The organism is Flavobacterium sp. UBA4197 (assembly GCF_002379575.1).
GTDB lineage: Bacteria > Bacteroidota > Bacteroidia > Flavobacteriales > Flavobacteriaceae > Flavobacterium > Flavobacterium inviolabile.
The window spans coordinates 57,672-115,342 of sequence record NZ_DFUB01000009.1 but is presented as its reverse complement, the minus strand read 5'-3'; the positions used below and the strand labels follow the sequence as shown (position 1 = coordinate 115,342).

Genomic DNA, 57,671 nt, shown 5'->3' with positions numbered 1-57,671 from the left:
CTCTACAGCAAATTACGAGATTAATTTTGATTTCATTTCGTAATTGCGTGATGGATGGTAGATAAAAAGGCACGACTGGTCTTTTATCAGGTTAATGATTTCCTTGTGAAGTGCAACCGGAACAGCAGGACAACCCTGACTTCTTCCCAGTCTTCCTTGTGAAGAAATAAAACTTTCATTAGCATAATCAGCACCATGCATCACAACTGCTCTGTTTCTTGCATTGTCATTGATGCCATATTCCAGTCCGTCCAAACGTAGGGACATTCCGTGTTTACCCTGATAAACTTCTCCGGTAGCATAGAATCCTAAACTACTTTTGAACGAATTGGTTTCATTGGAAAACTGGTTGGCAAATTCATCTCCGCTGTTTTTCCCGTGGGAAACCACAGACTGAAGTAAGATAGTGTTCGTAGCCATATCAATCACCCAAAGTCTTTTTTGAGTGGAGGACAGACTAAAATCTATTAAAGTCAAAATATCTTTTTTGATAACGCCTTGTTCTTTTAACTGATAGAAACCTTCCAAAGCTTTTGTAAAACTTTCCAGTTTCGGCATCGAGTAGGATTTGGTATTCAGGGTTGTATATAAGCTTTTAACTTTTAATTCAAATGAGGCTTTCGCATTGGCTGCTACTAACTTTGGCGGGTCTGTTTCCTTGATTGAAACTGGCTTAAAAGACAATAAAAAAAGAAACAAAACCGGGAAAATTCTGTAAACCATTGATAATCTATTCATTATATTACTGTGTGTTGAGTCCAAAAATATATATAAATTTTAAACGACCAAATTTTTTTTGACATTAATCGGCTAACTTTAACATTTTAATCGCTTTTTATTAAATTTTAACATTTAATACCTTGCTAATTCTTACAAAAAACACTTCAAAAAAGTACATTTGTTAATTTTAATGCGAAAAACTATATGAAAAACGCAGTTTTATTCATTTTTATTATCCTGAACACAACTTTTCTCTCCGGTCAGGAAATAAATAATGAACTTGAAAAAATTGCAATCCGTAAAAAAATACTCAATGCACGGCTGTCTTCTTCCGCTGTAACGATTGACGGAAAGTTGCAGGAAACAGCATGGGAGCAAGCGGAAACAGCATCCGGTTTTATCACCTATCAGCCCGATAACGGAAGCCTTGTTAGTCCGGAAAAACGCACCGAAGTCCGTGTATTGTATGACGATGACGGTATCTATATTGGCGCCATGCTTTATGATGATCCTGCCAAAATTGTAAAAGAAATTACCGAACGGGACAAATTCGGAACCTCCGATTTCTTTGGTATTTTTATTAACGGCTATAACGACGGGCAGCAGGATTTCCGCTTTTTTGTAACTACTGCCGGCACGCAGCTGGACTGCATTGCCACCGCGGGCGGTGAAGATTATACCTGGGACGGCATCTGGCACAGCAGCGTCAGCATTACCGACTTTGGCTGGATTGTTGAAATGAAAATTCCTTATGCCGCCATACGGTTTTCCGAACAGAAAGACCAGATCTGGGGTGTGAACTTTTTCAGGGAAATCCGGCGTGACCGCCAAAAATATACCTGGAACCATATTGACAATAAAATTGGCGCCACCATCACGCAGGCCGGTATTTTAAAGGGCATTGCCAATATAAAACCGCCTACCCGGTTGTTCCTGATTCCTTATTCTTCCGTATATCTGAACCATAATGATGACGGTACCAAAACAGAGTTCAAAGCCGGAATGGATATCAAATACGGGCTCAGTGATTCTTTTACACTGGATGCCATTCTGGTACCCGATTTCGGCCAGACAGCTTTCGACAATGTCATCCTGAACCTGGGACCTTTTGAACAGGAATTCAACGAAAACCGCCCTTTCTTTACGGAAGGCACCGATCTTTTCAACAAAGGAAAACTCCTGTATTCCCGCAGAATCGGAGGCGAGCCTTCCACTACTCCAACCACCACTGAAGACGAAGAAGTCACCCATTTTCCGGGCAGGGTCAATTTACTGAATGCCTTAAAACTTTCCGGAAGAACATCCAAAGGACTGGGCATAGGCGTGATGAATGCCATTACCGAAAAAACCGAAGCCACCGTCCGGAATACCGTTACCGGGGCTACCCGGACTGAAGTTGTCGAACCGTTAACGAACTATAATATCCTGGTACTGGACCAGCGATTCCGGAAAAACTCCTCTGTATCCCTGGTGAATACCAGCGTGCTTCGCAACGGAAATTTCCGGGATGCAAATGTATCGGCAGTACTGTTCGACCTCAACACCAAAGCCAATACTTACAACCTTGCCGGAAACGCAAAATACAGCCATCTCAACACTGCCGAAAAACAGCAAAACGGGTATACCACCTATCTGAACTTTAGCAAAACCAGCGGCAAATACCGTTTTAGTGCCAACACTACCTATATCTCGAAAGACTACGACATTAATGATATGGGAATCATTTTTGAAACCAATTACCACAACTTTTATGTGAACGGGAATTACCGTATCCTGAATCCGAACACCACCTTTAATTCCTTCAAGATAAGCACGATTAATTATATCGAAATCCAGAATACCACCGGCCGTTTGCAGGAAGCTACGTTTGAGCTGACCCTGGATTCCGACAGTAAAAAAAATCATTATATCGGCGGAGGCCTAGGCTTATCTCCTTTTGAAACCTACGATTTTTACCAGCCGCGCCGGGAAGGACGTTTTGTGTACAATCCCAGATATTTCAGTATGTGGCTTGATATTTCTTCCAATTACAACTACCCTTTTGCCCTGGATGCCAATATTTACCTCGATCTTTTCGATCAGGACAAAAGGCATACCTATGGCATCCGCCTGAGTCCGCGTTATCGTTTTAACGACAAGCTAACCTTAGTGTACGCTATTGACTGGACCCGTCAGAATGACGATAAAGGCTGGGTAGATTTTGATGAGGATGCGATTATTTTTGCCAACAGAAACCGGAATACCATTGAAAATACCATCGTTGGGAAATTTTCGCTTAACAACAAAATGACCTTCAACCTGAAAGCCCGTTACTATTGGTCGTATGCCGAAAACCTGAATTTTCTTTCACTGACAAACGACGGACATTTCACGCCCAATCCCGGTTATAACGAGGACAAAAACTCCAATTTTAAAATCTGGAATTTCGATTTATCCTACTCCTGGTGGTTCGCACCCGGCAGCCAGCTTTCGGTTCTTTACCGGAATAATGCAATTCACAACGAAAAGCACTTAAATAAAAATATTATTGATAATTTAGACAACACTTTAAGCAATAATCTAAACAACACATTTTCAATTAGTTTTCGTTACTATATTGATTACAACAATGCAAAAAAATGGTTTAAAACATGAAAAAGAAAGTAATTTTAATGATTTTGGACGGTTGGGGAAAATCTCCCGACCCAAAAGTTTCTGCAATTGACAATGCCAATACTCCTTTTATAGATAGTCTTTATACCCAATATCCAAATGCTTCCCTGCGAACGGACGGCTTAAATGTAGGTTTACCCGAAGGACAAATGGGCAACTCCGAAGTGGGCCACATGAATCTGGGTGCCGGAAGGATCATTTACCAGGACCTGGCAAAAATTAACCTGGCGGTACAAAACAAAACATTAAACAACGAAAAGGTTTTACGGGATGCTTTTGAATACGCTAAAAACAACACTAAAAAAGTACATTTTTTAGGACTGCTCTCTGATGGCGGGGTGCATTCCCACACTTCACACCTGAAAGGCTTATTGGATGCGGCTCAGGATTTCGGACTGAAAGATGTTTTTGTACATGCTTTTACCGATGGACGTGACGTCGATCCAAAATCGGGGGTACACTATATAGAAGACCTGGAAAACTACCTCCACAAATCATCGGCACGCCTGGCTTCGGTTGTTGGCCGTTACTACGCCATGGATCGTGACAAAAGATGGGAGCGTATTAAACTTGCCTATGACCTGATCGTAAACGGAAAAGGTGTTCCAACCCAAAATCCTGTTTCGAGTGTACTGGCCAGTTACCACAACAATATTACCGATGAATTTATTGAACCGATAGTTGTTGTGGACAACAATCAGCAGCCGGTTGCCACAATAGCAAACGGGGATGTTGTGATTTTCTTTAATTTCAGAACCGACAGAGGCCGTCAGCTAACCGAAGCTTTATCGCAGAAAGACCTTCACGAGCAAAACATGCACAAACTGGATCTGTATTATGTAACCATGACAAACTATGATGATACCTACCAGAATGTTCATGTGATTTACGACAAAGACAACATCACCGAAACACTGGGAGAAGTACTGGAGAAAAACGGTAAAAAACAGATCCGTATCGCCGAAACCGAAAAATACCCGCACGTTACCTTCTTCTTTTCCGGCGGGCGCGAAGCTCCTTTTGTTGGAGAAAGCCGCCTGTTATGTCCGTCGCCAAAGGTAGCCACCTATGACCTAAAACCCGAAATGAGCGCTTTTGACTTAAAAGATGCCCTGATTCCGGAACTTAAAAAAGGCGACGTGGATTTTGTTTGCCTAAACTTTGCCAACGGCGATATGGTAGGCCATACCGGTGTTATGGAAGCGGCAATCAAAGCCTGTGAAGCCGTTGACATTTGCGTAAAAGAAGTTATTGAAACCGCTTTGGAAAACAATTATACCACGATTGTTATTGCCGACCACGGAAATTGTGAAACCATGATCAACCCGGACGGCACGCCAAACACCGCCCATACAACAAATCCGGTTCCGATTATTTTAGTGGACAAAGACCTGAAATATATCGATAACGGAATTTTAGGCGACCTCGCTCCTACTATTTTAGAATTAATGGGTATTGAAAAACCGGCTGTCATGACACAGCACTCTCTTTTAAGACCTTTTGAAAAATAAACCCATAAAAAAAGCTCCTTATCCGGAGCTTTTTTTTATTTAAAACGACTGATGTCATAATACGATTTCTCGATCCATTCCTGATGATCCGGATGCGCAATCCGAAGCAGTTCCTGAACACGCTGCTTTAATGTTTTCCCATATAGATCAGCAATTCCGTATTCTGTTACGATATACTGTACATGGGAACGTGTTGTTACCACTCCCGCACCCTGTTTCAGATACGGCACAATACGGCTTTCCCCTCTTTTGGTAACCGATGGCAGCGCAATAATGGCTTTTCCGCCTTTACTTAAAGAGGCTCCCCGCACAAAGTCCATCTGTCCGCCCACACCGGAATACATTTTCGCCCCGATCGAATCGGCACAAACCTGACCGGTAGCATCCACTTCTATCGCCGAGTTAATCGCTATCATTTTGGGATTTCTGCGAATAACAGACGTGTCATTCACATAAGACGATTCCCGCATTTCAATAAACGGATTGTCATCTACAAAATCATACAAACGCTGGGAACCGATTAAAAAAGTAGCCAGAGCCCTTCCGCGGTTTACTCCTTTATAATTACAATTGATCACGTCATTTTCGATCAGATCAATTACCCCGTCGGAAAACATTTCGGTGTGCAATCCTAAATTTTTATGGTTTACGAGTTTCGCTAAAACGGCATTCGGAATGGAACCGATTCCCATTTGAAGTGTACTTTCATCTTCGATCAATCCGGCAACCAATTCCCCGATTTTTGCTTCCACCGGGCTGATCTCTTTCGAACCGTGCCCGTGAATCACCTCATTTACCTCAACTAGGTAATCAATTTCGGAAATATGCAGGATTCCGTCGCCAAAAGTTCTCGGCATGTTCGGATTGACCTGTGCGATAACCGTTTTGGAGTTTTCAATTGCCGCCATAGTCGCTTCTACCGAAACACCCAAAGAGCAATAACCGTGGCTGTCTGGTGGCGATACATGGATAAAAGCCACATCCAGGTGAATCACCTTTTTACGGAATAAATGCGGCAGTTCGCTTAAAAAAACCGGTGTATAGGAACCGTTTCCGGCCGCCAAAGTGTGCCGTACATTCTGACCGATAAAAAAGGAATTCACATGAAAACTTTCCGCCAGTTCCGGATTTGCATAAGGAGCTTCTCCTTCCGTATGCAAATGGCATACTTCAACGTTTTTCAGCTCGGAGGCTCTTTCGGCCAGCGCCTTTGTTAAAACAGTGGGCGTTGCGGCCGCTGCCTGTACATAAATTCTATCATTCGACCTTATAATCTTTACAGCTTCTGCTGCAGAAACATATTTACTCATACCTCTAATTTTTATGTAAAATTAAACCCACATAAGTTACGAAAATATGACGAAACTCATGTGGAAATTTCAATTAATGAATAATCAACAGAATGTTGTACTTTTGCGGTTTGAAATTCAATGTTATGATTATTCCCAAAACAAGAGAAGAAATAGAATTAATGCGAGAGAGTGCCCTATTGGTTTCTAAGACCTTAGGAATGATTGCCAGTGAAATCAAACCTGGTATTACCACGCTTCAACTTGATAAATTAGCCGAAACATTCATCAGAGACCATCAGGGGATTCCCGGATTTCTGGGATTATACGGCTGTCCTTCCACCTTACTGACAAGTGTTAACGACCAGATTGTTCACGGTTTACCAACCGACAGACCAATCCAGGAAGGCGACATTGTTTCGGTAGATTGTGGTGCTATTAAAAATGAATTTTATGGTGACCATGCCTATACTTTCGAGATTGGCGAGGTAGCTCCCGAAACGAAAAAGTTACTCCAGGTAACCAAAGAATCCTTATATGTTGGTATCCGTGAATTCAAAATCGGGAACCGCGTGGAAGACGTTGGAAATGCCATTCAGAAATACACCGAAGCACATGGTTACGGAGTGGTTCGTGAATTAGTAGGTCACGGTTTAGGCAAAAAAATGCACGAAGAACCGGAAATGCCAAACTACGGAAAAAGAGGCCGCGGTAAACTTTTTATAGAAGGAATGGTTGTAGCTATTGAACCGATGATTAACATGGGTACCAAAAACATCAAACATTTAAAAGACGGATGGACGATTGTTACCCGCGATGGAAAACCAAGTGCTCACTTTGAACACAATGTGGCTATCGTGGACGGGAAACCGGAATTATTATCCACTTTCGAATATATTTATCAGGTTTTAGGCATTCAATCTGATGAAGAAAAAGAATTTAGAAAAGAAGCTTTAGTACTCTAAATATAAAGTGCAAACGCTGTAATCCCTAAAAATTGCAGCGTTTGTATTTCAAAAATCTGTAAATGAAATCCGCTTTCAAATTTATCCTGAATACCATCCCAAGACCTTTATTAATAAGGTTGAGTTATGTTGCACGACCTGTTTTGGCTTTAGCCTTAAAAGGAAATGCGTTTACCGATCCTATAGACGGGAAAAGTTTCAGAACATTCCTTCCGTACGGTTACGGCACGCAGCGCAACAATGTTCTTTCTCCCAGTACGCTTTCACTGGAAAGACACCGTTTATTGTGGTTGTATTTAAAAAATGAAACCGATTTCTTTACCGCTCCCAAAAAAGTACTGCACTTTGCTCCGGAGCAGGCTTTCTACAAATTATTCCGGAACCAGAAAAATCTGGAATATACCACTACCGATTTATTATCGCCGTTAGCCGATGTAAAGGCCGACATCTGCAACCTGCCTTTTGCAGACAATTCGTATGATCTGATATTGTGCAATCACGTTTTGGAACACATTCCGGACGATACCAAAGCCATGCAGGAATTATACCGTGTTTTAAAACCGGGCGGCATGGGCATTTTTCAAATCCCGCAGGATTTATCGAGAGCCGAAACTTTTGAAGATGATTCCATTACCGACCCTAAAGAACGCGCCCGTATCTTCGGACAGTACGACCACGTTCGCGTTTACGGAAGGGATTATTTCGACAAGTTAAGAAACATTGGTTTTACCGTTGTGGAAGAAGATTACACCCAAAAAATCGCATCCGATTTAGTAGAACGCTATTGCCTGGCCAAAGGTGAAATTATTCCGGTTTGCTATAAATAAAAGCTTTTTGGATCAATAGTTGTATGAATTGTTTTAGGAGAATTGATTATCTTTACCTCTCAGACAATTTCAACAGACTATGCTATTTCATACAAAACTACGAATCTTAACGCTGCTATATTGTGTATTTCTAAGTACTGTTTCTGCTTTTTCACAGGTTGAAACCGAAGTAAATCCGCCATTCAACATTAAAACGATTTCCTTTGTACAAAGCGGCGCCAACACGATTCCGATGTTTCGTCTGGGCGATACTTTTGAACTCCAGTTTGACGATTTGTTTGGCAATGAAGCCGACTATTATTACACCATCACGCAATACAATTACGACTGGACGCCTACGATACTGGCAAAGTCTGAATATTTGCAGGGCATGGACAACCAAAGGATTATGACCTATCAGAACTCCTTTAATACCTTACAGATCTATTCCCATTACAAACAGGCATTCCCCAACCGTTTTAACCGTATTTTACTAACCGGTAACTATATGGTTAAGATTTTTAACGACAACCAGGAACTGGTTTTTTCAAGACGCTTTATCATTTATGAAGAAACCGTGAGCGTACCGCTGCAAATAAAACGTTCCCGTGACCTGGCAACTATTGAGAAAAAGCAGAATATGGATTTCACCATTAAAATGGGCGATAACAACCTGCAAAATCCAATACAGAATGTCAAAGTGGCGCTATTGCAAAACGGAAGATGGGACAATGCCATCATGAATATCAAACCGCAATACACTTTAGGTTCCGACCTGATTTACCGTTATAACAAGGAAACACAATTCTGGGGCGGAAATGAGTTTTTATACTTTGACAACAAAGACATCCGAAATCCCGGAAACAATGTGGGCAAGGTAACTTCCGGAGAAATTTACAATTCTCTTTTGTATGCCAATTCTTCGAGAGCCGACAGGCCGTATACCTATAATCCGGATATTAACGGCAGTTTTTACATTCGCAACATCAATTCAGACAATGGGGAAACGGAAGCGGATTATGCCTGGGTATATTTCACCCTGATACCGCAAACCACATTGACCAGAAAAGATATTTATGTAAACGGTATGTTTAACAACTATGCCCTGTCTTCAGAAAACAAAATGGATTTTAACACCGAAAAAGGGGTTTATGAAAAAGCCATGCTGCTCAAGCAGGGGTTTGTCAACTACCAGTATGTAACGGTAGATGCCAAAGGAAAAGTAGACAATGAAAATGCTTTTGACGGCAATTTTTACCAAACCGAAAACAACTACTTTGTAATTGTATATTACCGCGGAAACAACGACCGTTATGACAAAATCATCGGGCGCGGATTTGCTACTTCAGAAAATATCACTAACTAAAAAAGTTTTAAATTTAACATAATAGATACAAATATTTATTATTTTTGGACTTATTTCTTTTAAAAAGCAATCGAAAATATGGTTTCACAAATAACGAGAGGCATAAAAATTTCCGTCTTGACTAGTTTTGAAGGTACATACTTCAAAAACTACAAAATTCACTTTGCCTTTAGTTATGAGATCACGATTGAAAACCAGAGCAAAGACTCCGTACAGTTAAACTCCCGCCACTGGGAAATATACGATTCGTTAAACGATATTGAAATTGTAGACGGCGAAGGTGTTATTGGTAAAAAACCGGTTTTAAAACCGGGAGAAAAACACACTTACAGCTCCGGCTGCCTGCTTTCATCGCCATTTGGCGCGATGCGCGGTTATTTTAATATGGTCAATTTTACAACGACCAGAAGTTTCCGTGTCATTATTCCTACATTCCGGTTGAGTGCCCCTTTCGCGCTGAACTAACCGATAATTTATCAAAGCATTAACACAACAAAAAAATCCTTTTTAGTGAATATTTTGTATCTTCGCTACGCGAAAAATTTGATCAATACAAAATACAGATTATTATGCCAAAAGGAATATACAATGTACCAAAAGCAGTTAACGAACCCGTTAAATCTTATGCTCCCGGTACTCCGGAAAGAGAGGCAGTTTTAGCTACTTTCAAAAAAATGTACAGCGCAAATGTTGATGTACCTTTATATATTGGCGGAGAAGAAATCCGTACAGGAAAAACAAAAAACCTAACGCCTCCATTCGACCACAAACATATCGTAGGACAATACCACGAAGCAGAAAAAGAGCATATTGAAAAAGCGATTACAACTGCTTTGGAAGCTAAGAAAAAATGGGCTGCCCTTTCATGGGAACACAGAGCGTCTATTTTCTTAAAAGCTGCCGATTTATTAGCAGGTCCTTACCGTGCAAAAATCAATGCAGCAACCATGATTGCTCAGGCAAAAACGGTTCACCAGGCAGAAATTGATTCTGCTTGCGAATTAATCGACTTTTTACGTTTCAACGTTCAGTTCATGACACAGGTATATGCAGAACAGCCTATCTCTTCTGAAGGTATCTGGAACCGTTTGGAGCACCGTCCGTTAGAAGGATTCGTATATGCGATCACTCCGTTTAACTTTACGGCTATCGCCGGTAACCTTCCTGCTTCTCCGGCATTAATGGGGAACGTTGTCGTTTGGAAACCAAGTGCAACACAAATCTACTCGGCAAATGTAATTGTTGAGGTATTCAAACAAGCCGGTTTACCGGATGGTGTTATCAACGTAGTGTATGGAAACTCAGCGATGATTTCCGATACGTTATTGGCAAGTCCTGATTTTGCCGGTATTCACTTTACAGGTTCTACAGGCGTATTCAACGACATGTGGGCTAAGATCGGACAAAACATCAGCAAATACAAAACATATCCAAGAATCGTAGGAGAAACCGGAGGAAAAGATTTCGTTCTGGCACACCCTTCTGCTATTCCGGCACAAGTGGCTACCGCTTTATCAAGAGGTGCTTTCGAATACCAGGGACAAAAATGTTCTGCTGCTTCAAGAGCTTACTTACCAAAATCGTTATGGCCGGCCATCAAAGAAGTTTTAGTAGCCGATTTAGCGTCCATGAAAATGGGATCGCCGGAAGATCCTTCCAACTTCGTTTCTGCTGTTATTTCTGAAAGCTCTTTCGATAAATTAGCCGGTTTTATTGACCAGGCTAAAAAAGACAGCGATGCTGAAATTATTGCCGGAGGTAATTATGATAAATCTGTAGGGTACTTCATTGAGCCAACCGTTATCGTAACAACCAACCCGAAATACAAAACCATGGAAACCGAATTATTCGGACCTGTTTTAACGATCTACGTTTACGAAGACGCTAAATGGGAAGAAACACTTGCTTTAGTAGACGAAACTTCTGAATATGCTTTAACAGGAGCTATTTTCAGCCAGGATCGTTATGCTATTGAAGAAGCAACCAAAGCATTGGAAAATGCAGCCGGAAACTTCTATATCAACGACAAACCAACCGGAGCTGTTGTAGGACAACAACCGTTTGGAGGTGCAAGAGGTTCGGGAACTAACGACAAAGCCGGTTCGGTATTGAACCTTATTCGTTGGGTATCACCAAGAACAATTAAAGAAACATTTGTTCCGCCAACAGATTATAAATATCCGTTCTTAGGATAACAGTATACAACAAAAAAGGTCCGTTATATAACGGACCTTTTTTTATTACTGATGGTATTACACTTTATACTTCAACGGAAGGTGAACCACCTTTTTCGTTTCAAAAAACGGATCTTCAAAAAAGTCCGACAAATCATATTGTGTCGCTTTTGGAAAATCCTGCAGCTCTTCGGTCAGATCGCCTCCTTTTAAATAAAGGATACCGTTTTTCAGCTCGTGCTGCTGCTTTTTGGCAATCTTATCTTTTACCCATTTTACAAAATCAGGCATATTGGTCACCGCACGGCTCACAATAAAATCGAAGTCTTCATTTACCAGCTCTGCACGCTTTTGTTCTGCTTTCACATTTTTCAATCCCAGGGCTGCCGCAACTTCATTAACCACACGGATTTTTTTGGCAATTACATCGATCAGATAGAAATCTACTTCCGGATACAATATCGCCAGAGGAATCCCCGGAAATCCGCCTCCGGTTCCCACATCCATGATCTTGGAACCCGGCTTAAACTCCTGAATCTTAGCGATCCCTAAAGAATGAAGAACATGTTTTACATAGAGTTCTTCAATATCTTTTCTGGAAATCACGTTAATTTTGGCATTCCAATCCTGATACAATCCTTCCAATTGCTGAAACTGAAATACCTGATTTTCGGTAAGGTTAGGAAAATACTTTACAATATCCTGCATTATTCTAAATTTTATGCAAAAGTAAACATTTTATGGTAGTTTTTTTTGCATTTTTAACCTATTGCAAATTGATTAATAATTACCTTTGAGCGAAAATTTTGCATTTTAATAAACTTATGATAAAACAGACTCCGCTTTTTTCCAAAACCGATAGTTTAAAATTTTTCAGGACACTAAATAAGAGAGTTAATGATTATTTTAAGGAAAATAATATCAAAAAAACAGGCAACTGGAAGCTGCACTTAAAAACACTGATTATGTTCAGTCTTTTCTTTGCTCCGTATTTCCTGATTTTAACCATAAGCATGCCGCTATGGATCCATCTTTTAATGACCATTGTAATGGGCATCGGGATGGCAGGCGTTGGAATGAATGTAATGCACGACGGGAATCACGGTTCCTATTCTTCCAAACCATGGCTGAATAAAATAATGGGCGGCAGTATGTATATCCTTGCCGGAAATGTTTACAACTGGCAGGTACAGCACAATGTATTGCACCACACGTACACCAACATCCACGGACACGATGAAGATCTGGAAGCGGGAAGAATCATTCGTTTTACCAAACACGCAGAATGGTCACCGGCACATAAATTCCAGCACTACTACTCTATTTTCCTTTACGGATTACTAACGTTTAACTGGGCTATTACTACCGATTTCAAACAAATGAGACGTTATATCAAAAGAAAACTGTCTTATGGCGAATTCCCAAGTCCTTTTAAATTGTGGACAACTCTGGTAATTACAAAAATCATTTACTTTTCCATCTGGATCATCCTGCCTATTATTTTAGGCATTGTATGGTGGGAAGTACTGCTTGGCTTTTTCATCATGCACTATACCGCCGGATTAATCCTTAGTGTGGTATTCCAGCTGGCACACGTAGTAGAAGACACCCAGCATCCGCAACCGGACGAAAACGGAGAATTGGAAAACACCTGGGCTGTGCACCAATTGTACACTACCGCTAACTTTGCGCCTAAAAACAGAATTGTAAACTGGTACACCGGTGGATTGAACCACCAGATTGAACACCATATTTTCCCAAACATCAGTCACATTCATTACAGCAAGATTGGTGAAATTGTAAAACAAACGGCCGAGGAATGCAACTTACCGTATTATGAATTTAAAAGCATGCGCATGGCGATTGTTTCCCACTTCAGACATTTAAAAGAAATGGGGCAAAAACCCGCTACTGCTTAAACGATACTACTAAAACACAATTTTTAACAACAAACCTTTTTTTATGAATCCGCTTTCAGATAGAATTAATAATTTATCGACCTCACAAACTTTAGCTATGGCTGCAAAAGCCAGAGAATTAAAAGCTGAAGGAAAAGATATTATCAGTTTAAGTTTGGGTGAACCCGATTTCAATACTCCTGATTTTATTAAAGAAGCTGCCATTCAGGCTATTCACGACAATTACAGCAATTACCCTCCTGTGGAAGGTTATTTAGACTTAAAAGAAGCCATTTGTAGAAAATTCAAAAGAGATAATAATTTAGACTATAAACCGTCACAAATTGTAGTTTCAACCGGAGCAAAACAATCGTTATACAATATTGCCCAGGTAATGATCAATCCGGGTGATGAAATCATCCTTCCGGCTCCTTACTGGGTTAGCTATTATGAGATCATCAAAATGTCCGGAGGTATTCCGGTAGAAGTTCCGACAAGTATTGAAAACGATTTCAAAATTACCCCGGAGCAACTGGAAGCGGCGATTACACCTGCCACAAAAATGGTATGGTACAGTTCTCCCTGCAACCCAAGCGGTTCCGTTTACAGCAGAGAAGAACTTACCGCATTAGCAGCGGTATTGGAAAAACATCCTTCCATTTATGTTGTTGCCGATGAAATTTACGAGCATATCAATTTTACAGGAACCTATTGCAGTATTGCTTCTATCCCGGGTATGTTAGACAGAACCATAACCGTTAACGGTGTGGCCAAAGCATTTGCCATGACCGGATGGAGAATCGGTTATATCGGAGCACCGGAATTCATCGCCAAAGCCTGCACCAAAATGCAAGGCCAGGTAACCAGCGGTGCCAATACTATTGCACAACGCGCTACCATCGCAGCAGTAGATGCCGATCCTTCCGTATTAAAACACATGGTACAGGCTTTCCACAGCAGAAGAGATTTAGTAGTAGGCCTTATTAAAGAAATTCCGGGAATGAAAATCAATGTTCCGGAAGGTGCTTTTTATGTTTTCCCTGATGTTTCCGCATTTTTCGGAAAAACATTAAAAGGAATCCAGATCAATAATGCCGATGATTTCTCCATGTACCTTTTATCGGAAGCCAATGTGGCAACGGTAACCGGTGATGCTTTCGGAAACCCGAACTGCATCCGTTTCTCTTACGCAACAAGTGAAGATTTACTAAAAGAAGCGCTGCGCCGAATTAAAGAGGCGGTAGCATCTTCCGAAGTTTTAGCATAAATGTACGCCTCAGGTTTTCCTGAGGCTTTTTTTTACTATCCCTGTAGTCCGGTACTGCTTTTTAAATTCGTGATAATTATCGTATTTTTCACCTTTGCAATACAGGCACCGCCTTCATCCGGCCGGTGGCTGCCGGACTAACCCGAAAACAAACTATTAAAACCATAACACAACACAATGAATAAGAAAATATTATTACTCGGTTCCGGAGAATTAGGAAAAGAATTTGTTATCGCCGCACAGCGCATCGGCCAGACCGTAATTGCAGTAGACAGTTATGAAAACGCCCCCGCTATGCAGGTAGCCCACGGTTTTGAAGTGATCAACATGCTGGACGGTGACGCTTTAGACCGTATCGTTGCCAAACACAATCCGGACTTTATTGTTCCGGAAATAGAAGCCATCCGTACCGAACGTTTTTACGATTATGAAAAACAGGGTATACAGGTTGTTCCGTCTGCCAAAGCAGCAAACTTTACAATGAACAGAAAAGCGATCCGTGACCTGGCCGCTAAAGACCTGGGACTGCGAACCGCCAACTACCGTTATGCAACCTCAGCCGAAACATTGCAAAAAGCCGTTTCAGAAGTCGGAATCCCATGTGTGGTAAAACCCTTAATGTCGTCATCCGGCAAAGGACAGTCCACCATCAAATCGGAAGCAGATATTGAAAAAGCCTGGCAATATGCCGTGGAAGGTTCCCGTGGTGATGTGGTTGAAGTAATCGTAGAGGCTTTTGTAAACTTCCATTCGGAAATTACCTTATTAACCGTAACCCAGAACAACAACCCTACGCTATTCTGTGCACCAATCGGGCACCGCCAGGAACGCGGCGACTATCAGGAAAGCTGGCAGCCGGCACGTGTTTCCGATAAAGACATAGCCGAAGCACAGGATATGGCCGGAAAAGTGACCGCAGCTTTGGGTGGCGCCGGATTATTTGGTGTGGAATTTTTCCTGACCGACGAAGGCGTATATTTCTCAGAACTTTCCCCTCGTCCGCACGATACCGGAATGGTAACTTTAGCCGGAACGCAAAACTTCAACGAATTCGAACTTCATTTGCGCGCTATTTTAAGCTTACCGATTGCCGAAATTACTTTGGAAAAAAATGGTGCCAGTGCCGTAATTTTAGCAACCGAAAATTCTGAAAAACCCGGTTACACCGGAATTGAACAGGTTGCTGCTTTACCCAAAACCGATTTCCGAATCTTTGGCAAACCAACCTCAAGACCTTACCGGAGAATGGGAGTTGTACTCACCAGTGACACTACCGGTACCGCTATAGAGGAAATTACCGACAGAGCTAAAAAAACAGCCGCATTAGTAACCGTAAATGCCTAAATAATGAATCTTCTCCTTACCAATATTGCCAAACATGTTTCGCTATCACCGGAAGAGCAGGAATTGCTGTTGTCGTTAACCGAATCGAAAAGCTATAAAGCAAAAACGGTCTTATTAAGAGAAGGGGAAGTATGCCTGTATTCCTATTTTGTGACCCATGGCATCCTGCGCAGTTATACCGTGGATGAAAACGGCGTGGAACACGTGGTGAGTTTTGCCTCACCGGGCTGGTGGATAGCCGACATGTACAGTTTTTTATCACAGCGTCCCGGACAGCTCTTTATTGAAACCAATGAAGATGCCGAAGTAATACTGCTATCCAAAGAAAATCAGGAGCTTCTTTACGATAAAGTTCCAAAAATAGAGCGCTTTTTCAGAATCCTGATCGGGAACTCGCTTGTGGCAAACCAGCAGCGACTCATTGACAACCTCAGCTTTACAGCCGAGGCCCGTTATGACAAGTTCACTAAAAAGCACCCCGACCTGATCCACTGCCTGCCGCAAAAGCAAATTGCATCCTATATAGGAGTAACGCCGGAATTTTTCAGTAAAATGAAAGCCCGGATGCTCAAAAAATAACACCTCGCTTACTACATATATCCCCGTTAGTTTTCAAACACTAACGGGGATAATTATTTCTTAATCTAGGTTAAGTACATTCTGTTTCAAGTGGTTGTATCTTTGACATATCAAAATAACCGTTATGAATAGAAAAGATTTTATCAGAAAAAGTTTATTAGGTACCGGAGCAGTTATCACCGGATCGGCACTGGCAAAAGAAGCCCTTTCAAATACAGAAGAAACAATAGGATTCAATCATATTCAAAACACAAACTCAAAGATCATGGAAAATATAGTATTACACAAAGCAGATACCCGTGGCAACGCTAATCACGGATGGCTACAAAGTTATCACACTTTTAGCTTCGCAAATTATTTCAATCCCGAAAGAGTAAACTTCGGAGTACTGAGAGTATTGAATGACGATACTGTTGCAGCCGGAATGGGCTTTGGGACGCATCCGCATGACAATATGGAAATTATCAGTATCCCACTGGAAGGCGACCTGGAACATCAGGACAGCATGGGTAACAAAACCGTTATTAAAAAAGGTGATATCCAGGTCATGAGTGCCGGAACCGGTGTAAAACACAGCGAATACAATAAAAACAGCGATAAAGAAGTAAAATTTTTACAGATCTGGGTATTCCCGAACAAAAAGAATGTTAGTCCGCGCTATGACCAGATTGCTTTAAACGAAGAAGAAAGACACAATAAATTACAGCAGATCCTTTCGCCTAACCCTGACGATGCCGGTGTGTGGATCCACCAGGATGCCTGGTTTCACATGGGAAAATTTGACCAGAATACCGAAGCCCAATACCGTATAAAAAAAGAAGGCAACGGTTTGTATGTTTTTGTACTGAAAGGAAGCCTTACCGTAAACGGACAGGAACTAAACACCAGAGACGGTTTTGGTATCTGGGATATTGACAGCGTTAACATTAAGGCTGCCACCGATGCTGAATTCTTATTGATGGATGTTCCAATGAACATGGTCCTGTAAATAAAACAAAAACAACATATTATTTCAATAATTTAAAAAAACATTATTATGGCAACAACAAAATGGGCAATTGACCCGACACACTCCGAAATTGGTTTTAAAGTTAAACACATGATGTTTACAAATGTCTCCGGAAAATTCGAAAACTATGAGGCAACCATCACTACTGAAGATGACAATTTTGAAAATGCAAACATTAGCTTTACAGCAGATGTTAATTCTGTAGACACCCGTAACACCGACAGAGACAACCACCTGAAAAGTGCTGACTTTTTCGATGCGGAAAACCACCCGAAATTAACGTTCAAAGCCTCTTCTTTTTCAAAAGTTGATGATGAGAACTATGAATTATCCGGTGATTTAAGTTTAAGAGGTGTTACAAAATTTGTGACCCTTCCGGTAGAATTCAGCGGATTGATGAAAGATCCATGGGGCAATACAAAAGCCGGTTTAAACATTAGCGGAAAAATAAGCCGTAAAGACTGGGGGCTAAACTGGAACTCTGCACTGGAAACCGGTGGTGTTTTAGTGAGCGACGATGTTCGTTTGAATATAGAATTACAATTATTAAAACAATAATCTGGTAATCATTATTTTTTTGGTTAAGTAAGTTATCCCTGGAATTCCAATGAACTCCAGGGATATTTTTTTTACAAACCGGCAGTCAGCAAAGCAACCCGCATTATCTTAATCTAAAAAGTACTATTTTTGTCCGGACAATAAACAAACAAAACCAACAAAGAATAGTATATGAAAGCATATGTATTTCCGGGTCAGGGTGCCCAATTCACCGGAATGGGTAAAGATTTATATGAAAATTCAGCATTAGCAAAGGAATTATTTGAAAAAGCAAACGAGATATTAGGCTTCCGCATTACCGACATTATGTTTGAAGGAACTGCCGAAGAATTAAAAGAAACCAAAGTAACACAGCCGGCAGTTTTTTTACATTCGGTTATCTTAGCAAAAACATTAGGAGCCGATTTTAAACCGGAAATGGTTGCCGGACATTCTCTTGGTGAATTTTCTGCTTTGGTCGCTAACGGAGCGCTTTCTTTTGAAGATGGCCTGAAATTAGTTTCCCAACGTGCTTTAGCCATGCAAAAAGCCTGCGAGATCACACCATCTACTATGGCTGCTGTTTTAGGTCTTGAAGATAAAGTTGTGGAAGACGTTTGCGCGGCTATTGACGGTATCGTAGTGGCTGCCAACTATAACTGCCCGGGGCAGTTAGTTATTTCAGGAGAATTAAAAGCGGTTGAAAAAGCCTGTGAGGCAATGAAAGAAGCCGGCGCAAAACGCGCATTGATCTTACCGGTTGGTGGTGCTTTCCACTCGCCAATGATGGAACCGGCCCGTGAAGAACTGGCCGCAGCGATTGAAGCGACAACGTTTTCAAATCCGATTTGCCCGGTTTATCAAAACGTTCCTGCCAATGCCGTATCAAATCCGGACGAAATTAAAAAGAACCTGATCATTCAGTTAACCGCTCCGGTAAAATGGACACAGTCCGTACAACAGATGATTGCTGACGGTGCCACTTCTTTTACAGAAGTAGGTCCCGGAAAAGTATTGATCGGATTGGTAAATAAAATCAACAAAGAGGTGGCTACCGCTTCTGCATAGTCTGCACCTTATATAAAACAAAAATCCGGAAGCAATGCTTCCGGATTTTTTATAGCTGTATTTTTTATTACATTCCACTTCTGATGGCCTCTACCGGATCTAATTTTGATGCGGATATAGCCGGAATAATCCCGGAGATCAAACCGATAAAAGCGGCTAAGGAGGTTCCGATGAGAATATTCCAGAATCCCAGGACAAATTCAAAATCCAGGACCTTGGACATCACCATTGCGATTATCCAGACCAACAGCATCCCTACCAATCCGCCGATAACGGAAAGGATAATGGCTTCAAACAAAAACTGGAATAATATAAAACGGTTTTTAGCGCCCAATGCTTTTTGAATCCCGATCAGGTTCGTTCGTTCTTTTACGGAAACAAACATGATATTCGCAATTCCGAAACCGCCAACCAATAACGAGAATCCGCTGATAATCCAGCCCACGACATTCATCTGCCCGACAATACTGTCAATAAAATCCGTAAAACCGGACAATACATTGATAAAGAAATTATCAATCTCGCTGGTTTTTAAACCGCGGAATGTTCGCAGTTTCTGCGTAAGCTCTCCTTTAAACGCATCAATATCCACTCCTTTTTTTGGACGGATAAGAATGGCAGGCGTTAACATATCGCTGTTATCGCCATACAGCCTTCTCAGGAAGTTTACCGGTAAAAAAGCGGAAATATCTTTACTTTTCCCGAACGTACTGGCACCTTCTTTATCCAGAACTCCGATTACCGTGAACCGCTGTCCGTATAAGCGGATCTTTTTACCCAAAGGATCGATACCGTTAAACAAACCTGCTGCCACTTCACTTCCGATAATGATGACCGGTGTTCCGGAATTGGATTCCGATTCGGTAAAAAATCTTCCTTTGGCAAATTTTAATTTTTCAATATCGACAAACTCGTTTGTACACGGATTAATACTGATACCGCTAACAGTGTTCGATTCATATTTAATATTTTCGGCACGGGTAAAAAGATTGAACGAAATTTTGTCCATCTCTTTCAGCGAACGCTTTAAATAATCAAATTCTTCGTAGGTAACATCCGGAAACTGCTCGCGTTTCCATTGCGGGATATCTGTAGGCCCGAAAGAAAAACGCATTAAATAAACCGTGTTCTTATCCAAACCGCTTAAATCATTCTTGATTTTCCGGTCCATAGAATCCACAGCCGCCAAAACTGCAATAATCGAAAAAATCCCTATCGTCACCCCTAACAGGGACAATAAGGTTCTCAGCTTATTATTTCGCAAAGCATTGAGTGCAAAACTCAGGCTTTCTTTTAACAGTCTTAAATATAAAAGCATAGTGTCTGTTTTGACTTTTGTAAAATTCTTTATTTTTTCAATAATATCCTAAACAATTAGTACCTAAAACACCGGAAATGTTACAGAAAAACAAGACAAATATCCACAGGCATTAACAGAACGAAAATCACACTTTTACCGGCAGCGGCACAAGTAAACTCCAAAGCCTAAAGTAGCACTCTAAATAAAGCTGTTAATCGTAACGAAAACAATGAAAAAAAATAAAAAAACATCAAAATCTAACCCCTATTATCTTGAATGTTAAAGTAACAATAACTACTTTTGCACCTTTAAAAACACAACAACACAATGAACACTACAAAAACCATTCAATCTGCTTTAATTTCAGTATTTGATAAAGACGGATTAGAACCTATCGTTAGAAAATTACACGACCATAACGTAACCATTTATTCAACGGGCGGAACCGAAGATTTTATCAAAAACCTGGGTATTCCTGTAGTTCCTGTAGAAGATGTTACTTCTTATCCTTCTATTTTAGGCGGACGTGTAAAAACGCTTCACCCAAAAATCTTTGGCGGAATTTTAAACCGTCAGGATCACGAAGGAGACGTGCAGCAGATGGAGGAATACAAAATCCCTCAAATTGATTTGGTAATTGTAGATTTATATCCTTTTGAAAAAACGGTTGCTTCCGGAGCCGGTGAAGCAGATATCATTGAAAAAATCGATATCGGCGGAATTTCCTTAATCCGTGCAGCAGCAAAAAACTTCAAGGATACTGTTATTGTTCCTTCCGTTAACGAGTATGCTTTATTTTTAGAAATGATCACTATTGGAAATGGCGCTACCACTCTTGAAAACAGACGTTTGTTAGCCACTAAAGCTTTCCATGTATCATCGCATTACGACGGAGCGATCTTTAATTATTTCAACACAGACGAAACCATCTACAAAGCAAGTATTACAGACGGTCAGGTTTTACGTTATGGCGAGAACCCGCACCAGAAAGGATATTTCTTTGGCGAATTCGATAAAATGTTCACCAAAGTACACGGTAAAGAACTTTCTTACAACAACCTGTTGGATGTTGATGCTGCTGTAAACCTGATGAACGAGTTTAAAAATGACAATCCTACATTTGCCATTTTAAAACACAACAACGCTTGCGGTATTGCTACCCGAAACACGATGAAAGAAGCTTATCTTGATGCTTTAGCCGGTGATCCGACTTCTGCTTTCGGAGGTGTTTTAATCGCCAACGGAAAAATTGACGAAGCGGCTGCCGAAGAAATCAACAAGCTGTTTTGTGAAGTGGTAATTGCTCCGGCTTATGACGAAAAAGCAATTGCGATTTTAGAAGAAAAGAAGAATAGAATCATCCTGATTCAGAATGAGGTGGAATTACCTACAAAACAGGTAAGAACATGTCTTAACGGAATGTTAATTCAGGATAAAGATAACATTACAGACAATAAAGAGCACTTAAAAACCGTTACCTTTACAGCACCTACAGCGCAAGAAATTGACGATTTACTATTTGCTTCTAAAATTTGTAAGCATACTAAATCCAACACTATTGTTTTTGCTAAAAACAAACAATTGTGTGCTTCCGGAACCGGTCAGACATCACGTGTTGATGCGTTACGCCAGGCAGTAGAAAAAGCCAATTCATTTCATTTTGATCTAAACGGAGCGGTTATGGCAAGCGATGCTTTTTTCCCGTTCCCGGATTGTGTTGAGTTAGCAAAAAATGCTGGTATTACAGCTGTAATTCAACCTGGTGGCTCTATTAAAGACGAATTAAGCATTAACTATTGCAATGAAAATAAAGTTGCAATGGTATTTACGGGTGTTCGTCATTTTAAACATTAATTTTATTATTTTTGTAGGCTAATTATTTATAAATATATTAAACCCTTTTTTGTATGGGATTTTTTGATTTCATGACTGAGGATATTGCGATTGACCTTGGTACCGCAAATACCCTTATAATCCACAATGACAAAGTTGTCGTTGATAGTCCATCTATAGTTGCTCGTGATCGTGTTTCTGGGAAAATTATTGCCGTTGGTAAAGAAGCAAACCAGATGCAGGGTAAAACTCATGAAAACATTAAAACCATACGTCCTTTAAAGGATGGTGTAATTGCTGATTTTGATGCGTCGGAAAAAATGATCAGTTTGTTCATTAAAAGTATTCCTGCGCTTAAAAAGAGAATGTTCACACCGGCTTTGCGAATGGTGGTTTGTATCCCTTCCGGTATTACCGAAGTGGAAATGCGTGCGGTAAAAGAATCCTGCGAAAGAGTAAACGGGAAAGAAGTATATCTTATCCATGAGCCTATGGCTGCGGCTATCGGTATTGGTGTAGACATTATGCAACCGAAAGGAAACATGATTGTAGACATCGGTGGTGGAACAACAGAAATTGCAGTTATTGCTTTGGGCGGTATTGTATGTGACAAATCGGTTAAAATTGCCGGTGACGTTTTCACGAACGATATTGTATACTATATGAGAACCCAGCACAACCTTTTCGTTGGAGAAAGCACGGCTGAAAAAATTAAAATTGCTATCGGAGCTGCGACAGAAGATCTGGATACGCCGCCGGATGACATGTCTGTTCAGGGACGTGACCTGTTAACAGGAAAACCGAAACAGGTGGATGTATCGTATCGTGAAATCGCAAAAGCTTTGGATAAATCCATTCAGCGTATCGAGGATGCCGTTATGGAAACCTTATCGCAGACACCTCCGGAATTAGCAGCAGATATCTACAATACCGGAATTTATCTTGCCGGTGGAGGATCGATGCTAAGAGGACTTGATAAACGAATTTCACAAAAAACTGATTTACCGGTTTACATCGCTGAAGATCCATTGCGGGCAGTAGTTAGAGGAACCGGAATGGCATTAAAAAACATTCAGAAATTTAAAGGGATACTTATCAAATAAAGAAATAATTCATGCAGCAAATTTTTAACTTTATATTAAAAAACAGTAACAAGTTACTGTTTTTGCTGCTTTTGGGCATTTCTTTATCTTTAACGATACAATCGCACTCATATCACAGGAGCCGTTATATCAGTTCGGCAAATACATTTACCGGTTTTGTTTACGAAAAAATCAATAATGTAAAAGAATACCTGAATCTTCGCGAGCAAAACAACCAGTTGGCTTTCGAAAATGCAGAACTGAAAAAACTGCTTTACAACGGAGTGGATTCTTTGGGCACTAACGTTTCGATGCCGAAACCGTCCGGCCTGGAGAATATTAAAGTGTATAATGCCAAAGTAATCAACAACACTTTTAACAGTAAAGAAAACTACCTGACGTTATTGGGCGGTGAAAAAGACGGTTTAAAAGCCGATATGGGCGTTGTGAACAGCTTAGGTGTTGTCGGGATTATCGAAAAGACATCGTCCAGTTATTCGACTGTACAAAGTGTTTTAAACGTCAAATCGCAGATCAATGCGAAAATCAAAAAGTCCAACCATTTCGGTTCCCTGATCTGGAACGGACGTAATGTTGGTTTTGCACAGTTAATCGATGTACCCCGACTGGCTTCCGTTAGAAAAGGAGACACCATCGTAACCGGTGGGCGTTCGGAAATTTTCCCGGAAAACATTCCTATCGGAACGATTGACAAAGTATATATCGATAAGGCGACCAATTATTACACCCTTAATGTTCGGTTATTCAACGACATGACGAACTTAGGTCATGTGTATGTAATTGAAAATTTGAAAAGAGCAGAAATCCAGAAACTAGAAGAAGAAACAAAAAATGAATAGCACGTTTATTACAAATAGCTTACGGTTTGTAATGCTACTTGCCATACAGGTTGTTATTTTTAACAACATCAATTTTCTGGGTTTTATCAATCCCTATCCGTATATCCTTTTTATAATTTTATATCCGGTTAACGGAAATAAAGCAGGATTGCTGATGGCCAGTTTCTTCCTGGGCCTTATCATGGATATGTTTTCCAATTCGGGAGGCGTACATGCGGCAGCCTGCGTTACACTGGCTTATTTCAGACCAGCTTTCTTCCGGTTTTCATTTGGAGTGAGTTACGAATACCAAACCGTCAAAATAACCGATAAGCTCTCCCCCGAGCGTTTCTCATTTATACTAATAGCTGTGGTAACCCACCATTTGGTACTCTATTTATTAGAAATATTCCGTTTTAATTTTATTTGGGATATTTTATTACGAACTTTACTAAGCACAATATTTACTTTACTACTTTGCATCATAATTATTTATTTAATTAAGCCTAGCAAACGATGAGAAAACTTTTATTACCTGGTTTGATTGTTATTTCAGCACTGCTGATAATGGCAAGGCTTTTCTATTTGCAAATTTTAGATGATTCGTATATTCAGAAATCGGATAACAATGCGATTAAAATTAAATATGAATATCCGGAACGCGGTTATATCTATGACCGTAAAGGACAGCTTTTGGTTGCTAACCAGCCGTCTTATGACATTATGGTTACCCCAAAAGACGTTAAAAATATTGATACCCTTGAATTCTGCAACCTGTTAAACATCACAAAAGAAGAATTCATCAAAAAAATTCAGAAAGCCCGCGTGTACAGTCCAATGCTTCCTTCTGTGTTCATCGCACAGCTGAACAAGATGGAATATGCGGCTTTTCAGGAAAAAATCAGAAAGTTCTCCGGTTTTGAAATTTTAAAGCGTTCGCTAAGGGATTACCAGGTAAATGTTGGTGCCAATATTTTTGGTTACATTACCCAGGTTAACGACAACATTATCAAAAAACACCCGTATTATAAAAGCGGAGACCTGATTGGTATGCAGGGTGTCGAACAAATGTATGAAGACATCCTGAGAGGAACCAAAGGGGTAAAATATATCCAGCGTGACCGTTTCAACAGGGATATCGGTCCTTATAAAGACGGTATTTATGACACGATCGCCATACAGGGAGAAGACATTACACTAACCATTGATGCCGAGCTTCAGAAATACGGTGAATCCTTAATGGTTAACAAAAGAGGCGGTATCGTGGCTATCGATCCGAAAAGCGGTGAGATCCTGGCACTGGTAACCGCTCCGTCCTATGACCCGGCTATCTTAGTGGGTCGCGAGCGTTCGAAAAACTACACCATGCTGTTTAACGATTCTATCGCAAAACCGTTATACGACAGGGGTTTACTGGCCGAATATCCTCCCGGATCACCGTTTAAAATACTTACCGGATTGATCGGTTTACAGGAAGAAGTGATCGATGAAAACACCTCATTTGTTTGTCATCACGGGTTTTCTTATGGTAGAGGTGCTTTTATGAAATGCCACTGCCCGGGCGGAAACATCCAGCTTCACAACGGTATTTACAAATCCTGTAATGCCTATTTTGCCAATGTTTACAAAAGAACGATCGAAAAATACAGCAAACCGAGATTTGGAGTTGACGCCTGGAGCGGCCATCTGAAAAGCTTCGGATTGGGTAACTTTATGGGCTACGACTTACCTCCGGGAAGAAAAGGACATATTCCGACATCAAGGTATTATGATCGCTGGTATCCAAACGGCGGATGGAAAGGAACAACCATTATTTCCAATTCTATCGGCCAGGGTGAGGTTACCATGACACCTATTCAGTTAGCCAGCATGATGGCTACCATTGCGAATGAAGGGTATTATTACACTCCTCACGTAATTAAAAAGATTGAAAAGCATAAGATCGATAAAAAATTCACGACCAAACACGTTACCACTATTGACAAACAATATTTCCGTCCGGTTATTGACGGTCTTTTTGACGTGTACAATATGGGAACGGCAAGAAGCCTGCGCGTAGACGGCATTGAAATTTGCGGTAAAACCGGTACTGCCGAAAACTTTACCAAGATTAACGGAAAACGTGTTCAGCTTACTGACCACTCCGTGTTCGTTGCTTTTGCACCCAGAAACGATCCTAAGATCGCTATTGCGGTATTGGTTGAAAACGGATATTGGGGTGCGCGTTGGGCAGGACCTATTTCCAGCTTAATGATTGAAAAATACCTCAGAGGTACCATTACCCGAACAGATTTAGAAAAAAGAATGCTGGAAGGAAGCCTACAGCACGAATATGACAAGGTTACCAGCGGATTACCTTTTACAATTAACAACAAATAATGAAGAACCAAAGTGTAGCGAGTAATATCGATTGGATTACAATACTTATTTATATTGTATTAGTTGCCATGGGATGGATGAATATCTATTCTGCTTCGTTACCATTGGAACAAACGTCCATATTTGACCTGAGTCAGATTTACGGAAAACAGATGCTGTTCATTCTTCTGGCAATTCCGTTGATCTTCACAATACTATCTGTGGATGCCAAGATTTTTGAGAAATATGCCGTCGTCTTTTACGCCCTCGGTATCGTGTTGTTATTAGGACTCTTCGCCTTTGGTAAAACCATTAAAGGACAGACCAACTGGTATCAGTTTGGCGGTTTCGGTTTCCAGCCCTCGGAGTTTGTGAAAACCGCAGCAGCCTTGCTACTCGCCAAACTACTGAGTGACACCCAGATAAACATCAAACAATTCAGCCATCAGGTACTTGCACTGGCCGTTTTTGGCTTTCCGGTTATCCTGATCATGCTCCAGCCCGATGCCGGTAGTGCGATGATTTTTATCTCACTGGTATTCGTACTTTACCGGGAAGGTTTGCCAAGCTGGTATTTATGGACCGGATTTATCGCGATTATACTCTTTGTCCTTGCCCTGATTATCAAGCCTGTTTTCATTGTAATCCTGGCACTGATGATCATGATCATTCACTATATCTTTAACCGGCGAATTAACCGGAATCCGCTCGTGTACGGTATCATTTTCGTACTGATTACCGGTTTTGTATTCTCGGTAGACTATGTATATGAAAATGTACTGGAATCGCACCAGAAAGACAGGATCAATGTACTTTTGGGTAAAGATGTCAACATGCAGAAAGAAGGATACAACCTAAACCAGTCCATGATTGCGATTGGTTCCGGAAGCTGGATCGGAAAAGGCTACCTGGAAGGAACACAGACAAAAGGCGGTTTCGTTCCCGAACAGCATACGGATTATATTTTTACCACTGTTGGTGAAGAATGGGGATTTGCCGGAGCAGCAGTTGTTATCGCGTTATTCGTGACGCTATTCCTGCGGATCATCTATTTGGCCGAACACCAGAAAACAAAGTTTAGCCGTGTCTACGGGTATTGTGTAGCCACTTTCCTGTTTACCCACTTCTTTGTAAACATTTCAATGCTAATTAAAATGTTCCCGACCATTGGAGTACCACTGCCCTTTTTCTCGTACGGTGGTTCCAGCTTGTGGGCCTTTACGATTTTACTGTTTATCTTCCTGAAAATGGATGCGAATAAGGTAAACGAATGGTAGTTAATTAAAACTCCATCCTTTATAATCACTCGATTTTTCGAATTTGTTTTCTACGGCATCCGGTAATTGCGGAAAGAAGTCAATACCGGTTAATTTTTCGATGGTATCCACATCCACAACAAATTCATAAAGCGGTTTCTCGCTGGCTTCATGCGGCACCAGGAAACCGATCATCTTATCGCCTTTTTTAGTCATTAAAACCTTGTAGAAATAGTTTGGAACCGCTACCTGCTCCTTCCCGATTGTCTTCAGATTATCCGACAATACACCGCCGGTCACAACATAAAGCCCGTCGTATTTTGTAGCCCAGTAGCGTACTTTCTGCTCCAGCCTGTTCCAGACACCATCGTTAAAATCATGCCGCTGGGGCGAAATATTGGACGTTAAAAATGTTTCCTGATACATTTCATAATCTTTTTTCCGATCGCCCGCCGGACACAAATGTCCTTTATCGTAACCGGAATTTTTATAGTTTTTCCAACTGGCAGAACCCGTTTTTACCGCATTATCTTCAATAAAAAAAGGTCGTTTGTAATCCCTGTTTGAAAAGTCGTTTTTCGTTAGCGTATAGGCTACCCACTCCGATTGTTCATAATCTTCGGCATACGAAAACGTATAACTGTTGTGGGTAATAACCACACCGGTAGTAGAGGTCGGATAATAATCGAACCCATTTTGCAGGACCGGACTTACCGGCGATACAATACTCTCTTTCGGGTGTTCATTACTGATTACCACTGTATTTTCAGTGTTTTGACGGCACGAATGCAGCAAAAAAATCAGGACAGCCAGTTTTATCGGGATTACAATACTCTTCATCGCAATTAATCAGTATATGGTATAATTTTTGTTACATTTGTAAAGATAGCAAATAGTTATAACGCATTTTACAATTCAAAAAAGTATAATTTATGAGAATGAAATTAATGTTGGCTGTGTTGATTATGGCAACACAATTTAGTTTTGGACAGGAAATCGCTAAAGAAACAACAACCAATGCTGAAACACATATTAAAGAAACACAGAACGAATTAAAAAGAATCAAAGAAGAAAAAGAGCGTATTGAAAAAGAAAAGCTCGACAATGAAAAAGCACTGGCACTTAAGGAAGCCGAAAAACAGCGAAAAATAGCCGAAAAGGAACAAAAAAGATTGGCTAAAGAATTAAAGAAAGCCGAAAAGGCACATGCCAATCTTGAAAAAGCACAAAAGAATGTGCATAAAGCAACCGACAGGGTTCAGAGCAGTCAGAAAGATTTGGACAAACAAAATGAAAAATACCGAAATCTGAAAGACCGCAACAAGCTTACTGATGAAGACGACATCAAATGGAAAAAGAAGCTTTTAAAGCTTGCCAATAAAAATAAAGAACGAAAAATAGAATTACAGGAAGCGCAATTAGCATTAAAAAACCTGAATCCTAATTCCTAATAAAAAAAGCCATCTTCACGATGGCTTTTTTTATTATTGCTATTTATGATGCTTTTACATCCAGGGCATCCCGGAGCGCATTACCTATCATCATAAAGGCCAATACCAGCAGCAGCATCGCTACTCCCGGGATAATCGCCAGATACGGCTTTCCTAATATGATATAATTATAGTTATCCTTAATCATGGAACCCCAGCTCGGAACCGGAACCTGTGCGCCCAGTCCTAAAAAGCTCAGTCCGCTTTCCACCAATATGGCCGAAGCAAAATTAGCTGCCGAAATTACAATTACCGGCGCCATACTGTTGGGTAAAATATGGTTAAAAATGATACGGCTGTTTCTATAACCCAATGCCCGGGCTGCCGTTACATACTGCATTTCCCGGATACTCATAACCTGCCCTCTGACCACACGGGCCACTTCTACCCACATCGTTAATCCGACCGCTACAAATACCTGCCAGAAACCTTTTCCCAAAGCCAGTGTTATCGCAATAACCAGCAGCAAGGTAGGAATAGACCAGATCACGTTAATAAGCCACATGACAAATGCATCGACCTTACCGCCATAATAACCGGCAATGGCACCAAAGAAAATCCCCACAATCAGAGAAATCAGTACCGAGACAAAACCAATCGCAATTGAAACTCTCGAACCAATGATCAGGCGGCTCAGTAAGTCCCGCCCCTGGTTGTCCGTTCCCAAAAAAAAGGTTTTCTCTACTATGTATTTTGCCTTCAGCATTTCCGGATCCTTTTCTTTCCCGAAGGCGGAAAGCGGAATTTTATCGGTGATAACGATATTCTTGTCTTCCGAGTATTCGTCAAAATACAGGGAATCGTTTGCTATTCTATAGGCGTTAACCGGTTTTTTGGTAAAATAATCCGGATGTCCTGTAAAGTAATCATACCAATGGCTTTCCGGCTGTGTTTCCAGCGGAATATGGAGTATGGTTACTTTAAAACCGGGTTCTTTGGAACGTATTGCCAAATCACCCCAGTTGGCATATTTGGAATTATCCGGAGCAATAAAATAGCCAAACACGGCTACAAAGATTAATATTGCAATAAACACAAAACTGAAAACGCCCCAGAAGTTTTTTCTAAACTTCCGGAGCGCTAAAGCTGTAAGAGATTGATTCGATAAACTCATTAATTTACTTTATCAACAATTTTATTTTTTTTGTCTTTTAACGTTATCGTTCCTTTCACATTGGCATTCATGCTTTTCATATCCGTTAAGATATTCAAGGCTTCGTCTACATACACATCGTTATTTAAACTCTCGTGCCAACGCTGTCTTTTCTGAGCTAACAAGGTATCGTTTTTAAACAATTCCATTTCGTATGGCAATGATGTAAAGGTCAGGCTGTTTTTATAATCTGCCAAAGCTTTGAATTTTTTAGCAGTCGCTTCCACTGCCGATTCTTCTGCTTTGAATTTTTTGAAATTCAGACTGTACACATTCATATCCTTACGGGAGCTGATCCATTTTGCATTTTCATCGATCAGTTTAAACTGCTCGTTATCTGCCATTCGCTCTTTACTTTTGGCAATAGTTCCTGAAAAATCAAGTCCTTTTACCGGTTGGTAATTTGCCGGATCAATTTTGTCCCAAGGCATTGCATTGTCAATATCACGTTCGCCCATATCGATATAAGAATAACGATCCGGCATCACGATATCACTCAATACCCCTTCACGCTGTGTAGAACCACCGTTTACTCTGTAGAATTTCTGAGTAGTCGTTTTTAAAGCGCCTAAATCACCATAAGGATTGCTTCGGATAAACTGATTCAGGTCGATTACATTCTGAACCGTTCCTTTACCATAAGTATGTTTACTTCCGATGATCACACCTCTTTTATAATCCTGGATAGCTGCTGCAAAGATCTCTGATGCCGAAGCCGAGAAGTTATTCACCATTACCACAAGCGGACCATCCCAGTGTACTTTTGACTGTTTGTTGTACAGTACTTCTTTTTTACCGTTAGCCGATTTGATCTGTACCACCGGTCCCTGATCGATAAACAACCCTACCATGTCCACAACGGTTTGCAAAGAACCTCCGCCGTTATCGCGCAAGTCCATTACGATTCCCTGAACATTCTGTTTTTTCAATCGTTCGATTTCCTGTGCTACATCTTTAAAGGCATCTCTTTTATCTTTATTTTCAAAATCGATATAGAATTTCGGTAAATAAATTACGCCGTAAGTCGCATCCCCTTTTTTAACTAAAGACGATTTTGCGTATGTTTCTTCAATTTCAACCACTTCACGGACAATCGGAATTACTTTAATGGTTCCATCCACTTTTTTAACGGTTAAACGAACTTCCGTTCCTTTTTTACCTTTAATTTTTTTCACCACATCGTCCAGACGCATTCCAACCACATCAACCGGTTCGTCATTTCCCTGCGCTACTTTCATGATCAGGTCACCCTGCTCCAGTTGTTTTCCTCTCCAGGCTGGTCCGCCAGGGATCAGTTCTGTAATTTCGGTGAAATCGTTTTTCTTTTGTAAACGGGCTCCGATTCCTTCCAGGCTTCCGCTGATGCTGATATCGAATTTCTCTTTATCATCCGGAGCAAAGTAGAAAGTATGCGGGTCAAAACGCTCTACAATAGCATTCAGATAGACAGAGAACCAGTCTTCACGGTCTAATTCCTGAATGAATCCGAAATATTCGTCTAACGATTTTAAAGTCGTTTCACGGGAACTTTTCTCTAATTCTTCAACTGTTTTTGGTTTGGAATCAGCAGCTTTTTTAGTTCCTTCCGCTCCTTTTTTATCTGCTGTACCTTCTTTCTCTTTTTCCTGTAATTTCAGCTTGTCGGTAACCGAAGACAAGACATTCAGTTTTAACTGTTTTTCCCAACGGGTTCTCAGTTCCGATTTGTTTTTAGAAAACGGCTGTTTGTCATAATCCACGCTGATTTCCTCATTTGTATTGAAATCAAACGGTTTGTCCAGTACATCTTTGTAGATTTTTTTTGATTCGGCCATACGTTCCATCAAACGTTGGTAAGTCAGATCAAAAAAGGTCAGATCTTTATTTTTGATCATGTCATCGATCTGCGTTTCATATTTGGAAAACTCATCCAGATCCGACTGAATAAAGAATCGTTTCGAAGGATCTAAGGCAGAAATATATTCTTTATAAACACTTTTTGAAAATGCGTCATCCATCGCCACAGGATCATAATGCCCTTTTTCTAAAACAAATGTCAACAGTTCCAGCAAAAGCTTGTCTTTTTCAGGATCTGCTTTTTTGTTAGGCATAAAACTCCAAAGTATTGCTGACAAAGCGGTTATCACCAATACAATCTTATAATTTCTCTTCATAAATTGCCAAAAAGTATTCATTACTATTTTTCAACTAAATTACATAAAAAAGGATGTTACTCTCTTAATATACGGATAATTTTTTGTTAAAGGTTTCTTTTCATTACGGAATTATCACAGATATTCCAAAACTTTAAAAATCAAAAATTGTACCAGGACAAATTTAGAAATTGCTTACTTTAGCGAAACTAAAAAAATACCCCCAAAATGAGTAAGAAACCTTTAATATTGGTTACAAATGACGACAGTATTGTGGCACCGGGAATCAGAGCACTGATTAGTGTAATGAAAGAAATCGGGGAAGTTGTGGTAGTCGCTCCGGACAGTCCGCAATCGGCTATGGGACACGCTATCACCATCAACAATACGCTGCATGTAGAGAAAGTTACCATTGATGCCGATCTGGATACCGAATACAGCTGCTCCGGAACTCCGGTAGACTGTGTTAAAATTGCCGTTCATGAAATCCTGAAGCGCAAACCGGATTTATGCGTATCGGGCATCAACCACGGTTCTAATTCTTCTATCAATATTATTTATTCCGGAACCATGAGTGCCGCTGTAGAAGCCGGTATTGAAGGGATTCCCGCCATTGGTTTCTCATTATTGGATTTTAGCTGGAATGCCGATTTTGAGCCGGCAAAGGAATTTGTCAAAAAAATCACCCTGGAGGTTCTGGAAAAAGGCCTGCCGGACAGCGTTATTCTGAATGTGAATTTACCGAAACTTCCTGCTCAGGAAATCAAGGGAATCAAAATATGCCGTCAGGCAAAAGCCATGTGGGAAGAGCGTTTTGACAAAAGAACAAATCCGCAGGGAAAAGAGTATTACTGGCTTACCGGTGAGTTTGTCAACCAGGATAAAGGAGAAGATACAGACGAATGGGCTTTGGCCAATGGTTATATTTCCGTTGTGCCGGTTCAGTTCGACCTTACCGCACACCATGCCATCCAGCAGCTGAACACCTGGAATCTGAACAATTAAGATTAAAACGATGATGCGTACAAAAGATTTAATAATAGGATTTATAATCGGAATACTTGCCGCAGGCCTTGGCTCCTGCCTGTTCCTGTTATTGTTTACGGACATTCACACCATTCAGGGTCTGAAATTTATCCGTCAGCAAAACTTATCCGGAAAGGTCATTACCCTTGGCGCTGTTTTCAACCTGATCTCGTTCTTTTTATTATTAAAATTCCGCAAGGAAGAAATGGCACGTGGCGTCATCCTGGCCACTATCGTTTTAGCAATATTAACCGTTATCCTATAACAGTACACAGAAATCAACAAGCGATGAAATATTACATTATAGCCGGAGAAGCATCAGGCGACCTTCATGGTTCGAACTTAATGAAGCGCCTTTACCAACACGACCCAAATGCCGAAATACGTTTTTGGGGTGGCGATCTGATGCAAAAAACCGGAGGCACTTTAGTTAAACATTATCGCGACCTTGCTTTTATGGGATTTGCGGAAGTGGTTATGAATCTTAAAACGATCCTTAACAATATTAAAATATGCAAAGCCGACATACTGGCTTTTCAGCCGGACGTGCTGATATTCATTGACTATCCCGGTTTTAACATGCGCATTGCAAAATGGGCAAAAGAGCTGGGCATGAAAACCCATTATTATATTTCCCCGCAAATCTGGGCGTGGAAAGAAAACCGTATCAATGCCATCAAACGGGATGTGGATAAAATGTATGTTATTCTGCCTTTTGAAAAAGATTTTTACGAAAAGAAACACCATTTCCCGGTAGCTTTTGTAGGCCACCCGCTGATCGACGCGATTCACTATCGCGAAAAAACCGATACGGCACGATTCCGACAGGAAAACGATCTGGATGAAAAACCGATTATTGCCCTGCTGCCCGGAAGCAGAAAGCAGGAAATTTCCAAAATGCTTTCGGAAATGCTTTCTGTAGTGGATGCTTTTCCGGAATACCAGTTTGTGATCGCCGGGGCACCAAGCCAGGATTTTTCTTTTTACCAGCAATTCCTGACCAACAAAAGGGTACACTTTATTTCCAACAAAACCTACGATCTGTTAAGCGTGGCACATGCCGCCCTGGTTACTTCCGGTACGGCAACACTGGAAACTGCCTTATTTAAGGTTCCCGAAGTTGTTTTATATAAAGGAAACTGGATTTCCTACCAGATTGCCAAGCGTATTATTACCTTAAAATACATTTCGCTTGTAAATCTGATCATGGATAAAGAAGTGGTTACCGAATTGATTCAGGGCGATTGCAATCCTAAAAAAATCAAACAGGAACTCTCTAAATTATTAGAACCGAATCACCGCGCTAAGCTGTTGAAAGAATATGATTTACTGGAAGAAAAGCTTGGTGGCGAAGGCGCGAGCGAGAAAACAGCACAGTTAATTATAAATAATTTAACATAAGCCGGCGAAAATATTTCCCTATTTTTGTTCAAAAGCGATTGATCATGAGAAAGGTTATACAAGTATTCTTTTTATTATTTTTAGTGGTTTCCTGTAAATCTACAGCACCAACAATTATTACTTCTAAAAAAGAAGCCGAAAAAAAAGGACTCTATTCCTATACTCAGAAAGAAAGATCAAAAACTGTAGCTTCCTCCTCAAAATCTTCTAAAGCTGATAAAAAAGCGGAAGAAGAATCTCGGAAAACCGATCGTAAAAAACGTAAACTGGTTGAAAAAGACGAACCGGAAAACGATATTATTGTAAGCGACGGAAGCGACAGCTATATCGCAGAACAGTTAACCAATACCGCTATGGACTACCTGGGTGTTCGCTATCGCGGTGGCGGAACGACCCGTGAAGGAATGGATTGTTCCGGACTGGTAACTGCCGTATTCAGTTCTTTTGATCTATCGCTGCCCCGCAGTTCCAACGATATGGCAAAAGTGGGAGAACGACTGGAATTCAAAGACATTAAACGCGGTGACCTGGTATTTTTCAGAACCAACGGTAAGCGCATTATCAACCATGTAGGACTTGTTGTGGAAGTTGCGGAAGATGAAATTAAATTTATCCACTCTTCTACCTCCAGCGGTGTTATTATTTCTTCCACAAAAGAGCCTTATTATGAGCGTTCTTTTGTACAGGCCAACCGAATGGTGAACTAAAATAATTTTTATATACCGCTATTTTTCAATACCTTAGAATTTATGAAGGTATTGCGATATCCCATAATAGCGATTGTATTCTTTTTTGTATCGGGCATACTCTATGATTTTTACCGGAAGCCCGACACAAACAACCTGCTGCTGTTTTGCAGTGTTACCGGCTTTGTCTTCTGCCTGAGCTATTATTTTTCACAAAAAGATTTTTTACAGAAAAATTATTTCGGCTTAACGCTCTGCCTGTTTTCTTTTGCTGCCGGAAGCTTCGTGCATCATGTTCATTATGAACCGAATCACCCGCGACATTATACCCGTTATCTGAAAGAAGACTATAATGAAATCCGGGGAACACTTTCCGAACGTTTAAAACCCAACGCTTTTGCCGAAAAGTACTATTTTACCATTACCGAAATAAACCGGCACCCGGTTTTCGGAACGTTACTGCTAAACATCCCGAAAACAACTGCCATAGAACAGCCGGCCATTGGTGATGTGTTGTTGCTTAACGGTCCTGTAACCCTCATTCCCAGGGCCATTAATCCTTACCATTTTGATTATGCCGCGTATATGGAAAAGCAAAATGTGTTCCACCAGCTGCACCTGGATAGCGGTAATTTTGTAAAGACCGGCCAAAAAAGAAATTTTGATTTTTATACTGCCCGCTACCGCGACAAACTGCTTTCCGGTTTTTCCATACATCATTTCCGGCCGGAAGTGCAGCATGTTATTGACGCTTTACTTCTCGGACAGCGACAGGATATGGAAAAAGAAACATCGAGCAGTTATACCGATGCCGGCGTGGTGCATATCCTTGCCATTTCCGGACTTCATATTGCCGTTTTATACGGAATGCTGCTTTTTATAATTAAACCGCTTAAAAAGCACAAAAAGGGCAATATCCTGCAATTAGTATCCGTGCTTGCTTTTCTTTGGATCTTTGCCATACTATCCGGACTTTCGGCATCTGTTGTCCGGTCCGTGACGATGTTCAGCATCATTAGTTTCGGGCTATTCCTGAACAGGACAGCCAATATTTACAATTCGCTGGCGGTATCCGTATTGCTGTTGCTGCTGTTTAAACCGGATTTTCTTTTCGATGTTGGTTTTCAGCTGAGCTATATTGCCGTTTTCGCTATTGTCTGGCTGCAGCCATTTTACCGGAAAATAAAGTTTGGCAAAAACCGGATCCTCCATTATTTTACGGACACTGCCCTTATTTCGCTGGCCGCGCAAATTGGTGTGATGCCGCTGTGTTTGTATTACTTTAACCAGGTTCCCTCACTCTTCCTGCTGGCCAATATGGTTGTGATACCGCTTTCTACGGTTATCCTGATCCTGGGAATATTCGTCCTGGTCCTGAATTTTGTTTCTACTGCTGTTGCGGTATTTTTCGGGCGCCTGCTTTCTTTTTTAATTGAAGTGATGAATGATTATATTGCCTGGGTCGCCTCTTTTAAAGATTTTGTTATCAAAGATATTCCATTTACTTTTTTGCTGATGATCAGCCTGTACCTGAGCCTTATTTTCTTTTTGCTCTGGCTGCGAAAAAAGAGCTTTCCCCGGTTTGCCGGGTGGCTGGTCACCGTGATGATTTTGCAGTTAGTTTATATGGCGACCCTGACGAATATACGGCAGAAAGACGAACTGGTTATTTTTAACAACCGGAAGCATCCCTTGATTACTGTAAAACAAAAGGGCGGCGTTCGCGCTTTCAGCAACGACAGTTTAATTGAAGACAATTACAATCTTAAAATGTACCGTAAAGGTTTGTTTAATCCGGAAGTGCGTTGCTTTCCGTTACAGCAGCTGCTTTTTTACGGGAACCGGAAGATCCTTATTATCGATCATTCCGGGTTGTATGCTGTTGGCGGAAAACCGGATGTGATTATCCTGACGGGTTCTCCGAAAATCAATCTGGAAAGAGTTATGGCAGCCTTACAGCCGGAACTGGTTATTGCAGACGGCACCAATTATAAATCGGATGTAAAACGATGGGAGAAAAGCTGCGAAAAAACAAAAATCCCTTTTTACGCTACGAGTAAAAAGGGATTTTATAAAATTGCTAATACAAATTAACCTTTTAAATCTTTTAGCAATTCTTCAGGAGTTCTGTAACCAACAAGTGGTGCTTTTAACTCCCCTTTTTTATCTAAGATAAACATAGACGGATAGCCCTGAACCTGTAAAAACATGGTAAATTCATGAACACCGTTTCTGCCTCTTCTGTTCGGATCAAAACCCGGATTGGCATATTTTTTACCTTTATAGTTTACTTCAGAATTTCCTTCTGCATTAAATTTCACAGCATAGTAATTCTTGCTCACAAAATCGGCTACTTCTTTATCGCTAAAGGTATTTTTATCTAACATTTTGCATGGTCCGCACCAATCGGTATACACGTCCATAAAGATCGGTTTCGGATTTTTCTTTTGTGCTTTAATAGCCTCGTCAAATGTCATCCATTTGATTTCCTGTGCCTGAGCCGTTATTGCTCCAACGGTAAGGAATAACATTAATAGTATTTTTTTCATGTTCTTTTTTATTTAATATTCTTTATTATCTGATTTGCTCCTTCTAACCAAACAGCGGGACCGCCGGCAACATAACCGGAGCTTCCCAATTTTTCAAAATTAATTTTCCCGTCTTTTTCAGTGGCTTTTACAAACCATACTGTAGGATAACCGCGAACACCAAACATGTTCATTAACTGGTTGTTTGTTTGCTGTACTTCCGGTGCCAGTGCTTTTCTTCTTGGAAAATCCAACTCCACTAAAATAACATTTTCTTTTGCCCAGCTTACAAACTGCGGTTGTAAAAAAACTTCTTTCTGCAAGCGGATGCACCATCCGCACCAATCACTTCCTGTAAAAAATAAGAACAGCGGTTTCTTTTCTTTTTCCGATAACTGTACCGCTTTTTTAACATCGGTATGCCATTCTAATGTTGCCGCTTCCTGCGCATTAGCCCAAAAGCTTACCAGAACAAAAACCAATACTAATCCTATTTTTTTCATATATCAGGTCTTAATTTATTTTACGCCGTGCATTAATTTTTTCAATACCGGGTTCAACAGTATCACGATACCACCGGCCACCAACGGTACAAATGTAAAAATTAAAAAGAAGGTAGACATATCATAATCTCTCACAATATCGTCAATCATTCCTCCAACACTTGCGGCAAGCTTATTCCCGATGGCAATCGCCAGGTACCACATTCCGAACATAAAAGCAATCATCCGGCCCGGAACCAGTTTACTCACATAGGACAAGCCTACAGGAGCCAGACATAGTTCGCCAAGGGTATGCAGTAAATAGGCCAGGATAAGCCAGATCATGCTCACTCTAACCGTTCCTGCCACTGCTCCCTGCGGTATAGCCGAAGAGCCGTAAGCCAGCACTGCAAAACCAAGTCCCATGATGATTAATCCCAATCCGTATTTTACGGCAGCACTCGGGTTGTATTTGCTATCCCACCATTTTGTATATAACGATGCAAAAACAATGATAAAGAACGAATTAAGCGTACTGAACCACGAAACGGTCACTTCAGAGTTTTCACTTGTAAATTCCCGGTACAGCATCCACAAAACAATTCCCCACATTAAGCCGAAACAAACAAAAAGCGTGATGTTCGATTTTAAAATTACCGATTTGGTTTGTTTGAACAACAGTACCAATACCCAGGTAATAATCCCTAACGGAATAATCGTTAGCAAGGCATTGACCGTATTGAAAATAACCAGCGAGTTTCCATCGAGTGCCCTGTCTGTGAAATCTCTTGCAAACAACACCAAAGAAGTCGCTGCCTGTTCAAAAGACATCCAGAAGAAAACCGTGAAAAATGCAAATACGATAAACGCAAACATCCGGTCTCTTACAATTCTGTCATATCGTAAAATCCTTCCCACGATCAGGAACAGGAACAAGACCAATCCGATCAGAATAACCACTAATGGTCCGGCTAATGTTTCTTTGGAAACAATAAATTCCTGCGGTAAGATATTGATATTGCCTATTTTTGATAACGGGTCATTAAAAATAAATAAAACTCCGATAACGGATGTTAAAAGAATCAGAATTTTATCCAAAGTCGTAAAAGGGTTTCTTTTTTCGGCAGCTGCTGCCGCGGCTTCGCGTTTTTCTTTTTTCGGCACTTCCCCAATTGTTCCGAAAAGCGGTTTGGCCATCCAGAACTGCAACGTCCCTAACAGCATAAAGATTCCGGCAAGTCCGAATCCCCAGCTCCAGCCTACTTTTTCGGCCAGGTAGCCGCAAAGCATCATTCCGAAGAAGGCTCCGGCATTTACCCCCATATAAAAAATGGTATAGGCACCGTCCTTTTTCTCCGGCAGGTCTTTATACATTTCGGAGATAATGGATGTCATGTTCGGTTTAAAAAAACCGGTTCCGATTACCAGCAAAGCCAATCCGAAATACAGCATGAATTCCGTTTCTATGGCCATAGCGGCATGTCCCAGTGTCATGATTCCGGCACCGACAACTACCGCCCAGCGGTACCCGATAAAACGGTCGGCGATCATTCCGCCCAGAATAGGGGTCAGATACAGCAAACCGGCATAGGTTCCGAATAAAGCTCCGGCATTTTCACTACTCCATCCCCAACCCGGCATTGCCACTCCGGCAACAGCCATCGTTAAAAAGTTTACCAGCAGTACCCGCATTCCATAAAACGAAAAGCGTTCCCACATTTCTGTAAAAAACAGTACAAATAATCCCGAAGGATGTCCTAAAACTTTTGATTTGAAAAAATCCGGATTGGCAGATTCAGTCGACATTATAGCAATTCTATTTTAATATTATTATTTTACTTCCTGCATTAATTTTTTCACCAAAGGCGAAATGGCAATTAATACAACTCCCGCAATAAGGGCATACAGTGCCAGTTGTTTATAACCGTCTGCATAGATCGTCAGTTTTTCCAGGTTGGTGGCATGCTCCGAAGCGCTGGCAATATTAGCTCCTAATAATCCGGCAAAATACTGTCCGTAGGCACTCGCCAGGAACCACATTCCCATCAAAACTGCCTGTAGTTTCTGCGGCGAAAGTTTTGTCATGGCCGACATTCCAATCGGCGACAGACACAGCTCTCCAAAAGTAATTACAAACCATCCCAGAGTAAACAGGTCTAAAGAAGTCATCCCGTTAGCATCTGCAAAAAACTTGGTATAGTAAAACACATAAAAACCTCCGGCTAAAAACAGGAATCCTAATCCGAATTTCACTATGGTATTCGGTTCAATTTTCTTTTTAGCCATCCATAACCACACCATACCCACCAAAGCAGCAAACGTGATTACGAAAAAGGAGTTGGAAGAGTTGTTTACCCCGTTCGGATCCAGTTTCACGCCCAGAACGGTATTATTTAAATTGTTGGCTGCAAAAAGGCTCAAAGAACCACCGCTCTGTTCAAAAAATGCCCAGAAGAAAATGGAAAAGATAATGAATACCAAAGCCGCCAAAAGTTTTTTATTTTCTGCTATGGAATAATTTTTCATTTCATAGAACAGGTACAATAAAGAACACGGTCCGATGATATACATAAAAATATCGGTGTATTCTGTTTTGGAAACCATGGTCATGATAATCGGCAATATCAGTAAGGAACCGATATAAGTCGCATATTCATACATTTTTCTTTTAGACGTTTCCAGATTCAGCAATGGCGACAGTCCTATTTCGCCCAGACTTTTCTGAGTTTGTGTAAACGTCAGCAAACTGATAATCATCACAATTGATGCAAATCCGAACGCTACATTCCATCTCAGGTGTTCCGGAATAAAAGAGCTTAACATGCTTCCATTTGCCACAGCGATACAGATATAACCGCCTATCAGCGCTCCTAAATTCACTCCTGCATAAAACAGGGAGAATCCGGCATCTCTTCTGTTGTCGTCATCACGGTACAGTTTTCCGACCATCGTGGAGATATTCGGTTTGAAGAATCCGGTTCCTACAATGGTAAAGCTGATTCCGAAGAAGAAGAATTGTTTGGGATCTACCGCGAGAATAATACTTCCCACGATCATTAACAGTCCACCCCAGAAAAGGGATTTGCGGTACCCCAGAATCTTATCGGCAAACAAACCGCCGATAAAGGTAAAGGCATAAACAAAAGCCTGGGTAGCGCCATATTGCAGGTTGGCTACCGTTTCATTCATCGTTAACTGGTTCACCATAAAGATAACCAGCATCCCTCTCATTCCGTAGAAGCTAAAGCGCTCCCACATTTCACTAAAAAACAAGTACCACAATTGTTTGGGGTACTTGCCATTAAAATTCTGTATTTCCTCTAAAGTCGAGTTTGTATTCATAGTTTAATTAATTCCTTTTTCTTTCATAATCGCATTCAACCATTTCAACAGTACAAACATCATTAACGATGCCACTAATAAAAGACTGAAATTTACCCAGAAGAAATCTGTTTTATCTTCATAAGTATCCCACATACTGGCTAATACTCCACTTAGTTTATTTCCGATAGATGTTGCCAAAAACCAGCCGCCCATCATTAACGAGGTAATGTTCGTAGGACTCAGTTTGGACACTACCGATAGTCCCATAGGGCTTAAGAATAATTCTCCGATGGTAATAATGCCATAATTGGCAACCAGCCACCAAACACTTACTTTTTCGGTTCCGTTGTTCCCCATTTTTACCGCGGCTATCATTACCAGTACCGATAAGGCGGAGATCAATAATCCGAAAGCAATTTTGGTTGGTGTTGACGGTTCTTTTTTACGGTTTCTTAAAAAGGTAAAGAATGCAACCACTAACGGTGTTAAAATAATAACCCATCCCGGATTTATGGACTGACTTAAGTTGGTCGCCCACAAGCTTACTGTGGAACCTTCCTGAGGCAGTTTTTCCGGTGCTACATTTCTAAAATATAACGGATAGCTTACTTCTTTTTTGACTACGCCGTTTTCTTTTTGCAGTCGGAACTGGTCGTCATATAATTCAACAGAGTCTTTTTTAAATTCAACCTGCTTCGCCAGTTTCAATCCGTTAAACACATTTGCGGTTGTTTCGGTTGTCTGTCTGTCGGTATAACGGTCTGCCCAGGTAGTCAGTGCCGATCCGTTTAATTTGAATACTGCCCAGAACAGGATTACCACACCAAAAATTGCTAAAAGTGCTGCAATTGGTCTTTTGTCCTCTGTTTTTGCTTTGAAATACAAACTGGCATAAAATAATACAACCGGAATACACGCAAAGATAAAGGCATCGGTACTGTCGGAACCGAAGATATAGCTATCCGGATTCGTATCGGAAGCCACGCCTTTCAACAACCAGCCAATTACGCCAAATACCGCAGACGGTACCAGGATGAACAGTATAATTTTCCAGAACGGCATGTCGCCTTCCTGTACTCCTTTTTTCTGATCGTAACCTACATAGTGTTTGGTTCCGGACATGAATATCAATACTCCGATAAACATTCCCACTCCGGCAGCCATAAAAGCCCAATGCCACCCTAAAAGGATCTGCAAAGCAGCACCAAAGAAGTTACAGATAAAAGCACCTACATTAATTCCCATATAGAAAATATTGTAGCCTTCGTCCTTTTTGTCTTTGTATTCTTCTTTGGAATAGAAGTTTCCTAATAAGGTCGAGATATTCGGTTTAAAGAAACCGTTCCCTAAAATAACCAGTGTCATGGCTATATATAAGACGGTAATGGAGTGTACTCCCATCAGGAAGTACCCTATTCCCATTAATATTCCGCCTATGATAATTGATTTTCTGTAACCTAAGTAGCGGTCTGCTACCAATCCACCTATAAATGGAGTAAGAAATACTAAAGCAATAAAAGTTCCGTATAAATCAGAAGCTTCTTTTTCGGTCATTGCAAAGCCGGCTTCTACATCTTTTAAATACAATGTAAAAATTCCGATCATTAAATAGTAGCCGAAACGTTCCCACATTTCTGACAAGAATAAAAACGGTAAAGCTTTGGGATGTTTATTCCACATATATTGTTATTTAAGCATTAAAATTATTTTACTCCGTGCATCATTTTCTTAAGAACCGGAGTTAATAAGAATAAAACAACAGATGCAGCACCACACAATATCACAAATACCATAAAGAATTCGAATAGGTTGTGGATCTCAAATCCGGCAAAAACACGGTATTGTGCGCTGATTTGATTGTCTGCTAATAATTTTAACTGCTCAGCCGTTGGTGTAACGGTTTTATCCAACACTGCCTGAAGGTCGATTCCAAGCTCCTCTGCTTTTTTGAATTTGTCTCCGGTAGCCGGTAAAATAGATCCTAATGTACCTGCTAAAGCATATCCTGAAGCATTTGACAGGAAGAATACACCGTATAATAATGATGCAAAACGTTTTGGCGATAATTTCCCTACCAATGATAGTCCGATTGGTGATAAACACAATTCCCCACACGTCTGGATCAGGTATAATAAGATTAACCATTTGATGGCTAACAATCCGCTGTTTCCTAAATCTTTTACATTGTAAGCAATGATAAAATAACTCACTGCGATCAGCATTAATCCGAAAGCCTGTTTCATTGGCGAAATCGGCTCGTTTCCTTTTGCTCTTAATTTATCCCATAGGATACTGAACGGTACTGCAAGCATCACCACGAATAAACCGTTGAAGATCTGCACCATTGACGGCGGCATCTGCCATCCGAAGAAGTTTCTGTCGGTCTGGTTATCGGCAATAAAGGTTAACGAAGAACCTGCCTGTTCGAAAGCAGCCCAGAAGAAGATCACGAAGAAAGAAACAATATAGATTACTAAAATTCTGTCTCTTTCAATTTTAGTTAATGATTTATCCGATAAAATCAATCCTGCCAATGTTAAACCACTGGAATAGATTAACGAGTAAATTACGTTTTGTCCAAATACATAATGGAAGAAAAATCCTAATCCAACAAATGCAATAACGGCAATGATTAATGACAGGGAAGAGAATTCTGCTTTTTGCGCTTCTCCTTCTTCAAAGTCAGCCGCATTATGTCCTGAAGGCAATCCTCCTAAAGGTTTTCCTTCCGGCGTTACCACATATTTGTTTTTAAGGAAGAAGAATACTGCGGTACCAATTGTCATTGCTAATGCAGCCGCAAGGAATCCCCATTTAAACGCATGAATATCTCTCATTCCGCCTGCATCCTTAACGTCACCAACAATAGGACAGATAAATTGTCCTAAAAATGCTCCGATGTTGATTCCCATGTAGAAAATCGTAAAAGCCGTATCCAATTTGCTTTTTTCTTCTTTTGGATACAAACTTCCCACCATACTGGAAATATTCGGTTTGAAGAATCCGTTACCGAAAATAATAACACCTAATGCAGCATACATCAATGTTTTTGCCAACTCTAAGTTAGACGGGAATACGGTTGCACTGGTAAAAAGCAATAACTGTCCGATAGCCATTAAAGACCCGCCCAGCATGATACAGTTTCTGTTTCCTAAAAATCTGTCGGAGATAAAACCGCCCAACATTGGTGTCAGATAGCATAAACCAAGAAATCCACCATAAATTAAGGAAGCTTCCTCTTCTTTCATCATTAACGAGTTAACCAGGAATAAGGTTAACAATGCTCTCATTCCATAGAAGTTGAACCGCTCCCACATTTCGGTTCCGAATAATACCCAAAGTCCTTTTGGATGTCCTTGTTTTACTGTCTTTTCGCTCATTTGTATTGTTTTTGGTTTTTTGGTTTGGTTTTATATTATAACTTTTCTTTGATAAAGTTGGTCATTTTAGTGTACAACTGCAAACGTGTTTTCCCACCGTAGATACCGTGATTTTTATCCGGATAAATTGCCCAGTCAAATTGTTTGTTTGCCTGTACCAAAGCTTCTACCATTTTCATGGTATTTTGTACATGCACATTATCATCGGCAGTTCCGTGAACCAAAAGGAAGTTTCCTTTTAGTTTGCTCACATGGTTAATAGGTGAATTGTTGTCATATCCTGAGGCATTCTCCTGAGGCGTCTGCATATATCTTTCTGTATAAACACTGTCATAATATCTCCAGCTGGTAACCGGTGCAACGGCAATAGCCATTTTGAAAGTATCACTTCCCTGGAAAATACAGTTGGACGACATGAATCCACCGTAGCTCCATCCAAAAATACCGATTCTGGTTTTGTCTACATAAGCATAGTTTCCAATTACTTTTGCAGCATCAATCTGATCTTCTACTTCAAATTTACCCAGTTCTTTGTAGGTGCATTTTTTAAATTCTGCTCCTTTAAAACCGGTTCCGCGTCCGTCCACACAAGCCACAATATAGCCTTGCTGGGTTAACATCATAAACCAATAATCATCCGTTCCGTTCCAGTCGTTGTTTACCTGCTGGGAACCCGGTCCAGAATACTGGTACATGAATACCGGATATTTTTTATTCGGGTCAAAGTCTTTTGGTTTGATTATCCAGGCATTCAGCTGGTTTCCTTTTTCTGTTGTTAAAACAAAAAATTCTTTTGTTGGCAAATCATATTTCGCCAGTTTGCTTTCCAGAGCTTCGTTGGATACGATCGTTTTAACAAGCTTACCGGTTTTTGTTTCGTGCAGCGTGTGTTTCGGTGCATTTTTAGCACTCGAAAAAGAGTTGATGAAGTATTCGAAGTTCGGGCTGAAAGTAGCGCTGTTTGTTCCGGTTAGTTCCGTTAAACGCTTTTTGTCTTTTCCGGTTAGTTTAACACTGTAAACGTCTCTGTTAATCGACCCGTTTTCTGTAGACTGGTAGAAAATGGTTCCGGTTTTTTCATTAAATCCGTAGTAGTTGGTTACTTCCCAGTTTCCTTTTGTTATCTGGTTAATCAGTTTTCCGGTTTTAGCGTAGTGATAGATCTGGTTGAATCCGTCTTTTTCGCTTGTCCAGATAAAACTGTTGTCTTTTAAGAACGTTAAATTGTCCGTTACATCCACATAGGCTTTATCTTTCTCATTCAGCACCACTTTTGCCGTTGCCGAATTTCCGTCAACAAACAATAGATCCAGATTGTTCTGGTGTCTGTTCAGTATCTGGGCACTTAACGTATTGGCCTCATTGGTCCATTTGATACGGGCAATATAGAAATCGTTATAGTTATCTAAGTTTACTTTTTTAGTTGTTCCCGATTTTACATCGTAGATGTGTAAGGAAACCACTGCATTCTTCTCTCCTGCTTTCGGATATTTAAAAACATCCTGCGTTGGGTATAATCCCTGGTTGTACATATCCATGGAGAATTCCGGAACCTCTGTTTCATCAAAACGGATAAATCCGATTTTATCACTTCCGGCATTCCAGTCGAAAGCACGCACAAAAGAGAATTCTTCTTCATATACCCAATCCGTAATACCGTTGATGATATGATTTTTCTTTCCGTCTTTTGTGATCTGAGTGTGTTTTTTAGTTGCCAGGTCATATACATACAGGTTGTTTCCGTAAGCATATCCGATTTTAGTTCCGTCCGGAGAGAAAGTAGGCTCCTGTACTTTATAATCGGCAAGTTTGGTTAGTGTTTTTGCAGCAGTATCGTAGATAAAATAATATGCTACGAAGGAATGACGAAAAATCTGATCGGAATTGTTTGCAATTAAAATTTTCTTTTCGTCGGCATTGAACGTATAGCTGTCAATTCCCTGTAATTCTTTGAAGTCTTTAGAATCAATTAATGTCGCAACTTTGTTTAAAGTCGCAAAATCATACAAATCTATTTGTGATGATTTTGTACTCCGGTCAAAATTAAGTACAGTATACTGATTAGTATTCTTCATGGCTTCTAAAGCAGTCATTCCCTGCGTCCTGAAAGCCCCACCCCAAATCTCTTCTAAGGTGATTTTTTGCTGAGCAACTACTGATAATGAAGTCAGTAACAACAAAAATAACGATTTTTTAAAGTGTTTCATTTTGTCAAATGGTAAAAAACTTCCAATTTTAGTGAAAATTTATCAATTAGCCATAACTTATTGTGTTAAAAGCAAAATTTCAATTCCATTTTGAGTGCTATATTTTAAGATTTTACAATTATATTTCCTTCAAAAAAGCCTTCTGAAAATTATCTTCAATTGCATTATCGAAATCATATCTTTGCAGTAGAATTCAAGAAGAAGAAAAAATGACGAAAGCTATTGCTGGATTTTCGAAGTTATCGAAAGACGAAAAAATAAACTGGATTGCCAATACCCATTTTGCCAATCCTGAACATGCGAAACAGATCATTACCCAATATTGGAATTCCGATGCTGCTTTACAAAAGCTTCACGATGAATTTATCGAGAATACCATTTCCAATTTTTATCTTCCGCTGGGCGTGGCGCCAAATTTCCTGATTAACGGGAAAAACACAACGATCCCGATGGCCATCGAAGAGAGCTCTGTTGTGGCTGCCGCTGCAAAAGCAGCAAAATTCTGGTCTAACCGCGGTGGTTTTAAAACTACGGTATTGAACACCGAAAAAATAGGCCAGGTTCATTTTATCTATAAAGGAGATACCCAAAAACTGAAAACTTTCTTTCAGGATATCAAACCAAAATTCTTTTCCGACACCGAAAGCATTACCAAAAACATGCAAAAACGGGGCGGCGGAATTTTAGACATCGTCCTGCGCGACAAAACAGCCGAACTGGAACATTATTTCCAGCTGCATGCTACTTTTAACACCAAAGACAGCATGGGAGCCAATTTTATCAACTCCTGCCTGGAACAGTTTGCCAAAACCTTAAAAGAAGAAGCGCTAACGTATGCTTTATTTTCGGAAACCGAAAAACAGCTTCAGGTTGTGATGAGCATCTTGTCCAATTACGTACCGAACTGCATTGTTCGTGCCGAAGTGTCCTGTCCGGTTTCGGATCTGAAAGAAGACAAACACATTTCGCAGGAAGAGTTTGCCGAAAAATTTATCCGTGCCGTACAGATCGCCGAAATCGAGCCTTACCGTGCGGTTACCCACAATAAAGGGATCATGAATGGTATTGATGCGGTTGTAATTGCCACCGGAAACGATTTCCGTGCGGTGGAAGCCGGCGTTCATGCGTATGCTTCCCGAAACGGAAAATACAGCAGCCTTTCGCATGCCAAAGTTGAAAACGGGATTTTTACCTTCTGGATGGAAATTCCACTGGCTTTGGGAACCGTTGGCGGTTTAACCGGATTGCATCCGCTAGTAAAGGTAGCGCTGGAATTATTAGGAAATCCTACTGCCGAAGAACTAATGCAGGTGGTCGCTGTTGCCGGACTGGCACAAAATTTTGCCGCTTTGCGTTCCTTAACAACTACCGGAATCCAACAGGGGCACATGAAAATGCACCTGATGAATATTTTAAACCAGTTTAATGCTACCGAAGCAGAACGTCAAAACGTAGTCGCTCATTTTGAGCACCATACGGTTAGTCATTCTGCCGTAGTGGATTATTTAGCACAACTAAGATCATAATTACTTTGAAAAAAACTTTTTACAGTAACGGAAAGCTTTTGCTCACCGCAGAATATATGGTGCTCGATGGCGCAACAGCCATTGCTTTGCCTACAAAATTCGGGCAGTACCTTCAAATTGAAGACGGTAAAAAGCAAACGATTTCCTGGAAAAGCTACGACAACGATTCGAGCGTGTGGTTTGAAGATGATATTTCATTTGAAAGCATTATCCGGAAAGAGCATGCCGGTACAGAAGCGGGTATTAAAAACACGCTTATTGACATACTGCATGAAGCGAACATCCTGAATCCGGATTTCCTGAACGATGCAAACGGCTATACCATTACCACTACGCTTACATTTCCGCGTTTGTGGGGATTAGGCACTTCTTCAACCCTGATTAACAATATTGCCCAATGGCTCAACATTGACGCTTACAAGCTGCTGGAAGCCAGTTTTGGCGGAAGCGGATATGATATTGCCTGCGCACAGCACAATACGCCTATTTTATACCGGCTGGATTCCGATAAAGCACCGGTCGTTACTGCGCTGGATTTTAATCCGGACTTTACCGGTAACCTGTACTTTGTGTATCTCAACCACAAGCAAAGCAGTAAATCGGCTATCATGAGCTATTACAACAAACAGCACCGGATTGACACGATGATCCCTAAAATTGACGCTATTACAACGGCTATAGCTGCCACTAACGATTTGCAGCAATTTGGAACGCTGCTTGAAAAACACGAGATCCTGCTGAGTGATATTTTAGAAATGGAAACGGTAAAAGAACGTTTCTTCTATGATTTTAAAGGTATCCTTAAAAGTCTTGGCGCCTGGGGCGGCGATTTTGTGTTGGCGGTTTCCAAAAACAATCCGGAAGAGTATTTTAAAGACAAAGGTTTTCCGGTTATCATTCCTTATTCTGAAATGATTTTATAAAAAAACAAACCATAAAAAAAGGCATCCGATCGGATGCCTTTTTTGTATATGCTTATTTGACTATTGCAGATTCGCTCTTTCGTCTTCGATTTTTGCAGCAGCTTTAAGTGCAGCAGTAACTCTGTAAGTAGAAGCTCCCTGTGTTTGTGTCTTGATCTTAGTGATATAAGAAGAGTAGTTTGGTAAAGCCGGAGCTTTTACTACATCTTTTGTTCTGATCATGAAAACAGCCATTTGTCCTTCGATTAATTTTGACGTTTTACCGTTTCCTAATCCAAATGCCGTACCAACAACTTTTGGCTCCTGACCGATATTTGGAATACTTGGGTTATCAAGTGTTACATTAGTAGCCAGTCCAACAGTTGCGCCCGATTTCTGAGCTACTGCTTCTAAAGTAGAACCTGTCATTTTAGCTTTGATCAATTCTGCTTTTTTCTGGTTTCTTAAGATTGGCGCTACCACTTGTTTTGCTTCTTCTAAACCAATGAAACCTGTTTCGTTTTTAGTTTTCAATTTCGCAATGATGTGTCCTTCCAAGTTGTCAAATTTCTTAACCGCTCCTTCTTTAGTATCTTTATTGAAAGCCCAAAGTACGATTTGTCTTTGATTTTGAATTCCCGGTAAGCTTTCGTCTGTAGCTTTAACGTTCATAGCCGGTACTACCGCTAATCCCATTTCTTTAGCTACTTTGTCAAAATCTTTATCAGCAGCTTCTGCTTCTAATTTTGTAGCTTTTACGTAAATCGCATCAGCAGTTGCCTCAGACGGCTCGATTTTTTGTGCAATTGTCGCTAAACGAACCGCATCATATTTATCGGTAATTTTGATAACGTGGTATCCGTATTCTGTTTCAACCAATCCGATTTTTCCAACCGGGTTGTTGAAAACGAAATCGTTGAATGTTTTTACCATTTGTCCCGGTCTGATGTTGTCATACTCACCACCTGTTTGTTTAGAACCCGGATCATCTGTATTGGTCATCGCCAACATTGCAAAGTTTGCAGGATTAGCCAAAGCTTGTTTTAACAAGTCTTCTGCTTTTGCTTTTGCTTCTTCTTTAGTTCTTGTAATACCTGGCATTTTACCGGCAAATCCTACTAAAATGTGGCTTGCTTTTGCAGTAGCATTTCCTTTTCTTCCCATCATTTTAGAAAGACAGTAGTAACCGTCATGAATGTATGGTCCGAAAACTTCTCCAACCGGAAGGTTGAATAATTGCTCCTGGTTTTCTAAAGGAAGGTCTTTTTTAGCTACATAAGAAGAATCGAATTTTACATCCGAATTTGCATTTACAAACTCTTCTACGTTTTTAGCACCTTTGAATCCAGGTAAAGTATCGTTAGTACCTGTTTTTTCATTGTAAACCACTTTACCTGATAATAATCCGGTAATTGTTGTTTTCATTTCAGCCTCATCTTCTTTTGAAGGTTTGTTTTCAAAGAAAACATACTCTACTTCACGAGAAAAGTCTGATTTATATTTTTTGCTGTTTTTCTTAACATAATCCATGATTTCAGTATCAGAAACTTTCACCTGATCGTCATTGATTGTTGTATAAGGAACGGCTACATAATCAAAGTTAACTTTGTTATTTTCTCTTCCGTAAGCTTCTTTACCGTCATTTTTAGTAACTACAAGACCAGCTTTGATCATAGTATAGTACATTTGCTCGGTTGCCATCTGCTCCAATTGTTTCTCATAATCCAACCAGTTTTTCCACTGATCCGGCTGAGACGAACGGATGCTCGCTACGAATTCGTTGAATTTATTATTATCAAATTGACCGGCAGCATTTAAGAATCTTGGATCCTGTGCGAAATTCGGGTTTTGTTTGATAACATTAACCATTTGGTCTTTTCCGATTTTCAATCCTAATTTTTCAAATTCAGCACCTAGAAGGATTTGCTTAACTTCCTGATCCCAAACTCCGTTTGAAGCTTGCGTATTCGTAATTCCCTGACCGTTTTTTTCGGCCATTGCTACTTTCTGCAAAAATTCCTGAGCTGAGATATCTACTCCATTAACACTCCCCACGTTACGTGAACTTTGTCTAAACCCTCCGCTGTTGATAACGTCACCAACTACGAATGCTAACAAACAAAATCCGATAACCCCAATTAAAAGAATCGAACGTTGTCTAATTTTTGATAAAACTGCCATCTTATATGATTATTTTTTTTATTCAGTGGGCGAAAATACAATTATCTATTTAATAATAAAAGATGTGTCGCTATATTTTCAATTATTTTTACTTTTTTATTGGGATATTTCTTTATTCCCGGATGCGAACCTCAATTAGTTCAATTTTTTTATTGGATGCTTCCCGAATCAGTATTTTAAAATTGTGCAGGTTCAATTCCTGTCCTTCCTGCGGGATTTCCTTTGTAGCATGCACGATAAAGCCTCCCAGGGTAACATAGGAATCGCTCTCCGGAATTTTCAGACTGTATTTCTGATTAACGTATTCTACGTTTAACCGGGCCGAAAATAAATAGGAATTATCTTTTCTTTTTTCTTCGATCAATTCTTCCAGATCGTGCTCGTCTTCGATTTCACCAAAAAGCTCTTCTATGATATCTTCCACGGTAACGATACCCGACGTGCCGCCATATTCGTCCATTACTACCGCCATACTTTTCCGTTTCTTGGTCAGTATATCCAGAACTTCCTTTATTAAAACCGTTTCCGGCACATATTCTATAGGGATCATGACGGTTTTAATATCCACCGGTTTTTTAAAAAGTTCAAAAGAGTGCACATATCCTACCACATTGTCCAGGGTATCGTTATAGACCACGATCTTGGAATATCCGGTTTCGATAAACAGTTCTCTTAATTCGCTAACCGGGTCTTCAATTTCCACTGCCGAAATCTCCGTTCTGGGCGTCATAATATCACGAACTTTTAAATCGGAAAATTCCAGAGCATTCTGAAATATCTGTATTTCGGTATCTATTTCCTCCTGGTTTTCGGCCGCATTCATCTGCTCGCTGATATAGGTTCCCAGTTCGCCTTTATTAAAAGACAGCTGTTCTTTATCGCTTTCCAGTTTAAAAATACAAACGATTACTTTATCGGCTATGCCGACAATAATTTTTGAAATCCCGGAAAAAAGCAGGTAAAATCCATAGGCCGGCAGTGCCAGTACTTTTATTAAGGTATTCGGGTAAATCTGAAAGATCACTTTGGGCAAAAAACTGGAAGTAAGCAAAATCAGCAGTGTTGCAATCACCACCTGCATTATGAGCATTACAAAAGGAGTGAATGCCACGCCCTGCTCCCGCAGCAGCTGAACCACAAGTGCACTGGAAAAATAACCGTAAATAGAAAAAACAACACTCTTGCCCAACAGCATCGAGGCGATGAATCGGGACGGTTTTTCGGTTAGTCTGGACAGTATTTTCGAGAAAAAGGTATTTTGTTTTTTCTCAATGCTCAGATAGACTTTATTGGAAGCGATATAAGCGATTTCCATTCCAGAAAAGAAGGCGGAAAGTATTAAACAGCTTATGATTATCGCAATTTCCATATACTTGTTTTTTTGGGGTACTACCTTTTCATTTTATCGGAGAAATGGCGTCTGAAGAAGAACATAAAAAGTGCCGCTGCCGCAAAAAGAAAACTGATGATATAATTTTCTCCTGCCTGTAATTGCGTTACACCTTCATAAATAAACAATACTGCAACAACGATATACAGATAATGAACATATTTTAAAACTCCCATAATTTATTCCAATTTTGATATTTCTCCTCTATTCTGTTGGGCATTCATAACCGAAAAATCTTTACTAAAATCGATTCCTTTTCCTTCCAGATAACTATTGGCATCTGTAAATTTAAAGTATTTCTCGGTAAAAAACCATTCATTTTTCTGATCGTAATACAATTGTTCCGTCTGCAGTACTTTACCGTCGCTGGATGTAATTTTCACATGCCCCTGCAAATCAATAATATCTGTTTTGGCATAGGTAATGGCATAATCCGACTCCACATAGCTTTTTTGTGCTTTTTCATCAAAAAGCGTTACAAACACTCCTTTTGGAAATTCGGTATAAGGATATTTTAAATTTGAGAAATCCAGCAGCTTCGGACTTACCAATATCGCTTTTATCTTTCCGGAATCGGTATATTTCAAATTAACGTTTTCCGCTTCACCAATGGGAGAAAACGGAACGGCATTAATTCGCTGTACCTCTTTGAAATTGCTTTCGCATGAAAAAAACAGAGTCACAGCAAGAACTGTGACTACATGTAAAAGATATTTTTTAGACTTGACCTTCATCGTCTTACAATCAGGTTATATACTATTCGTATTTTGTTCTCTTAAACCACAAATCGTTTACGGAAAGACCGATATAAACGCTGAAATAGTTTTCCTTGATAAGGTTACTGCTTGTCGTTCCTTTGCTTCCGTATTCAAAACCAATATTCAGGTTTGACAAACTTTTTCCGATCGGGAATCCGAAACCAGCATTGATCCCGTAATCTTTAATGGACTGATTGTTGATTACCAATCCTGTATTTTCATATCGGAAACCGGCTCTGTAGGTAACTCTGTCAAAATAGCTTGTAAAAGAGTTAAATTTAGGCGTGAAGTACCCTCCGATAACATATCGCTGTGATTTTTCGAATTCCACATTCGTGATTTCGTCAAAACGGTTTAAGAATTTACTTTTATCCTGCATGGTAATTTCTGCTCCCACAAACCATTTTTTAGTAACTCCGATACCGGTTCCCAAAGCATATTTAGCCGGTAGTTCGAAATCGGTTCTTGTAGGATCATAATCTTTAGTATCCGAAACCAGTTCCGATCCGTTAGCCGAATAGGTAATGGTTGCTACCGATCCGGTGTTATCCGATTTCAGCGTGCTTTTAGGTGAATACGTTAAACTGCTGATCCAGTCATATTTCTTATTTAATTTTGTCTGATAGATCAATCCGGTATTAAAAGCAACACCGCTGTATCGCGACGTATTGATTTCTCTTTTTCCTAAGTGAACATCTTCAACAAATCCAACCGATTTTGTTTCCACTCTTCCGAAGTTATATTGAAAATCAGCTCCGATGCTCAATTTTGAAGTAATTTTATATCCTAATCCTAAAAACACATTGTTAACGCCTCCTTCACCTGTGAATCGCTTATCAATATTTGCTGTTTCTCCGGTAGATAATGAGGTTGTTGTTTTCTGATCCACTTTATATCCTACAGAGGAATACGGCATCAAACCAAAAGACACTCCCATTTTCGGGCTGATCGGAAATCCTAAAGCCAGATAATCAAAAGTTGTTCTGCTGGCTGTCTCTTTCTGGGTCTCGTTCTTAAAAGTCGTATTCTTAGTAGTGGCTCCCACTGTAAAGGCGGTTAGCTTTAAAGAGGCAAGTGATGCCGGGTTTTGCAGATTAAGGTGAATACTATCCGGTAATATCCCCAAACCTCCCATTGCCTTGTTTTCATGCGTTCCTCTGTATTTAACATCGCCAATACCGTAAAACGAATAAGGTGAAGCGGTACCTTCCTGCGCAAAAATCACAGAAGAAAAAAGCAAACTAATGCCTAGAATTATCTTTTTAATCATTTGTTGATTGTATATTGATATAAATGGTTCAAACTTTCCAATAGAAAATTTGGATTGGCAAATATGGTGTTTTTTACTCTTTTCGCCAAAAAATCCGTATCACCACCTGTTAAAATTACTGTTAAAACTTGATATTGTTCACGATAGCGTTCTATAAATCCGTCGATTTCCTGTAAAACCCCATTCACCACACCCGAATGTATCGCCTGTTTTGTGGAGTCACCAATAAAACCCTCAGGACTTTCCAGAGTTAATAACGGCAGTTTTGCCGTATAATTATGCAGGGCTTCATAGCGGAGGCGAAATCCCGGCGAAATGGCTCCGCCCAGATAATTATCGTCTGCATCAACAAAATCATAGGTAATACAGGTTCCGGAATCAATAATCAGCCGGTTTTGTTTCGGGTATTTAAAAACCGCTCCGGCAGCCAGCACCATTCTGTCTACACCCAAGGTTTTAGGCGTTCCATAGCGGTTTTCAAAAGGCATGCTGCTATCGGACGTTATTTTATACAGCTCTACTCTCTTTTCAAGCCATTCCAGAACCGTTTCATCCAAAAAACCGACCCTGGACAGCGTTGCCTTTGTAATTACCGGGTACTGCCGGAAAATATTTTCCAGTTTTTCAACCGCTTCTTTTTTATCAAAAACCGCATCCAGAACAAAGGTATCCCCCTCAAATACAGCCGCTTTTATTCTTGTATTTCCAACATCTATAGCTAAAAGCATTCTTTCTTTAATTAGATTTCAAAGATACAAATAGATTTTTTTATCAAATTGTTTTGGATAAATAAAAAATGCCCCTATATTTGCACCCGCAATAAGGAAGGTGCCTTAGCTCAGTTGGTAGAGCAATGGACTGAAAATCCATGTGTCCCTGGTTCGATTCCTGGAGGCACCACTAGAAAATCGCAAAACAAATAAACCCCTGGATTTATCATTCAGGGGTTTTATTTTGCGGTAAATCCACCACTGCCCAATCCGGCAGCCTCCTGTATTATTCAACAGGTATATAAATTTCCGTTTTTAGTTTTTCCGGTTCCGTTTTGTCCGGATTATTACAATACTTCTCAAAGGAATGATAATCCCTTAACTGAAGATTCTTCTCCGGTAAAAGCGTACCGTAAATCCTGTCGTAAACCGCATCCAGATTATGGTAAGGCCCTTTATAAAGAAACACTGCAAATTTCCCGCCTTTAATTTCTTTCACCCCGATATCGCCCTGCGGCTTCGCTTCCTTTTTAACGGCAAGACAAATATCCGTACGCAGCTTCTCACTTTTTGTTACTTTAGGATCATCATAATAAATAGCCAGATGCTCCATTCCGGCCGAAAATAGTTTATGCTCTTTTACAAACTGCCACAAACGCTGCCAGGATCCTGCAAAATCCAGACTTCCGTATTGACCGGAGAGATTGATATAAATGAGCTGTTTGGCCGCAATATCCATTACTTTAAAACCGGTAATATTTAACGGTACATTTTTTTCTGCTGTTTTCATAATCTTATATTCTTTATTAGTTCTGTAATCCAATGGTGAAATACCATATTGCTGCCGGAATGCTTTGGAAAGCGAAGTAGGCACTTCATAGCCCACTTTATAAGCAATTTCCGAAATGGAAAAATCTGTATACCGTATTAGTTTTGCCGCAGTTTCCAGCCGTACCCGGACAATATAACTCCCGATGGGCTCTCCGATAAAAGCGCGGGTTATGCGGTGAAAATGATACGGCGAAAAGTGACTTATTGCCGCCAGTTTTACCAGGTCAACCGGTTCATCCAGATGGTTATTGATGTATTCCACAATTACATTAATCTGTTTTTTATATTCTGCTATCGTTGCTATTCGCTGTTCCATACTTTCTTTATATTATAACCCTAAAAGCTTTATTATTTCTGCCGCATATACCCCGGCAATAAAAACCATCACAATCAGTATATTGACAAGCCATCCGGCTCCTAAAACCTTACCGGCGTTATTCC

The 57,671-nt window shown here is 40.3% G+C and carries 51 protein-coding genes and 1 tRNA gene (2 of these 52 cut by a window edge); 30 read left to right on the top strand and 22 right to left on the bottom strand.

Annotated elements, in window-relative coordinates:
• A protein-coding gene (locus B3394_RS05275) for a L,D-transpeptidase family protein (RefSeq protein ID WP_286913813.1) crosses the window boundary here: on the top strand, window positions 1–24 show its 3' end. Its footprint begins 1,569 nt before the window's first position; the window shows 24 of its 1,593 coding nt (coding positions 1,570–1,593); its start codon lies off the left edge, out of view; its stop codon occupies window positions 22–24.
• Here B3394_RS05275 and B3394_RS05270 read toward each other — a convergent pair.
• Window positions 13–723 carry a murein L,D-transpeptidase catalytic domain family protein gene (locus B3394_RS05270; RefSeq protein WP_177736116.1) on the bottom strand — a complete coding sequence of 237 codons (711 nt, stop codon included), beginning with the start codon at window positions 721–723 and terminating at the stop codon, window positions 13–15. The two genes, B3394_RS05275 and B3394_RS05270, sit on opposite strands and share 12 nt — an antisense overlap.
• 201 nt (window positions 724–924) lie before the next feature.
• On the opposite strand from B3394_RS05270, the gene B3394_RS05265 reads away from it, so the two are divergent.
• Both B3394_RS05265 and gpmI read left to right on the top strand, forming a co-directional pair.
• Window positions 925–3,354, top strand: a complete 2,430-nt coding sequence (locus tag B3394_RS05265) for a DUF5916 domain-containing protein (RefSeq protein WP_286913812.1) — start codon at window positions 925–927, stop codon at window positions 3,352–3,354.
• Complete coding sequence (gene gpmI / locus B3394_RS05260) at window positions 3,351–4,883, top strand: 2,3-bisphosphoglycerate-independent phosphoglycerate mutase (protein ID WP_286913810.1); 1,533 nt, start codon at window positions 3,351–3,353, stop codon at window positions 4,881–4,883. The genes B3394_RS05265 and gpmI overlap by 4 nt, the downstream gene beginning before the upstream one ends.
• Window positions 4,884–4,918: 35 nt before the next feature.
• On the opposite strand, the gene B3394_RS05255 is transcribed toward gpmI, so the two are convergent.
• A complete protein-coding gene (locus B3394_RS05255; RefSeq protein ID WP_177730056.1) occupies window positions 4,919–6,193 on the bottom strand; it encodes an acetyl-CoA hydrolase/transferase family protein in 1,275 nt (424 codons plus the stop codon).
• A gap of 125 nt (window positions 6,194–6,318) precedes the next feature.
• Between B3394_RS05255 and map the strand changes: the two genes are divergently transcribed.
• The 5 genes from map to pruA all read left to right on the top strand — a co-directional run bounded on the left by map (window position 6,319) and on the right by pruA (window position 11,504).
• Complete coding sequence (map, locus tag B3394_RS05250) at window positions 6,319–7,137, top strand: type I methionyl aminopeptidase (protein ID WP_177730057.1); 819 nt, start codon at window positions 6,319–6,321, stop codon at window positions 7,135–7,137.
• A gap of 62 nt (window positions 7,138–7,199) precedes the next feature.
• Window positions 7,200–7,964 carry a class I SAM-dependent methyltransferase gene (locus B3394_RS05245; protein WP_286913806.1) on the top strand — a complete coding sequence of 255 codons (765 nt, stop codon included), beginning with the start codon at window positions 7,200–7,202 and terminating at the stop codon, window positions 7,962–7,964.
• A gap of 79 nt (window positions 7,965–8,043) precedes the next feature.
• Window positions 8,044–9,309 (top strand): DUF5103 domain-containing protein, encoded by a 1,266-nt coding sequence (locus B3394_RS05240; RefSeq protein WP_177730059.1) that lies wholly within the window; start codon window positions 8,044–8,046, stop codon window positions 9,307–9,309.
• A 78-nt stretch (window positions 9,310–9,387) separates the two neighbouring features.
• Complete coding sequence (gene apaG, locus B3394_RS05235) at window positions 9,388–9,774, top strand: Co2+/Mg2+ efflux protein ApaG (RefSeq protein WP_177730060.1); 387 nt, start codon at window positions 9,388–9,390, stop codon at window positions 9,772–9,774.
• A gap of 104 nt (window positions 9,775–9,878) precedes the next feature.
• On the top strand, window positions 9,879–11,504 hold the full coding sequence (gene pruA / locus B3394_RS05230) for an L-glutamate gamma-semialdehyde dehydrogenase (protein WP_286913804.1): 1,626 nt from the start codon (window positions 9,879–9,881) through the stop codon (window positions 11,502–11,504).
• Window positions 11,505–11,561: 57 nt separating this feature from the next.
• On the opposite strand, the gene rsmG is transcribed toward pruA, so the two are convergent.
• On the bottom strand, window positions 11,562–12,191 hold the full coding sequence (rsmG, locus tag B3394_RS05225) for a 16S rRNA (guanine(527)-N(7))-methyltransferase RsmG (protein ID WP_177730062.1): 630 nt from the start codon (window positions 12,189–12,191) through the stop codon (window positions 11,562–11,564).
• 116 nt (window positions 12,192–12,307) lie between these two features.
• On the opposite strand from rsmG, the gene B3394_RS05220 reads away from it, so the two are divergent.
• From B3394_RS05220 to fabD, 7 genes are all read left to right on the top strand, one after another.
• Window positions 12,308–13,402, top strand: coding sequence for a fatty acid desaturase family protein (locus B3394_RS05220; RefSeq protein WP_177730063.1), 1,095 nt, complete (start codon window positions 12,308–12,310; stop codon window positions 13,400–13,402).
• Window positions 13,403–13,445: 43 nt separating this feature from the next.
• Complete coding sequence (locus tag B3394_RS05215; RefSeq protein ID WP_177730064.1) at window positions 13,446–14,648, top strand: pyridoxal phosphate-dependent aminotransferase; 1,203 nt, start codon at window positions 13,446–13,448, stop codon at window positions 14,646–14,648.
• 177 nt (window positions 14,649–14,825) lie between these two features.
• On the top strand, window positions 14,826–15,992 hold the full coding sequence (purT, locus tag B3394_RS05210; RefSeq protein ID WP_286913799.1) for a formate-dependent phosphoribosylglycinamide formyltransferase: 1,167 nt from the start codon (window positions 14,826–14,828) through the stop codon (window positions 15,990–15,992).
• A gap of 3 nt (window positions 15,993–15,995) precedes the next feature.
• On the top strand, window positions 15,996–16,571 hold the full coding sequence (locus B3394_RS05205) for a Crp/Fnr family transcriptional regulator (protein WP_286913797.1): 576 nt from the start codon (window positions 15,996–15,998) through the stop codon (window positions 16,569–16,571).
• A 265-nt stretch (window positions 16,572–16,836) separates the two neighbouring features.
• Window positions 16,837–17,559, top strand: a complete 723-nt coding sequence (locus tag B3394_RS05200; protein WP_286913997.1) for a pirin family protein — start codon at window positions 16,837–16,839, stop codon at window positions 17,557–17,559.
• A gap of 48 nt (window positions 17,560–17,607) precedes the next feature.
• A complete protein-coding gene (locus B3394_RS05195; protein ID WP_177730068.1) occupies window positions 17,608–18,138 on the top strand; it encodes a YceI family protein in 531 nt (176 codons plus the stop codon).
• 171 nt (window positions 18,139–18,309) lie between these two features.
• A complete protein-coding gene (gene fabD / locus B3394_RS05190) occupies window positions 18,310–19,185 on the top strand; it encodes an ACP S-malonyltransferase (RefSeq protein WP_177730069.1) in 876 nt (291 codons plus the stop codon).
• A gap of 67 nt (window positions 19,186–19,252) precedes the next feature.
• Here the strand turns inward: fabD and B3394_RS05185 are convergent, their stop codons facing one another.
• Window positions 19,253–20,503 (bottom strand): ABC transporter permease, encoded by a 1,251-nt coding sequence (locus B3394_RS05185; protein WP_177730070.1) that lies wholly within the window; start codon window positions 20,501–20,503, stop codon window positions 19,253–19,255.
• 309 nt (window positions 20,504–20,812) lie between these two features.
• Between B3394_RS05185 and purH the strand changes: the two genes are divergently transcribed.
• Genes purH through rodA form a run of 6 tightly spaced genes read left to right on the top strand, consistent with a single transcriptional unit; the run spans window position 20,813 to window position 27,874 of the window.
• Window positions 20,813–22,339 carry a bifunctional phosphoribosylaminoimidazolecarboxamide formyltransferase/IMP cyclohydrolase gene (purH, locus tag B3394_RS05180; RefSeq protein ID WP_177730071.1) on the top strand — a complete coding sequence of 509 codons (1,527 nt, stop codon included), beginning with the start codon at window positions 20,813–20,815 and terminating at the stop codon, window positions 22,337–22,339.
• A gap of 53 nt (window positions 22,340–22,392) precedes the next feature.
• Window positions 22,393–23,421 carry a rod shape-determining protein gene (locus B3394_RS05175; RefSeq protein ID WP_177730072.1) on the top strand — a complete coding sequence of 343 codons (1,029 nt, stop codon included), beginning with the start codon at window positions 22,393–22,395 and terminating at the stop codon, window positions 23,419–23,421.
• Window positions 23,422–23,432: 11 nt separating this feature from the next.
• A complete protein-coding gene (gene mreC, locus B3394_RS05170; protein WP_177730073.1) occupies window positions 23,433–24,260 on the top strand; it encodes a rod shape-determining protein MreC in 828 nt (275 codons plus the stop codon).
• Window positions 24,253–24,759 (top strand): rod shape-determining protein MreD, encoded by a 507-nt coding sequence (locus B3394_RS05165; RefSeq protein WP_177730074.1) that lies wholly within the window; start codon window positions 24,253–24,255, stop codon window positions 24,757–24,759. Before mreC ends, B3394_RS05165 begins: the two co-directional genes overlap by 8 nt.
• Window positions 24,756–26,618, top strand: a complete 1,863-nt coding sequence (gene mrdA, locus B3394_RS05160) for a penicillin-binding protein 2 (protein ID WP_273245032.1) — start codon at window positions 24,756–24,758, stop codon at window positions 26,616–26,618. The genes B3394_RS05165 and mrdA overlap by 4 nt, the downstream gene beginning before the upstream one ends.
• A complete protein-coding gene (rodA, locus tag B3394_RS05155) occupies window positions 26,618–27,874 on the top strand; it encodes a rod shape-determining protein RodA (RefSeq protein WP_177730076.1) in 1,257 nt (418 codons plus the stop codon). The genes mrdA and rodA overlap by 1 nt, the downstream gene beginning before the upstream one ends.
• On the opposite strand, the gene B3394_RS05150 is transcribed toward rodA, so the two are convergent.
• On the bottom strand, window positions 27,875–28,693 hold the full coding sequence (locus B3394_RS05150; RefSeq protein WP_286913792.1) for a DNA/RNA non-specific endonuclease: 819 nt from the start codon (window positions 28,691–28,693) through the stop codon (window positions 27,875–27,877).
• Window positions 28,694–28,785: 92 nt separating this feature from the next.
• On the opposite strand from B3394_RS05150, the gene B3394_RS05145 reads away from it, so the two are divergent.
• The gene (locus B3394_RS05145; protein ID WP_286913791.1) at window positions 28,786–29,304 is read left to right on the top strand and encodes a hypothetical protein; all 519 of its coding nucleotides are present in this window, start codon (window positions 28,786–28,788) and stop codon (window positions 29,302–29,304) included.
• Between the two features lie 43 nt (window positions 29,305–29,347).
• Here B3394_RS05145 and B3394_RS05140 read toward each other — a convergent pair whose 3' ends face one another.
• Together B3394_RS05140 and B3394_RS05135 are read right to left on the bottom strand one after the other, a co-directional pair.
• Window positions 29,348–30,457: an ABC transporter permease gene (locus B3394_RS05140; protein WP_286913786.1), complete on the bottom strand. Its 1,110-nt coding sequence runs from the start codon at window positions 30,455–30,457 to the stop codon at window positions 29,348–29,350.
• Window positions 30,457–32,670 (bottom strand): carboxy terminal-processing peptidase, encoded by a 2,214-nt coding sequence (locus B3394_RS05135; protein WP_177730080.1) that lies wholly within the window; start codon window positions 32,668–32,670, stop codon window positions 30,457–30,459. The genes B3394_RS05140 and B3394_RS05135 overlap by 1 nt, the downstream gene beginning before the upstream one ends.
• Before the next feature lie 186 nt (window positions 32,671–32,856).
• Between B3394_RS05135 and surE the strand changes: the two genes are divergently transcribed.
• From surE to B3394_RS05110, 5 genes are read left to right on the top strand one after another with little or no spacing between them, the layout of a single operon-like run.
• Complete coding sequence (gene surE, locus B3394_RS05130; protein ID WP_177730081.1) at window positions 32,857–33,633, top strand: 5'/3'-nucleotidase SurE; 777 nt, start codon at window positions 32,857–32,859, stop codon at window positions 33,631–33,633.
• 10 nt (window positions 33,634–33,643) lie between these two features.
• Window positions 33,644–33,919, top strand: coding sequence for a hypothetical protein (locus B3394_RS05125; RefSeq protein ID WP_246297018.1), 276 nt, complete (start codon window positions 33,644–33,646; stop codon window positions 33,917–33,919).
• A gap of 23 nt (window positions 33,920–33,942) precedes the next feature.
• Complete coding sequence (gene lpxB, locus B3394_RS05120) at window positions 33,943–35,055, top strand: lipid-A-disaccharide synthase (RefSeq protein ID WP_273245022.1); 1,113 nt, start codon at window positions 33,943–33,945, stop codon at window positions 35,053–35,055.
• Window positions 35,056–35,099: 44 nt separating this feature from the next.
• A complete protein-coding gene (locus B3394_RS05115) occupies window positions 35,100–35,762 on the top strand; it encodes a C40 family peptidase (RefSeq protein ID WP_286913782.1) in 663 nt (220 codons plus the stop codon).
• A 42-nt stretch (window positions 35,763–35,804) separates the two neighbouring features.
• Window positions 35,805–37,835 carry a ComEC/Rec2 family competence protein gene (locus tag B3394_RS05110; RefSeq protein WP_286913772.1) on the top strand — a complete coding sequence of 677 codons (2,031 nt, stop codon included), beginning with the start codon at window positions 35,805–35,807 and terminating at the stop codon, window positions 37,833–37,835.
• On the opposite strand, the gene B3394_RS05105 is transcribed toward B3394_RS05110, so the two are convergent.
• The 7 genes from B3394_RS05105 to B3394_RS05075 are packed head-to-tail and all read right to left on the bottom strand — an operon-like array spanning window position 37,832 to window position 47,662.
• Window positions 37,832–38,290, bottom strand: a complete 459-nt coding sequence (locus tag B3394_RS05105) for a thioredoxin family protein (RefSeq protein WP_177730085.1) — start codon at window positions 38,288–38,290, stop codon at window positions 37,832–37,834. The genes B3394_RS05110 and B3394_RS05105 overlap by 4 nt on opposite strands.
• Window positions 38,291–38,298: 8 nt before the next feature.
• A complete protein-coding gene (locus tag B3394_RS05100) occupies window positions 38,299–38,772 on the bottom strand; it encodes a thioredoxin family protein (protein WP_177730086.1) in 474 nt (157 codons plus the stop codon).
• Window positions 38,773–38,787: 15 nt separating this feature from the next.
• Entirely contained in the window at window positions 38,788–40,557 is a 1,770-nt protein-coding gene (locus B3394_RS05095; RefSeq protein ID WP_273245014.1) for a peptide MFS transporter, read from the bottom strand.
• 24 nt (window positions 40,558–40,581) lie between these two features.
• Window positions 40,582–42,093 (bottom strand): peptide MFS transporter, encoded by a 1,512-nt coding sequence (locus B3394_RS05090; protein ID WP_286913763.1) that lies wholly within the window; start codon window positions 42,091–42,093, stop codon window positions 40,582–40,584.
• Window positions 42,094–42,096: 3 nt separating this feature from the next.
• Entirely contained in the window at window positions 42,097–43,755 is a 1,659-nt protein-coding gene (locus tag B3394_RS05085) for a peptide MFS transporter (protein ID WP_286913758.1), read from the bottom strand.
• A 23-nt stretch (window positions 43,756–43,778) separates the two neighbouring features.
• On the bottom strand, window positions 43,779–45,455 hold the full coding sequence (locus tag B3394_RS05080) for a peptide MFS transporter (RefSeq protein ID WP_286913756.1): 1,677 nt from the start codon (window positions 45,453–45,455) through the stop codon (window positions 43,779–43,781).
• A 35-nt stretch (window positions 45,456–45,490) separates the two neighbouring features.
• Window positions 45,491–47,662: a S9 family peptidase gene (locus B3394_RS05075; protein WP_286913752.1), complete on the bottom strand. Its 2,172-nt coding sequence runs from the start codon at window positions 47,660–47,662 to the stop codon at window positions 45,491–45,493.
• Between the two features lie 209 nt (window positions 47,663–47,871).
• On the opposite strand from B3394_RS05075, the gene B3394_RS05070 reads away from it, so the two are divergent.
• Both B3394_RS05070 and B3394_RS05065 read left to right on the top strand, forming a co-directional pair.
• Window positions 47,872–49,188: a hydroxymethylglutaryl-CoA reductase, degradative gene (locus B3394_RS05070; RefSeq protein WP_177730092.1), complete on the top strand. Its 1,317-nt coding sequence runs from the start codon at window positions 47,872–47,874 to the stop codon at window positions 49,186–49,188.
• A 5-nt stretch (window positions 49,189–49,193) separates the two neighbouring features.
• The gene (locus tag B3394_RS05065; protein ID WP_286913747.1) at window positions 49,194–50,111 is read left to right on the top strand and encodes a GYDIA family GHMP kinase; all 918 of its coding nucleotides are present in this window, start codon (window positions 49,194–49,196) and stop codon (window positions 50,109–50,111) included.
• Window positions 50,112–50,171: 60 nt separating this feature from the next.
• Here the strand turns inward: B3394_RS05065 and B3394_RS05060 are convergent, their stop codons facing one another.
• From B3394_RS05060 to B3394_RS05035, 6 genes are all read right to left on the bottom strand, one after another.
• Entirely contained in the window at window positions 50,172–52,271 is a 2,100-nt protein-coding gene (locus B3394_RS05060; protein ID WP_177730094.1) for a peptidylprolyl isomerase, read from the bottom strand.
• Between the two features lie 112 nt (window positions 52,272–52,383).
• Window positions 52,384–53,640 (bottom strand): hemolysin family protein, encoded by a 1,257-nt coding sequence (locus B3394_RS05055; protein ID WP_286913745.1) that lies wholly within the window; start codon window positions 53,638–53,640, stop codon window positions 52,384–52,386.
• Window positions 53,641–53,660: 20 nt separating this feature from the next.
• Window positions 53,661–53,837: a hypothetical protein gene (locus B3394_RS05050; RefSeq protein ID WP_177730096.1), complete on the bottom strand. Its 177-nt coding sequence runs from the start codon at window positions 53,835–53,837 to the stop codon at window positions 53,661–53,663.
• A gap of 3 nt (window positions 53,838–53,840) precedes the next feature.
• Window positions 53,841–54,395, bottom strand: coding sequence for an LPS export ABC transporter periplasmic protein LptC (gene lptC, locus B3394_RS05045; protein WP_177730097.1), 555 nt, complete (start codon window positions 54,393–54,395; stop codon window positions 53,841–53,843).
• A gap of 22 nt (window positions 54,396–54,417) precedes the next feature.
• Complete coding sequence (locus B3394_RS05040; RefSeq protein WP_177730098.1) at window positions 54,418–55,689, bottom strand: outer membrane protein transport protein; 1,272 nt, start codon at window positions 55,687–55,689, stop codon at window positions 54,418–54,420.
• Window positions 55,686–56,417, bottom strand: coding sequence for a type III pantothenate kinase (locus B3394_RS05035; RefSeq protein WP_286913737.1), 732 nt, complete (start codon window positions 56,415–56,417; stop codon window positions 55,686–55,688). The genes B3394_RS05040 and B3394_RS05035 overlap by 4 nt, the downstream gene beginning before the upstream one ends.
• A 99-nt stretch (window positions 56,418–56,516) precedes the next feature.
• On the opposite strand from B3394_RS05035, the gene B3394_RS05030 reads away from it, so the two are divergent.
• Window positions 56,517–56,589, top strand: a tRNA-Phe gene (locus B3394_RS05030).
• A gap of 96 nt (window positions 56,590–56,685) precedes the next feature.
• Here the strand turns inward: B3394_RS05030 and B3394_RS05025 are convergent.
• The gene (locus tag B3394_RS05025) at window positions 56,686–57,546 is read right to left on the bottom strand and encodes an AraC family transcriptional regulator (RefSeq protein WP_286913735.1); all 861 of its coding nucleotides are present in this window, start codon (window positions 57,544–57,546) and stop codon (window positions 56,686–56,688) included.
• Between the two features lie 12 nt (window positions 57,547–57,558).
• A protein-coding gene (locus tag B3394_RS05020; protein WP_286913728.1) for a hypothetical protein crosses the window boundary here: on the bottom strand, window positions 57,559–57,671 show its 3' portion. It continues 82 nt past the right edge of the window; 113 of the gene's 195 nt are visible here — the last part of the coding sequence; the start codon falls outside the window, past its right edge; it ends in the stop codon at window positions 57,559–57,561.

Excerpts from the sequence above, each read along its gene's own strand:
- B3394_RS05270 (WP_177736116.1), bottom strand. The coding sequence starts at position 723 with ATGGTTTACAGAATTTTCCCGGTTTTGTTTCTTTTTTTATTGTCTTTT.
- B3394_RS05265 (WP_286913812.1), top strand. The coding sequence starts at position 925 with ATGAAAAACGCAGTTTTATTCATTTTTATTATCCTGAACACAACTTTT.
- gpmI (WP_286913810.1), top strand. The coding sequence starts at position 3,351 with ATGAAAAAGAAAGTAATTTTAATGATTTTGGACGGTTGGGGAAAATCT.
- B3394_RS05255 (WP_177730056.1), bottom strand. The coding sequence starts at position 6,193 with ATGAGTAAATATGTTTCTGCAGCAGAAGCTGTAAAGATTATAAGGTCG.
- map (WP_177730057.1), top strand. The coding sequence starts at position 6,319 with ATGATTATTCCCAAAACAAGAGAAGAAATAGAATTAATGCGAGAGAGT.
- B3394_RS05245 (WP_286913806.1), top strand. The coding sequence starts at position 7,200 with ATGAAATCCGCTTTCAAATTTATCCTGAATACCATCCCAAGACCTTTA.
- B3394_RS05240 (WP_177730059.1), top strand. The coding sequence starts at position 8,044 with ATGCTATTTCATACAAAACTACGAATCTTAACGCTGCTATATTGTGTA.
- apaG (WP_177730060.1), top strand. The coding sequence starts at position 9,388 with ATGGTTTCACAAATAACGAGAGGCATAAAAATTTCCGTCTTGACTAGT.
- pruA (WP_286913804.1), top strand. The coding sequence starts at position 9,879 with ATGCCAAAAGGAATATACAATGTACCAAAAGCAGTTAACGAACCCGTT.
- rsmG (WP_177730062.1), bottom strand. The coding sequence starts at position 12,191 with ATGCAGGATATTGTAAAGTATTTTCCTAACCTTACCGAAAATCAGGTA.
- B3394_RS05220 (WP_177730063.1), top strand. The coding sequence starts at position 12,308 with ATGATAAAACAGACTCCGCTTTTTTCCAAAACCGATAGTTTAAAATTT.
- B3394_RS05215 (WP_177730064.1), top strand. The coding sequence starts at position 13,446 with ATGAATCCGCTTTCAGATAGAATTAATAATTTATCGACCTCACAAACT.
- purT (WP_286913799.1), top strand. The coding sequence starts at position 14,826 with ATGAATAAGAAAATATTATTACTCGGTTCCGGAGAATTAGGAAAAGAA.
- B3394_RS05205 (WP_286913797.1), top strand. The coding sequence starts at position 15,996 with ATGAATCTTCTCCTTACCAATATTGCCAAACATGTTTCGCTATCACCG.
- B3394_RS05200 (WP_286913997.1), top strand. The coding sequence starts at position 16,837 with ATGGAAAATATAGTATTACACAAAGCAGATACCCGTGGCAACGCTAAT.
- B3394_RS05195 (WP_177730068.1), top strand. The coding sequence starts at position 17,608 with ATGGCAACAACAAAATGGGCAATTGACCCGACACACTCCGAAATTGGT.
- fabD (WP_177730069.1), top strand. The coding sequence starts at position 18,310 with ATGAAAGCATATGTATTTCCGGGTCAGGGTGCCCAATTCACCGGAATG.
- B3394_RS05185 (WP_177730070.1), bottom strand. The coding sequence starts at position 20,503 with ATGCTTTTATATTTAAGACTGTTAAAAGAAAGCCTGAGTTTTGCACTC.
- purH (WP_177730071.1), top strand. The coding sequence starts at position 20,813 with ATGAACACTACAAAAACCATTCAATCTGCTTTAATTTCAGTATTTGAT.
- B3394_RS05175 (WP_177730072.1), top strand. The coding sequence starts at position 22,393 with ATGGGATTTTTTGATTTCATGACTGAGGATATTGCGATTGACCTTGGT.
- mreC (WP_177730073.1), top strand. The coding sequence starts at position 23,433 with ATGCAGCAAATTTTTAACTTTATATTAAAAAACAGTAACAAGTTACTG.
- B3394_RS05165 (WP_177730074.1), top strand. The coding sequence starts at position 24,253 with ATGAATAGCACGTTTATTACAAATAGCTTACGGTTTGTAATGCTACTT.
- mrdA (WP_273245032.1), top strand. The coding sequence starts at position 24,756 with ATGAGAAAACTTTTATTACCTGGTTTGATTGTTATTTCAGCACTGCTG.
- rodA (WP_177730076.1), top strand. The coding sequence starts at position 26,618 with ATGAAGAACCAAAGTGTAGCGAGTAATATCGATTGGATTACAATACTT.
- B3394_RS05150 (WP_286913792.1), bottom strand. The coding sequence starts at position 28,693 with ATGAAGAGTATTGTAATCCCGATAAAACTGGCTGTCCTGATTTTTTTG.
- B3394_RS05145 (WP_286913791.1), top strand. The coding sequence starts at position 28,786 with ATGAGAATGAAATTAATGTTGGCTGTGTTGATTATGGCAACACAATTT.
- B3394_RS05140 (WP_286913786.1), bottom strand. The coding sequence starts at position 30,457 with ATGAGTTTATCGAATCAATCTCTTACAGCTTTAGCGCTCCGGAAGTTT.
- B3394_RS05135 (WP_177730080.1), bottom strand. The coding sequence starts at position 32,670 with ATGAATACTTTTTGGCAATTTATGAAGAGAAATTATAAGATTGTATTG.
- surE (WP_177730081.1), top strand. The coding sequence starts at position 32,857 with ATGAGTAAGAAACCTTTAATATTGGTTACAAATGACGACAGTATTGTG.
- B3394_RS05125 (WP_246297018.1), top strand. The coding sequence starts at position 33,644 with ATGATGCGTACAAAAGATTTAATAATAGGATTTATAATCGGAATACTT.
- lpxB (WP_273245022.1), top strand. The coding sequence starts at position 33,943 with ATGAAATATTACATTATAGCCGGAGAAGCATCAGGCGACCTTCATGGT.
- B3394_RS05115 (WP_286913782.1), top strand. The coding sequence starts at position 35,100 with ATGAGAAAGGTTATACAAGTATTCTTTTTATTATTTTTAGTGGTTTCC.
- B3394_RS05110 (WP_286913772.1), top strand. The coding sequence starts at position 35,805 with ATGAAGGTATTGCGATATCCCATAATAGCGATTGTATTCTTTTTTGTA.
- B3394_RS05105 (WP_177730085.1), bottom strand. The coding sequence starts at position 38,290 with ATGAAAAAAATACTATTAATGTTATTCCTTACCGTTGGAGCAATAACG.
- B3394_RS05100 (WP_177730086.1), bottom strand. The coding sequence starts at position 38,772 with ATGAAAAAAATAGGATTAGTATTGGTTTTTGTTCTGGTAAGCTTTTGG.
- B3394_RS05095 (WP_273245014.1), bottom strand. The coding sequence starts at position 40,557 with ATGTCGACTGAATCTGCCAATCCGGATTTTTTCAAATCAAAAGTTTTA.
- B3394_RS05090 (WP_286913763.1), bottom strand. The coding sequence starts at position 42,093 with ATGAATACAAACTCGACTTTAGAGGAAATACAGAATTTTAATGGCAAG.
- B3394_RS05085 (WP_286913758.1), bottom strand. The coding sequence starts at position 43,755 with ATGTGGAATAAACATCCCAAAGCTTTACCGTTTTTATTCTTGTCAGAA.
- B3394_RS05080 (WP_286913756.1), bottom strand. The coding sequence starts at position 45,455 with ATGAGCGAAAAGACAGTAAAACAAGGACATCCAAAAGGACTTTGGGTA.
- B3394_RS05075 (WP_286913752.1), bottom strand. The coding sequence starts at position 47,662 with ATGAAACACTTTAAAAAATCGTTATTTTTGTTGTTACTGACTTCATTA.
- B3394_RS05070 (WP_177730092.1), top strand. The coding sequence starts at position 47,872 with ATGACGAAAGCTATTGCTGGATTTTCGAAGTTATCGAAAGACGAAAAA.
- B3394_RS05060 (WP_177730094.1), bottom strand. The coding sequence starts at position 52,271 with ATGGCAGTTTTATCAAAAATTAGACAACGTTCGATTCTTTTAATTGGG.
- B3394_RS05055 (WP_286913745.1), bottom strand. The coding sequence starts at position 53,640 with ATGGAAATTGCGATAATCATAAGCTGTTTAATACTTTCCGCCTTCTTT.
- B3394_RS05050 (WP_177730096.1), bottom strand. The coding sequence starts at position 53,837 with ATGGGAGTTTTAAAATATGTTCATTATCTGTATATCGTTGTTGCAGTA.
- lptC (WP_177730097.1), bottom strand. The coding sequence starts at position 54,395 with ATGAAGGTCAAGTCTAAAAAATATCTTTTACATGTAGTCACAGTTCTT.
- B3394_RS05040 (WP_177730098.1), bottom strand. The coding sequence starts at position 55,689 with ATGATTAAAAAGATAATTCTAGGCATTAGTTTGCTTTTTTCTTCTGTG.
- B3394_RS05035 (WP_286913737.1), bottom strand. The coding sequence starts at position 56,417 with ATGCTTTTAGCTATAGATGTTGGAAATACAAGAATAAAAGCGGCTGTA.
- B3394_RS05025 (WP_286913735.1), bottom strand. The coding sequence starts at position 57,546 with ATGGAACAGCGAATAGCAACGATAGCAGAATATAAAAAACAGATTAAT.